The 56,703-nt window shown below is 60.1% G+C and carries 51 protein-coding genes, 2 tRNA genes and 1 riboswitch (2 of these 54 cut by a window edge); of the genes, 39 read left to right on the top strand and 14 right to left on the bottom strand.

Translation table 11 applies throughout. The features are described from left to right. The 6 genes from clpP to AC1D35_RS03480 all read left to right on the top strand — a co-directional run. A protein-coding gene (gene clpP / locus AC1D35_RS03505) for an ATP-dependent Clp endopeptidase proteolytic subunit ClpP (protein ID WP_113301223.1) crosses the window boundary here: on the top strand, nt 1-218 show its 3' portion. 412 nt of this gene lie to the left of the window's left edge; only the last 218 of its 630 coding nucleotides appear in the window; its start codon lies off the left edge, out of view; the stop codon is at nt 216-218. Between the two features lie 305 nt (nt 219-523). Further along, entirely contained in the window at nt 524-1,801 is a 1,278-nt protein-coding gene (gene clpX, locus AC1D35_RS03500) for an ATP-dependent Clp protease ATP-binding subunit ClpX (RefSeq protein ID WP_113301224.1), read from the top strand. Between the two features lie 404 nt (nt 1,802-2,205). Then, on the top strand, nt 2,206-4,623 hold the full coding sequence (lon, locus tag AC1D35_RS03495) for an endopeptidase La (protein ID WP_113311785.1): 2,418 nt from the start codon (nt 2,206-2,208) through the stop codon (nt 4,621-4,623). 208 nt (nt 4,624-4,831) lie between these two features. Beyond that, the gene (gene hupB / locus AC1D35_RS03490) at nt 4,832-5,107 is read left to right on the top strand and encodes a DNA-binding protein HupB (RefSeq protein WP_003558438.1); all 276 of its coding nucleotides are present in this window, start codon (nt 4,832-4,834) and stop codon (nt 5,105-5,107) included. A gap of 121 nt (nt 5,108-5,228) precedes the next feature. Further along, a riboswitch (FMN riboswitch) is annotated at nt 5,229-5,381 on the top strand. 184 nt (nt 5,382-5,565) lie between these two features. Beyond that, entirely contained in the window at nt 5,566-6,474 is a 909-nt protein-coding gene (locus tag AC1D35_RS03485; protein WP_477938221.1) for a DMT family transporter, read from the top strand. A gap of 95 nt (nt 6,475-6,569) precedes the next feature. Then, complete coding sequence (locus tag AC1D35_RS03480) at nt 6,570-8,771, top strand: esterase-like activity of phytase family protein (RefSeq protein ID WP_113301285.1); 2,202 nt, start codon at nt 6,570-6,572, stop codon at nt 8,769-8,771. 84 nt (nt 8,772-8,855) lie between these two features. On the opposite strand, the gene AC1D35_RS03475 is transcribed toward AC1D35_RS03480, so the two are convergent. Then, a complete protein-coding gene (locus AC1D35_RS03475) occupies nt 8,856-9,755 on the bottom strand; it encodes a LysR family transcriptional regulator (RefSeq protein WP_113311784.1) in 900 nt (299 codons plus the stop codon). A 104-nt stretch (nt 9,756-9,859) separates the two neighbouring features. Here AC1D35_RS03475 and AC1D35_RS03470 point away from each other — a divergent pair, with 104 nt between their 5' ends. Further along, nucleotides 9,860-10,849, top strand: coding sequence for a zinc-dependent alcohol dehydrogenase family protein (locus AC1D35_RS03470; protein ID WP_113311783.1), 990 nt, complete (start codon nt 9,860-9,862; stop codon nt 10,847-10,849). 71 nt (nt 10,850-10,920) lie between these two features. Here the strand turns inward: AC1D35_RS03470 and AC1D35_RS03465 are convergent, their stop codons facing one another. Continuing rightward, the gene (locus AC1D35_RS03465; RefSeq protein ID WP_477851787.1) at nt 10,921-11,907 is read right to left on the bottom strand and encodes an aldo/keto reductase; all 987 of its coding nucleotides are present in this window, start codon (nt 11,905-11,907) and stop codon (nt 10,921-10,923) included. Nucleotides 11,908-12,056: 149 nt separating this feature from the next. Between AC1D35_RS03465 and AC1D35_RS03460 the strand changes: the two genes are divergently transcribed. The 23 genes from AC1D35_RS03460 to AC1D35_RS03350 all read left to right on the top strand — a co-directional run bounded on the left by AC1D35_RS03460 (nt 12,057) and on the right by AC1D35_RS03350 (nt 32,752). Next, nucleotides 12,057-12,458 (top strand): (R)-mandelonitrile lyase, encoded by a 402-nt coding sequence (locus AC1D35_RS03460; RefSeq protein WP_113311782.1) that lies wholly within the window; start codon nt 12,057-12,059, stop codon nt 12,456-12,458. A gap of 375 nt (nt 12,459-12,833) precedes the next feature. Then, nucleotides 12,834-12,910 (top strand) — tRNA-Asp (locus AC1D35_RS03455). A 71-nt stretch (nt 12,911-12,981) separates the two neighbouring features. After that, nucleotides 12,982-13,058: transfer RNA gene (locus AC1D35_RS03450), tRNA-Asp, on the top strand. A gap of 248 nt (nt 13,059-13,306) precedes the next feature. Next, nucleotides 13,307-13,672, top strand: coding sequence for an NADH-quinone oxidoreductase subunit A (locus tag AC1D35_RS03445; RefSeq protein ID WP_008521906.1), 366 nt, complete (start codon nt 13,307-13,309; stop codon nt 13,670-13,672). Then, complete coding sequence (locus AC1D35_RS03440) at nt 13,663-14,247, top strand: NuoB/complex I 20 kDa subunit family protein (RefSeq protein ID WP_113310752.1); 585 nt, start codon at nt 13,663-13,665, stop codon at nt 14,245-14,247. Before AC1D35_RS03445 ends, AC1D35_RS03440 begins: the two co-directional genes overlap by 10 nt. Nucleotides 14,248-14,265: 18 nt before the next feature. Beyond that, nucleotides 14,266-14,868, top strand: a complete 603-nt coding sequence (locus AC1D35_RS03435; RefSeq protein ID WP_113301231.1) for an NADH-quinone oxidoreductase subunit C — start codon at nt 14,266-14,268, stop codon at nt 14,866-14,868. A 66-nt stretch (nt 14,869-14,934) separates the two neighbouring features. After that, a complete protein-coding gene (locus tag AC1D35_RS03430; RefSeq protein WP_113301232.1) occupies nt 14,935-16,125 on the top strand; it encodes an NADH-quinone oxidoreductase subunit D in 1,191 nt (396 codons plus the stop codon). Continuing rightward, a complete protein-coding gene (locus AC1D35_RS03425; RefSeq protein ID WP_113301233.1) occupies nt 16,125-16,397 on the top strand; it encodes a hypothetical protein in 273 nt (90 codons plus the stop codon). Before AC1D35_RS03430 ends, AC1D35_RS03425 begins: the two co-directional genes overlap by 1 nt. Before the next feature lie 16 nt (nt 16,398-16,413). Then, nucleotides 16,414-17,565 (top strand): NADH-quinone oxidoreductase subunit E, encoded by a 1,152-nt coding sequence (locus AC1D35_RS03420; RefSeq protein ID WP_113310753.1) that lies wholly within the window; start codon nt 16,414-16,416, stop codon nt 17,563-17,565. A 12-nt stretch (nt 17,566-17,577) separates the two neighbouring features. Then, nucleotides 17,578-18,882, top strand: coding sequence for an NADH-quinone oxidoreductase subunit NuoF (gene nuoF / locus AC1D35_RS03415; RefSeq protein WP_113301235.1), 1,305 nt, complete (start codon nt 17,578-17,580; stop codon nt 18,880-18,882). A gap of 3 nt (nt 18,883-18,885) precedes the next feature. Next, on the top strand, nt 18,886-19,545 hold the full coding sequence (locus AC1D35_RS03410) for a 5' DNA nuclease (protein WP_113310754.1): 660 nt from the start codon (nt 18,886-18,888) through the stop codon (nt 19,543-19,545). A 225-nt stretch (nt 19,546-19,770) separates the two neighbouring features. Continuing rightward, a complete protein-coding gene (gene nuoG, locus AC1D35_RS03405; RefSeq protein ID WP_113310755.1) occupies nt 19,771-21,852 on the top strand; it encodes an NADH-quinone oxidoreductase subunit NuoG in 2,082 nt (693 codons plus the stop codon). A gap of 12 nt (nt 21,853-21,864) precedes the next feature. Further along, nucleotides 21,865-22,908, top strand: coding sequence for an NADH-quinone oxidoreductase subunit NuoH (gene nuoH, locus AC1D35_RS03400; protein ID WP_113301238.1), 1,044 nt, complete (start codon nt 21,865-21,867; stop codon nt 22,906-22,908). Between the two features lie 37 nt (nt 22,909-22,945). Further along, entirely contained in the window at nt 22,946-23,437 is a 492-nt protein-coding gene (nuoI, locus tag AC1D35_RS03395) for an NADH-quinone oxidoreductase subunit NuoI (RefSeq protein ID WP_113301239.1), read from the top strand. A gap of 142 nt (nt 23,438-23,579) precedes the next feature. After that, nucleotides 23,580-24,197 (top strand): NADH-quinone oxidoreductase subunit J, encoded by a 618-nt coding sequence (locus AC1D35_RS03390; protein WP_113301240.1) that lies wholly within the window; start codon nt 23,580-23,582, stop codon nt 24,195-24,197. Nucleotides 24,198-24,222: 25 nt separating this feature from the next. Then, entirely contained in the window at nt 24,223-24,531 is a 309-nt protein-coding gene (gene nuoK, locus AC1D35_RS03385) for an NADH-quinone oxidoreductase subunit NuoK (protein WP_113301241.1), read from the top strand. Nucleotides 24,532-24,538: 7 nt separating this feature from the next. After that, nucleotides 24,539-26,536 (top strand): NADH-quinone oxidoreductase subunit L, encoded by a 1,998-nt coding sequence (nuoL, locus tag AC1D35_RS03380; protein WP_477938220.1) that lies wholly within the window; start codon nt 24,539-24,541, stop codon nt 26,534-26,536. Then, nucleotides 26,536-28,047 carry an NADH-quinone oxidoreductase subunit M gene (locus AC1D35_RS03375; protein ID WP_113301243.1) on the top strand — a complete coding sequence of 504 codons (1,512 nt, stop codon included), beginning with the start codon at nt 26,536-26,538 and terminating at the stop codon, nt 28,045-28,047. Before nuoL ends, AC1D35_RS03375 begins: the two co-directional genes overlap by 1 nt. A 14-nt stretch (nt 28,048-28,061) precedes the next feature. Continuing rightward, the gene (nuoN, locus tag AC1D35_RS03370) at nt 28,062-29,507 is read left to right on the top strand and encodes an NADH-quinone oxidoreductase subunit NuoN (protein ID WP_113310756.1); all 1,446 of its coding nucleotides are present in this window, start codon (nt 28,062-28,064) and stop codon (nt 29,505-29,507) included. Next, a complete protein-coding gene (locus AC1D35_RS03365; protein ID WP_113310757.1) occupies nt 29,507-30,271 on the top strand; it encodes a biotin--[acetyl-CoA-carboxylase] ligase in 765 nt (254 codons plus the stop codon). Before nuoN ends, AC1D35_RS03365 begins: the two co-directional genes overlap by 1 nt. 17 nt (nt 30,272-30,288) lie before the next feature. After that, nucleotides 30,289-31,959, top strand: coding sequence for a ribonuclease J (locus AC1D35_RS03360; protein ID WP_113310758.1), 1,671 nt, complete (start codon nt 30,289-30,291; stop codon nt 31,957-31,959). A gap of 2 nt (nt 31,960-31,961) precedes the next feature. Continuing rightward, nucleotides 31,962-32,366: a methylmalonyl-CoA epimerase gene (gene mce / locus AC1D35_RS03355; RefSeq protein ID WP_113301286.1), complete on the top strand. Its 405-nt coding sequence runs from the start codon at nt 31,962-31,964 to the stop codon at nt 32,364-32,366. A 110-nt stretch (nt 32,367-32,476) separates the two neighbouring features. Further along, entirely contained in the window at nt 32,477-32,752 is a 276-nt protein-coding gene (locus tag AC1D35_RS03350) for a DUF1467 family protein (protein ID WP_113310759.1), read from the top strand. A 314-nt stretch (nt 32,753-33,066) separates the two neighbouring features. Here AC1D35_RS03350 and AC1D35_RS03345 read toward each other — a convergent pair whose 3' ends face one another. Beyond that, nucleotides 33,067-33,345, bottom strand: coding sequence for a hypothetical protein (locus tag AC1D35_RS03345; protein ID WP_477832750.1), 279 nt, complete (start codon nt 33,343-33,345; stop codon nt 33,067-33,069). Between AC1D35_RS03345 and proS the strand changes: the two genes are divergently transcribed. From proS to AC1D35_RS03330, 3 genes are read left to right on the top strand one after another with little or no spacing between them, the layout of a single operon-like run. Further along, on the top strand, nt 33,344-34,666 hold the full coding sequence (gene proS / locus AC1D35_RS03340; RefSeq protein WP_113310760.1) for a proline--tRNA ligase: 1,323 nt from the start codon (nt 33,344-33,346) through the stop codon (nt 34,664-34,666). The two genes, AC1D35_RS03345 and proS, sit on opposite strands and share 2 nt — an antisense overlap. Nucleotides 34,667-34,683: 17 nt before the next feature. Next, nucleotides 34,684-35,988, top strand: a complete 1,305-nt coding sequence (locus AC1D35_RS03335; protein ID WP_113310761.1) for a lipoprotein-releasing ABC transporter permease subunit — start codon at nt 34,684-34,686, stop codon at nt 35,986-35,988. A 56-nt stretch (nt 35,989-36,044) separates the two neighbouring features. After that, nucleotides 36,045-36,728, top strand: coding sequence for an ABC transporter ATP-binding protein (locus tag AC1D35_RS03330; protein ID WP_113301287.1), 684 nt, complete (start codon nt 36,045-36,047; stop codon nt 36,726-36,728). A 3-nt stretch (nt 36,729-36,731) separates the two neighbouring features. On the opposite strand, the gene AC1D35_RS03325 is transcribed toward AC1D35_RS03330, so the two are convergent. Then, nucleotides 36,732-37,193 (bottom strand): DUF5680 domain-containing protein, encoded by a 462-nt coding sequence (locus AC1D35_RS03325; protein WP_113310762.1) that lies wholly within the window; start codon nt 37,191-37,193, stop codon nt 36,732-36,734. A gap of 312 nt (nt 37,194-37,505) precedes the next feature. Here AC1D35_RS03325 and dnaE point away from each other — a divergent pair, with 312 nt between their 5' ends. Then, nucleotides 37,506-41,003 carry a DNA polymerase III subunit alpha gene (gene dnaE / locus AC1D35_RS03320; protein WP_113310763.1) on the top strand — a complete coding sequence of 1,166 codons (3,498 nt, stop codon included), beginning with the start codon at nt 37,506-37,508 and terminating at the stop codon, nt 41,001-41,003. A 40-nt stretch (nt 41,004-41,043) separates the two neighbouring features. Here dnaE and AC1D35_RS03315 read toward each other — a convergent pair whose 3' ends face one another. Beyond that, on the bottom strand, nt 41,044-42,480 hold the full coding sequence (locus AC1D35_RS03315) for an MFS transporter (protein WP_113310764.1): 1,437 nt from the start codon (nt 42,478-42,480) through the stop codon (nt 41,044-41,046). Nucleotides 42,481-42,583: 103 nt separating this feature from the next. Here AC1D35_RS03315 and AC1D35_RS03310 point away from each other — a divergent pair, with 103 nt between their 5' ends. After that, nucleotides 42,584-43,015, top strand: a complete 432-nt coding sequence (locus AC1D35_RS03310) for a winged helix-turn-helix transcriptional regulator (RefSeq protein WP_113301252.1) — start codon at nt 42,584-42,586, stop codon at nt 43,013-43,015. A gap of 3 nt (nt 43,016-43,018) precedes the next feature. On the opposite strand, the gene AC1D35_RS03305 is transcribed toward AC1D35_RS03310, so the two are convergent. Continuing rightward, complete coding sequence (locus AC1D35_RS03305) at nt 43,019-44,269, bottom strand: L,D-transpeptidase family protein (protein ID WP_113310765.1); 1,251 nt, start codon at nt 44,267-44,269, stop codon at nt 43,019-43,021. A 153-nt stretch (nt 44,270-44,422) separates the two neighbouring features. Between AC1D35_RS03305 and AC1D35_RS03300 the strand changes: the two genes are divergently transcribed. Beyond that, nucleotides 44,423-46,150, top strand: coding sequence for a GNAT family N-acetyltransferase (locus tag AC1D35_RS03300; protein ID WP_113310766.1), 1,728 nt, complete (start codon nt 44,423-44,425; stop codon nt 46,148-46,150). A 1-nt stretch (nt 46,151) separates the two neighbouring features. Here the strand turns inward: AC1D35_RS03300 and AC1D35_RS03295 are convergent, their stop codons facing one another. After that, nucleotides 46,152-47,441, bottom strand: a complete 1,290-nt coding sequence (locus AC1D35_RS03295) for a DNA polymerase IV (RefSeq protein WP_113310767.1) — start codon at nt 47,439-47,441, stop codon at nt 46,152-46,154. Between the two features lie 75 nt (nt 47,442-47,516). On the opposite strand from AC1D35_RS03295, the gene AC1D35_RS03290 reads away from it, so the two are divergent. Then, nucleotides 47,517-48,104: a GNAT family N-acetyltransferase gene (locus AC1D35_RS03290; protein ID WP_113310787.1), complete on the top strand. Its 588-nt coding sequence runs from the start codon at nt 47,517-47,519 to the stop codon at nt 48,102-48,104. Here AC1D35_RS03290 and AC1D35_RS03285 read toward each other — a convergent pair. Both AC1D35_RS03285 and AC1D35_RS03280 read right to left on the bottom strand, forming a co-directional pair. Further along, a complete protein-coding gene (locus AC1D35_RS03285; protein ID WP_113310768.1) occupies nt 48,079-48,753 on the bottom strand; it encodes a hypothetical protein in 675 nt (224 codons plus the stop codon). The genes AC1D35_RS03290 and AC1D35_RS03285 overlap by 26 nt on opposite strands. After that, the gene (locus AC1D35_RS03280) at nt 48,753-49,067 is read right to left on the bottom strand and encodes a DUF3572 domain-containing protein (protein ID WP_113310769.1); all 315 of its coding nucleotides are present in this window, start codon (nt 49,065-49,067) and stop codon (nt 48,753-48,755) included. The genes AC1D35_RS03285 and AC1D35_RS03280 overlap by 1 nt, the downstream gene beginning before the upstream one ends. Nucleotides 49,068-49,199: 132 nt before the next feature. Between AC1D35_RS03280 and AC1D35_RS03275 the strand changes: the two genes are divergently transcribed. Continuing rightward, the gene (locus AC1D35_RS03275) at nt 49,200-49,571 is read left to right on the top strand and encodes a response regulator (protein ID WP_003547430.1); all 372 of its coding nucleotides are present in this window, start codon (nt 49,200-49,202) and stop codon (nt 49,569-49,571) included. Nucleotides 49,572-49,588: 17 nt separating this feature from the next. Beyond that, nucleotides 49,589-50,962: a PleD family two-component system response regulator gene (locus AC1D35_RS03270; protein ID WP_113301258.1), complete on the top strand. Its 1,374-nt coding sequence runs from the start codon at nt 49,589-49,591 to the stop codon at nt 50,960-50,962. Nucleotides 50,963-51,724: 762 nt separating this feature from the next. On the opposite strand, the gene rpmG is transcribed toward AC1D35_RS03270, so the two are convergent. From rpmG to topA, 5 genes are all read right to left on the bottom strand, one after another. After that, entirely contained in the window at nt 51,725-51,892 is a 168-nt protein-coding gene (gene rpmG / locus AC1D35_RS03265; protein ID WP_003547442.1) for a 50S ribosomal protein L33, read from the bottom strand. A gap of 93 nt (nt 51,893-51,985) precedes the next feature. Next, nucleotides 51,986-53,170: an MFS transporter gene (locus AC1D35_RS03260; protein WP_113310770.1), complete on the bottom strand. Its 1,185-nt coding sequence runs from the start codon at nt 53,168-53,170 to the stop codon at nt 51,986-51,988. Nucleotides 53,171-53,420: 250 nt separating this feature from the next. Continuing rightward, the gene (locus AC1D35_RS03255; protein ID WP_113310771.1) at nt 53,421-53,873 is read right to left on the bottom strand and encodes a DUF983 domain-containing protein; all 453 of its coding nucleotides are present in this window, start codon (nt 53,871-53,873) and stop codon (nt 53,421-53,423) included. A 19-nt stretch (nt 53,874-53,892) separates the two neighbouring features. Continuing rightward, nucleotides 53,893-56,262: a ribonuclease R gene (rnr, locus tag AC1D35_RS03250; RefSeq protein ID WP_113310772.1), complete on the bottom strand. Its 2,370-nt coding sequence runs from the start codon at nt 56,260-56,262 to the stop codon at nt 53,893-53,895. 2 nt (nt 56,263-56,264) lie between these two features. After that, nucleotides 56,265-56,703 carry the end of a type I DNA topoisomerase gene (topA, locus tag AC1D35_RS03245; RefSeq protein ID WP_113310773.1) on the bottom strand. Its footprint extends 2,213 nt past the window's final position, so 439 of the gene's 2,652 nt are visible here — the last part of the coding sequence; its start codon lies beyond the right edge, outside the window; it ends in the stop codon at nt 56,265-56,267.

Below are 56,703 nucleotides of genomic sequence, written 5' to 3'. Positions count from 1 at the left end.
AGGGCCAGGCTTCGGACATCGAACGCCATGCCCGCGACATCATCAAGATGAAGCGCCGCCTCAACGAGGTCTACGTGAAGCACACGGGCCGTACCCTCGAAGAAGTTGAAAAGACCCTCGACCGTGACCATTTCATGGATGCGGACGAGGCCCAGACCTGGGGCGTCATCGACAAGGTTCTGACATCGCGCGTCGAAATGGAAGGCGAGCAGGCCTAGTAATTAATAGGGATGGTGTTTTCGCCGCCACAGTTCTATCCCATTTGTGATTGAACAAGGGGTTTCATCTGGCGGCGGAGACGCTAATAGTAACTATTAATGCTATGTTGAATTTTTATGACATAGCATTCGGCATTCGAAGGGGAATTCGTTGCCGCCGGTACCCGGACATGATTGATTGGGCCCGGTTCGTACCCCCTGAAGCCCTTGTCGGCAGGAACTCCGGGTAGGGAGTGCTGCCAGGGAGCTGATTGAGTGGACCGCGATTTCGCGTTCGAAATGCGGCGTGCTGGAAGGAAAGTGATATGAGCAAGGTCAGCGGCAGCAACGGCGGCGACAGTAAGAACACCCTCTATTGTTCTTTCTGCGGAAAGAGCCAGCATGAAGTCCGGAAGCTTATTGCCGGACCGACCGTGTTCATCTGCGATGAATGCGTCGAATTGTGCATGGACATCATCCGTGAGGAGAACAAGTCCTCGATGGTCAAGTCCCGTGACGGCGTTCCCACGCCCCAGGACATCATCAAGGTTCTCGACGAATATGTCATCGGCCAGCGTCAGGCGAAGAAGATCCTGTCGGTCGCCGTTCACAATCACTACAAGCGTCTCGCGCACGCCTCCAAGAACGGCGATGTCGAACTGGCGAAGTCGAACATCATGCTGGTTGGCCCGACCGGCTGCGGCAAGACCTATCTCGCCCAGACGCTCGCCCGCATCATCGACGTTCCCTTCACGATGGCCGACGCGACCACGCTGACGGAAGCCGGCTATGTCGGCGAAGACGTCGAAAACATCATTCTGAAGCTTCTTCAGGCTGCGGATTACAATGTCGAGCGCGCCCAGCGCGGCATCGTCTACATCGACGAAGTCGACAAGATCTCCCGGAAGTCCGACAACCCGTCCATAACCCGCGACGTGTCGGGTGAGGGCGTGCAGCAGGCGCTTCTGAAGATCATGGAAGGCACGGTTGCTTCCGTACCGCCGCAGGGCGGCCGCAAGCATCCGCAGCAGGAATTCCTGCAGGTCGACACGACGAACATCCTGTTCATCTGCGGCGGCGCCTTCGCTGGTCTCGACAAGATCATTTCGGCCCGTGGCGAGAAGACCTCGATCGGCTTCGGCGCGAGTGTCAAGGCGCAGGACGACCGCCGCGTCGGCGAAGTGCTGCGCGAACTGGAGCCGGAAGATCTGGTCAAGTTCGGCCTCATCCCGGAATTCATCGGCCGTCTGCCGGTCCTGGCAACGCTGGAAGACCTCGATGAGGATGCGCTGATCCAGATCCTGTCCGAGCCGAAAAACGCGCTCATCAAGCAGTATCAACGCTTGTTCGAGATGGAAGACGTAGAGCTGAGCTTCCACGAGGATGCACTGCGCGAAATCGCCCGCAAGGCGATTGTCCGCAAGACCGGCGCCCGCGGCCTGCGTTCGATCATGGAAAAGATCCTGCTCGACACGATGTTCGAATTGCCGGCTCTGGAAGGTGTGCGCGAAGTCGTCATCTCCGAAGAGGTCGCACGCGGCTCGGCTCGTCCGCTCTATATCTACGCCGACCGCCAGGACGAGAAGGCAAACGTTTCGGCCTGAAGCTCGAATTGAGAACCGTTATTTTAAGGGGCTTGCCTTGTGCAGGCCCCTTTCTATTTGAAAACAGGTGCCGCGCCCTGATAATAGTTGCGGGCAAGGTTGAAAACAGCCGTTGCCGATGTTGCGCAAACGATGACCCTTGGCAATGATGCTGTGATTCCGTAGCGTGTTGCTGGCGTTGTTATTTTAGGCGGATCGGAAATGGTAAGCGTCGCTCCAGTCAGGCGCTTCATTGTGGTGGCGTTCCAGTGTAATAAAGCTGTCACAACCGTGGAACGCGGGCGTTAACGTGGCTTGAAAAGCGTAGTCAGAACCTCCACTTGTAACAACAAGTGAGAGTGCCGGCCGGTTCCCAAGCGGCCGCGCCAAAGAGCCCGGTAACGGGACGATGGAAAGGAATAAAAATGACGAAGAAAACGTCTGTAGCGAGCAGCACCGCCTATCCTGTTCTGCCTCTGCGCGACATCGTGGTTTTCCCCCATATGATCGTGCCGCTGTTCGTCGGGCGGGAAAAGTCTATCCGCGCGCTCGAAGAGGTCATGGGTTCCGACAAGCAGATCATGCTGGTCACCCAGATCAACGCCAGCGACGACGATCCGGACCCGTCGGCGATCCACCGCGTTGGTACGGTCGCGAATGTGCTGCAACTCTTGAAGCTGCCTGACGGCACCGTCAAGGTTTTGGTCGAAGGCCGCGCCCGCGCCGAGATCGACAGCTACACAGGCCGCGAAGATTTCTACGAGGCCCTTGGCCATGTGCTCGAAGAGCCGCATGACGATCCGGTCGAGCTGGAAGCGCTCTCCCGCTCCGTCGTGTCGGAATTCGAGAGCTACGTGAAGCTCAACAAGAAGATTTCGCCCGAGGTTGTCGGTGCGGCCAGCCAGATCGACGACTATTCCAAGCTCGCCGATACGGTCGCCTCGCATCTGTCGATCAAGATCACCGAGAAGCAGGAGATGCTGGAAACCACCAGCGTCAAGGGCCGCCTCGAAAAGGCCCTCGGCTTCATGGAAGGCGAGATCTCGGTCCTGCAGGTCGAAAAGCGCATCCGCTCTCGCGTCAAGCGTCAGATGGAGAAGACCCAGCGCGAATACTATCTGAATGAGCAGATGAAGGCGATCCAGAAGGAACTCGGCGATGGCGAGGAAGGCCGCGACGAGATGAGCGAACTGGAAGAGCGCATCGCCAAGACGAAGCTCTCCAAGGAAGCCCGTGAGAAGGCTGACGCTGAACTGAAGAAGCTGCGCCAGATGAGCCCGATGTCGGCTGAAGCCACCGTCGTGCGCAATTATCTGGACTGGCTGCTCGGTATACCCTGGGGCAAGAAGTCGAAAATCAAGTCCGATCTCAATAATGCCGAGAAGATCCTCGAAGCCGATCACTTCGGTCTCGACAAGGTCAAGGAGCGCATCGTCGAGTATCTGGCGGTTCAGGCTCGCGCTACCAAGATCAAGGGCCCGATCCTGTGCCTCGTCGGCCCTCCGGGTGTCGGCAAGACCTCGCTTGCCCAGTCGATCGCCAAGGCGACCGGCCGCGAGTACATTCGCATGGCTCTCGGCGGCGTTCGTGACGAAGCTGAAATCCGCGGTCACCGCCGTACCTATATCGGCTCGATGCCCGGCAAGGTCATCCAGTCGATGAAGAAGGCGAAGAAGTCGAACCCACTCTTCCTTCTGGATGAGATCGACAAGCTTGGCCAGGACTATCGCGGCGATCCGTCTTCCGCTCTGCTCGAGGTGCTGGACCCGGCTCAGAACTCGACCTTCATGGACCACTACCTGGAAGTCGAATACGACCTGTCTGACGTGATGTTCATCACCACGGCGAATACGCTGAACATTCCGGCTCCGCTGATGGACCGCATGGAAGTCATCCGTATCGCCGGCTACACCGAAGACGAAAAGCGCGAGATCGCCAAGCGACATCTGCTGCCGAAGGCCATCAAGGAACATGCGCTGCAGCCGAACGAATTCTCGGTCAGCGACGATGCCCTGATGGCGATCAGCCAGCAGTACACCCGCGAAGCCGGTGTCCGTAACTTCGAACGCGAACTGATGAAGCTCGCCCGCAAGGCGGTCACCGAGATCATCAAGGGCAAGACGAAGGCGGTTCATGTCACGGCGGCGAACATCGACGACTATCTCGGCGTTCCGCGCTTCCGCCACGGCGAAGCCGAACGCGAAGATCAGGTTGGTGTTGTCACGGGTCTTGCCTGGACGGAAGTCGGCGGCGAACTGCTGACGATCGAAGGCGTCATGATGCCCGGCAAGGGCCGCATGACCGTCACCGGCAACCTGAAGGAAGTGATGAAGGAATCGATCTCGGCAGCGGCATCTTATGTCCGCTCGCGCGCCGTCGATTTCGGCATCGAGCCGCCGCGCTTCGACAAGAGCGACATTCACGTGCACGTGCCGGAAGGCGCGACGCCGAAGGATGGTCCGTCGGCCGGTGTCGCCATGGCAACCGCGATCGTCTCGATCATGACTGGCATTCCGGTCAACAAGGATGTGGCAATGACGGGTGAAATCACCCTGCGCGGTCGCATTCTGCCGATCGGCGGCCTGAAGGAAAAGCTGCTCGCTGCGCTTCGCGGCGGCATCAAGAAGGTGCTGATTCCGGAAGAGAATGCCAAGGATCTGGCCGAGATTCCGGACAATGTGAAGAACAACATGGAGATCATTCCGGTCTCCCGCATGGGCGAAGTGATCAAGCATGCGCTGCTGCGTCGTCCCGAGCCGATCGAGTGGGATGGCACGGTGGAAACGCCCGTCATTGCGACGGTCGAAGGGCTTGATGATGCAGGTGCGACCATAGCTCATTGAGCCTTGGCCGCCACATTTATGCCCAATTGTTACAAATCTTGAAAAAGGCCGGCGGTAACGCCGGCCTTTTTTTGTGAAAACGTCATGTAGGCGCTTGCTTTTCCTTGATTTGCAGGGTTTTTGGGTTCCCGGCGGGCCTGATAAAAGCGATTTCTGCGCCTAGCTTACAGATTGAGTTGTTTCAAACCATAGAGAAAGGGGTGGAAACATGAACAAGAATGAACTCGTGTCCGCAGTAGCCGAAAAGGCTGGACTCACGAAGTCTGACGCAGCATCTGCCGTCGACGCAGTTTTTGATGTTGTGCAGGCTGAACTGAAGAACAAGGGCGACATCCGTCTTGCTGGCTTCGGCAGCTTCACGGTTTCTCATCGCGCTGCCACGAAGGGTCGCAACCCGTCGACCGGCGCCGAAGTCGACATCCCGGCACGCAACGTGCCGAAGTTCACGCCCGGCAAGGGCCTGAAGGACGCCGTCAACGGCTGATACGAGATTGTCCGCTGGCCGTAAACGAGAACGGCCGTGCAGGATTTTGAGGGGGTTCGGCATCGCCGGACCCCTTTTTGTTTTCGCCGCTTGCGGCACTCGGTACTTTGTCTTACGACGACAATGTTCTCAGGGCGGGGTGAAAGTCCCCACCGGCGGTAAGGGCTAAGGCCTGAGCCCGCGAGCGCCTTCTCAAGCCTCGGCTTGGAAAGGGTCAGCAGATCCGGTGTGATTCCGGAGCCGACGGTTAAAGTCCGGATGAAAGAGAATGAGCATGGCCGCGCGCGGGCAGGGATCTGCAGGCGTCTGCGTGCCGTCGCCTCATGCGTCCTGATTTATGTTTGGTCTCCTGCATAATTCCCCAAGTCGGAATCGATTTAGGGGCGAAATTATGCAGCAATTCAAAGTTCGACAGCGTCCTTTGCGCGTCTGAAAAGACGCGCGGCGCTGTAGTCCGGATGGAAGACATGAATCAGAATTCCCTTGCAGTCTCGCATTCCCGCGCCGTTGCCGGTGCAGCCTTCATGGTGCTTGGAGGCGTCGTCTTCTCGCTCCTCAATGTCGTCACCCAGTGGCTCACGATGACGCTTGCCTTCCCGGCGACTTCCGCAGCCTTCTGGCAATACGGCTTCGCCTTTCTTTTTTCGTTGCCCTTCCTGCGCAAGGTCGGTCTTTCCGCCATGCGCACGGACTATCCCTGGCGGCATGTCGTGCGCGTCGTCTTTGCCGCGCTCGGCGTCGAGGCCTGGGTTTCCGGCCTTGCCTCGGTGCCGATCTGGCAGGCGATCGCGCTCGTCATGACCTCGCCCTTCTTCATCATTCTCGGCGCGCGCCTGTTCCTCGGCGAACGGGTCGGACCTGCTCGCTGGATGGCGACGGGAACAGGCTTTGTCGGAGCGATGATCATCCTTCAGCCTTGGTCGGACAGCTTCACCTGGGCGGCACTTCTACCTGTTATCTCGGCCCTGCTTTGGGGCGCCTCCTCGCTCATCACCAAGAGCCTGACCGGCATCGAGAAGCCGGAGACGATCACCGTCTGGCTGCTAGTGCTGCTGACGCCGATCAATGGCGGCCTGGCGCTCGCAGCGGGCTTCGCAGTGCCGACGGGCGCAGCGCTTGCGCTTTTCCTTCTGGCAGGCCTCCTGACGGTCGTGGCGCAATATCTGCTGACCCTTGCCTATGCGAGTGCCGACGCCGCCTATGTGCAGCCCTTCGATGACCTGAAGCTGCCGTTGAACGTGCTCGCGGGTTGGCTTTTCTTCGGCTATGCGCCGGCTGGTTATCTGTGGCTCGGGGCAGCGCTCATTCTCGCCGCGTCGCTCTTCATCATGCGCATCGAGATGCTTCGCGAACGGCAGGCGGCCTGACGCGAACTGTACAAATGTCGCAGGCTGTCATGTGTCTGTCATGGCAGTCCCGCAAAAAACCTCTGTTCGATTTTTTCGGCATTGGGGGATTTTCAATGACATCGTCTTCGCGCAAGGCAGCGATTGCTGCCGTGCTTTTCGCGTCCGTTGCCTTCCCGGCAGCGGCTGAGCCGGTTTTCAACCGCATCGCCTCTTTCCCGGTCGCGACCAACCTGCCGGCCGACAAGGACAAGCTTTCGACCACCTCGGCCGAAATCATCACCGCCTCGCAGGATGGCAACACGCTGATCTACAGCGATAGCCCGCTCGGCGCGATCGGCTTCATCGACATCACAGATGCCAAGGCACCCAAGGCCGGCGGCGCGCTGATGATGGACGGCGAGCCGACCTCGGTCACATCAGCAGCCGGCAAGGCGCTCGTCGCAGTCAACACCAGCGAGAGCAAGCAGAAGCCGTCCGGTCGTCTGGCGATCGTCGATATCGCCAGCAAGAAGATCGACGCGACCTGCGATCTCGGCGGTCAGCCTGATTCGATCGCCCTCAACAAGGACAGGACGCTCGGCACCATTGCCATCGAAAATGAGCGCGACGAAGAGGTCAACGACGGCAAGATCCCGCAGATGCCGGCTGGCGACCTCGTCGTCTTCCAGGTCAAGACCGACGGCACCGTCGATTGCGGCACGATCAAGCATGTCGCCCTGACCGGTCTCACAGGCGTTGCCCCGGAAGATCCGGAGCCGGAATTCGTTGCCTTCAACAGCCAGAACGAAATTGCGCTCACGCTGCAGGAAAACAACGAGATCATCATTCTCGACGGCACGACCGGCACGGTGAAGACACACTTCACCGCCGGCAGCACCGATCTTTCGGGCATCGACACCAAGCGTGACGGCGCCTTGAAGTTCACCGGCGAGAAGAAGGGCGTCCTGCGCGAGCCGGACGCCGTGAAGTGGCTGGACGACAACCGTCTCGTCGTCGCCAACGAAGGCGACTATGAAGGCGGCTCGCGCGGCTTCACCATCTTCGACAAGACCGGCAAGGTTCTCTACGAATCGGGTAGCTCTTTCGAGCGCGCCGTAGCGGCCCTCGGCCATTATCCGGAAAGCCGCTCCTCGTCGAAGGGCGTCGAACCGGAGGGTCTCGAAGCCGCCAAGTTCGGCGATGACAATCTGTTCTTCGTGCTCGCCGAGCGCGCTTCCGTCGTCGGCGTCTACAAGGATACGGGTGCTGATCCGGAACTGCTGCAGATTTTGCCGTCAGGCATTTCCCCGGAAGGCGCGATTGCCATTCCGCAGCGTAACCTGTTTGCCACCGCCAACGAACTCGACCTCGGCAAAGATGGGGGCACGCGTTCGCACGTCATGATCTATGAGCGCGGCGAAGGCGAAAAGGCCTATCCGCACATCGTCTCCGCCGAGAAAGACGGCAACCCGATCGGCTTTGCAGCCCTTTCGGGACTCGCCGCCGTCCCGGGCAAGCCGGGCATGCTCTACGCCGTCAGCGACAGCGTCCTGGGCTCGCAGCCGACGATCTACACGATCGATGCCACCAAGAAGCCGGCCGTCATCACCGATGCACTTGTCGTCAAGCGTGACGGTGCTCCGGCTCAGAAGCTCGATATCGAAGGCATCGCTGTTGCTGCCGACGGTTCCTTCTGGCTGGCTTCGGAAGGCTATACCGAGCGTCTCGTGCCGCACGCCCTCTACAACGTGACCGCCAAGGGCGACATCAAGACCGAGATCGCCCTGCCGAAGGAACTGCTCGCCAACGAAATCCGCTATGGCTTCGAAGGTGTAACGATCATCGGCACTGGCGACGATGCAACGCTCTGGATGGCCGTTCAGCGCGAGTGGAACGACGATCAGAAGGGCTTCGTGAAGCTTCTCTCCTATAACCCGAAGAAGAAGGAATGGGGCGGCGTTCGCTACCCGCTCGACAAGAGCGAAGGCGGCTGGGTCGGCCTCTCCGAAATTACCGCCCAGGGCGACAGCGTCTACATCATCGAACGCGACAACCTCGTCGGCGATGCAGCCAAGCTGAAGAAGCTCTACAAGGTCGCAATCTCCGACCTGAAGCCGGGCAAGCTCGGCGGCGAACTGCCTGTCGTCAAGAAAACGGAAGCCCATGACTTCATCGGCGACCTGAAGTCGGCCACCAACGGCTATGTTCTCGACAAGCTGGAAGGCTTCGCCTTCGACGCATCGGGCAAGGCCTTTGCCGTGACCGACAACGACGGCGTCAGCGATTCTTCGGGCGAGACCCTCTTCTTCCCTGTCAACCTGACCGCCACGAACTGAGTTCGCATTTCCACGAGATGGAAAGGCCGGGTTTTCGCCCGGCCTTTTTTCTTTGGTCCAATCGTGTCGGGCGATCTGGCGTGCCTAGGTCATGAATCTGGGAAGGGCAGCCGCCAAGGCGTCGACGGCAAGGCGGACTTTGAGCGGCAAATGCGGTGTCTGTAGCCAAAGGGCATGGCAGTCGTAGAGAAACGCCGGCTGCTCCGACAGCAGCACGTCGAGCGTTCCTGCCTGTACGCGGTCGCGAATCAGCCAATAGGGTAGCCAGGCAAGCCCCATGCCGGCCACCGCCGCGTCGGCAATCGCATCGAGATCATCGAGCCGCAGCCGGCTGTTCGGCCGGATTTCCAGGGGAGGGTGGTCGATGCGCGGAAAGAGCCAGGGGCGAAAGCGAGCCGAGCGCGCGTAAATTATCGCGTCATGCCTGCCGAGATCCTCCAGTTGCTGCGGCCTGCCGTGTACCTCGAGATAGGCCCGCGAGGCGCAGACCACCATGCGCTGACGCGCCAGGCGACGAGCGATGACGTGCGACCGGTCCTCGAGTTCTCCGGTGCGGATCGCGAGATCATAGCCGTCTTCTGCAAGATCGACGATGGGATCGCCGAGCGACAGGTTGAGTTCTAGATTTGGATATCGCCGGGCGAGTTCGAGCAGAACCGGGAGCACGCAGTGCCGGCCGAAATGCGCTGGCATGGCGACACGCAGCTTTCCGCAGGGTTCGGAAAGGTGATCGATTGCGAGTGCGTCTGCCGCCTCCGTCTCGGCAAGGATCATCCGGCAGCGTTCGTAATAGGCACGCCCAAAATCCGTCAGGCTCTGGCGGCGCGTCGTGCGATTGAGCAAGCTGACACCCAGCCGCTCCTCTAGAAACCGAATGTGCTTGCCGACCATCGGCCCGGACAGGCCAAGCGCGGTCGCCGCTGCGGCAAAGGAGCCGAGATCGACGGCCTTCACAAAAACGGTCATGCTGGTGAGGTGATCCATATTACAAACTCATGGTTTCTTCTGTCTTGCTCTTCGGCCAATTTATCTTCAACTGCTCAGTCGTCATAGCTCATTCGTTTCAATCGTTTTGGAGTTGATGGCAAATGGCACGCATAATCCGCTTTCACGAACTCGGCGGTCCCGAGGTTCTTCGCATTGAACATGTTGATGTGACACCACCCGGGCCGGGGCAGGTTCAAATCCGGGTCAAGGCGCTGGGCATCAACAGGGCCGAGGCGCTGCTGCGGTCCGGCGCCTACATCGAGATGGCACCTCTGCCGTCTGGCCTGGGTCTGGAGGCGGCCGGCATCGTCGAAGCGGTAGGCGAGGGCGTGGAGAGTGTTGCGCCGGGTGACGGCGTCAGCATCATTCCGCCGACCTCCATGGTGCGCACGCCCGCTTATGGTGAACTCGTCACATTCAACGCCGAATCCGTCGTCAGGCATCCGCCGTCTCTCTCCTGGGTGACGGCGGCCGCGACCTGGATGCAGTATCTCACCGCCTATGGCGCGCTCATCGATATTGCTCGGCTGCAGAAGGGGGATTTCATTGCGGTTACTGCGGCATCGAGCAGCGTGGGGATTGCCGCGATCCAGATCGCCAACATGGTGGGCGCCACGCCGATCGCGATCACCAGGACCGGGAAAAAACGTCAGTCACTACAGGATGTCGGTGCTGCGCACGTGATTGCATCGCAGGAAGAGGACATTGAGGCAAGACTGAGTGAAATCGCCGGGCCGGAAGGCGTCCGCGTCGTCTTCGATGCCGTGGCAGGCCCGATCTTCGGACCGCTGACGGCAGCAATGTCCTTGGGCGGCATTCTGATCGAATATGGTGGACTGAGCACGGCGCCAACACCTTTTCCGCTGCCCGCCGTACTCGGCAAATTCCTGACGCTGCGGGGCTATCTCGTTCATGAGATCACGCGCGATCCGGCCCGACTGGAAGCGGCAAAGCGCTTCATACTGGAAGGGCTAGAATCCGGGGCTCTCGAACCCGTCATAGCGAGGACATTCCCGTTCGAGCAGATCGTTGAGGCGCATCGCTTCCTGGAATCGAACGAGCAGTTCGGCAAGATTGTCCTGACGGTTTGATCCGGTTCGCGCCGAACGAATATCTCAGGCCCGGCCGATTCAGCCGGTCGGGCCTGAAGAGCAGTCAGTGCCTACCAGCGCTGATGCACATGCGGTGCGATCAGACGCTCGTAGATCTCGCGCGTCGCGGCCATGACATCGGCAGAGAGCGGCGCAAGATCGGCAGCGCCTGCGTTCGCCTTGGCCTGCTCGGCATTGCGTGCACCAGGGATGACGACGGTGACGGCTTCCGCCATCAGGATCCAGCGCAGCGCAAAGGCGGCCATGCTGGCACCTGCCGGCACGAGCTTGCGCACTTCCTCGACTGCCCGCAGGCCGACCTCGAAAGGCACGCCCGAGAAGGTCTCACCGACATCGAAGGCCTCGCCGTTGCGGTTGAAGTTGCGATGGTCATCGCTTGCGAACTTCGTGTCGCGGGTGATCTTGCCGGAGAGCAGGCCGCTTGCAAGCGGCACGCGCGCGATGATCGCCACGTTCTTGCGACGGGCTTCACCGAAGAACAGGTGATCGGGACGCTGGCGGAAGATATTGTAGATGATCTGGATGCTGACGACGCCGGGATATTCGATCGCCTTCAGCGCTTCCTCGACCTTTTCGACACTGACGCCGTAGCCCCGGATCTTGCCGGCCTTCTGCAACTCGTCCAGACCTGCGAAGGCCTCGGGGCGATAGAGCACCTCCGTCGGCGGGCAGTGAAGCTGTACGAGGTCGAGGCTGTCCACCTGCAGGTTTTTCAGGCTGCGATCGATGAAGCCTTCCAGATTGGCTTTGGTGTAGCCCTCAGTGACGTGCGGATTGAGACGGCGGCCGGCTTTGGTCGCGACCATCGGGCGTTCGCCACCGCGCGCCGTCAGCACGTCGGCGATGATCTTTTCGGAGCGGCCGTCGCCGTAGACATCGGCGGTGTCGATAAACGTCATGCCGGCGTCGAGCGCGGCATTCAGAGCGGCGCGGCCGTCCGCTTCGCTGACATCGCCCCAGGAGCCACCGATCTGCCAGGCGCCGAAGCCGACATCAGTGACGGTGAAGGGCAGGCGGCCGAAAGCATGATGTTTCATGGAAATCCTCCGTTCGTGATGAAAGGCCTTCGCAGTAGCAGCCGCCGGGTGGGGCGGCAATTGCCGATGCCGCTTGGATCGCCTGCTGCGATCAAATATCCTTGTCCACGACGGCTTTAATCGCAGACGACGGAAGAACAGGAGAGATCATGGATATCAAGACCGCAGGCTCACGCCCCTCCACAAAAGGTCAGGCCGATTATTTCACCGGCTCCGTCCGCCTCGATCCGCTCGTCGAGGCGCCGGAGCCGGCGCGCGTGCGGGCATCTCACGTAACCTTCGAGCCTGGCGCGCGCACCGCCTGGCATACCCATCCCCTGGGTCAGACGCTGATCGTTACGTCAGGCAGAGGTCTCGCCCAGACATGGGGTGGGGAAATCAGGGAAATCCGCCCGGGTGATGTCGTGTGGTTCCCGCCGGGCGAGAAACATTGGCATGGCGCAAGCCCCGAGAGCGCGGTGAGCCATATCGCCATCCAGGAGGCATTGAATGGCAGCGTTGCGGACTGGCTAGAGCAGGTCAGCAACGAAGAATATGCCGGCAAGGCCTGATGTGCGTTTAGCCTCTAAGAGACACGTGCATGCTATCCGGACATCCGTTTCGGATATTTGTCGCAGGAGAGGAGGGTGTTTCAGGCGCCTGCGCTCTATCCGCGCTGACCGATTGTGGAAAACGCGGCGCAGCGGATCAGCGTGAGGGGTGACACGGAACGCATGGCCAAGCGCTTCGGCGGCAAGCTCGTGCGGGCAAAGCGGAATTGCCGACTTGCCGGGGATCGGCGCAACTTTCCGAAACAATTTCAGGACTGTCATGGTTTTGTCTCCAAACCTGCTTGACACTAAAAGGCGAACCCCTTAGTTAGCCGCTCATCCCAACGGCCAGCCCGTTCGGAGAGGGTGCTCAGGCACCGGATTGCTTGAAAGAATGCGGGTGTAGCTCAGTCGGTTAGAGTGCCGGCCTGTCACGCCGGAGGTCGCGGGTTCGAGCCCCGTCACTCGCGCCATTTCAAGCAGGCGGCAAATCGTCGCCTCTGTCCGGTTTCGTGGTATCTTCACGGTCCGAAAGGTCCAATGCGCGGGTGTAGCTCAGTCGGTTAGAGTGCCGGCCTGTCACGCCGGAGGTCGCGGGTTCGAGCCCCGTCACTCGCGCCATTTTCTTCCTGAAAGCCATGCAGTTTCCGAGGGTCAGCCATGCGGCCTTCCGCAACTTTTACGGATTTGTCGCGACATCGTTGCATCTGCTTGATAATGTCCTTCTCACGCTGTTCGAATAGCTTCTGTAAAAGTCTTGCGCCGGGGCTCCGGCTGCGCTAACCACGGCTTGTTGCAACGCACGTTCGCTTGCCGGGCATTTGCCCAGTTGCGCCGCCAGGCGCCGCCCGCAAGCAGGGATGAACATGATGACTGAACTGCTCAGTTCCTATATTCCGATCGCTATTTTCATCGGCATCGCGCTCGTAATTGGCCTGGCGCTTCTCATTGCGCCGTTTGCCGTTGCCTTCAAGGCGCCCGATTCGGAAAAGCTTTCGGCTTACGAATGCGGCTTCAACGCATTCGACGACGCTCGTATGAAGTTCGATATCCGCTTCTACCTCGTGTCGATTCTCTTCATCATCTTCGACCTTGAGGTCGCCTTCCTCTTTCCGTGGGCCGTTTCCTTCGGCGCCATCGGCTGGTTCGGCTTCTGGTCCATGATGGTCTTCCTCCTCGTGCTGACCATCGGCTTTATCTATGAATGGAAGAAGGGAGCCCTGGAATGGGAGTAGCCCCCGCTGGCAATCAGACGCTTGTCGCGCAGCAGCCGAAGGGGATCATTGATCCCTCGACCGGTAAGCCGATCGGCAGCAACGACGCATTCTTCGGTGAGATCAACAATGAGCTCGCCGACAAGGGTTTCCTCGTCACCTCGACCGATGAGCTGATCAACTGGGCTCGTACCGGCTCGCTGATGTGGATGACCTTCGGTCTCGCATGCTGCGCCGTCGAGATGATGCAGCTCTCCATGCCGCGTTACGACGTCGAGCGCTTCGGTTTTGCGCCGCGCGCCTCGCCGCGCCAGTCGGACGTCATGATCGTCGCCGGCACGTTGACCAACAAGATGGCCCCCGCGCTCCGCAAGGTCTACGACCAGATGCCCGAGCCGCGTTACGTTATCTCGATGGGCTCCTGCGCCAATGGCGGCGGCTACTATCACTATTCCTATTCGGTGGTTCGTGGTTGCGACCGCGTCGTGCCGATCGACATCTACGTGCCGGGCTGTCCCCCCACGGCGGAAGCACTGCTTTACGGCGTGCTACTGCTGCAGAAGAAGATCCGCCGCACCGGCACGATCGAACGCTAAGGGCAAGGACAGGAAATTATGAGCGAAGCCCTCACTGAGCTTTCGTCCTACGTTTCGGAAGCGCGCGGCAATCTGATTGCCGCCTCGCAGCTCAAATACGGCGAGCTGACGCTGACGACGACTGGCGACAATTTGATTCCGTTGCTGACCTTCCTGCGCGATGATGCCAAATGTGGCTTCATCAACATGATTGACATTTGTGGTGTCGACTGGCCGCAGCGCGAGCTGCGCTTCGATGTCGTTTATCATCTCTTGTCTCCGAAGCAGAACCTGCGCATCCGGGTGAAGGTGGCGACCGACGAGGATACGCCGGTTCCGTCCGCTTGCGCCGTCTATCCGGGCGCCGACTGGTTCGAGCGCGAGACCTGGGACATGTACGGCGTCCTCTTCACCGGCCATCCGGACCTGCGCCGCATCCTGACCGACTACGGTTTCGAGGGTCATCCGCTGCGCAAGGACTTCCCGACGACCGGTTTCGTCGAGGTTCGCTACGACGATGCGGCAAAGCGCGTCGTTTACGAACCTGTCGAACTGAAGCAGGAATTCCGCAATTTCGATTTCTTGTCCCCCTGGGAAGGCACGGAATACGTGCTGCCGGGCGACGAAAAGGCGAAGCAGTAAGTTTGAGGCGTGTGGCGGGCTTTCGCCCGCTGTTCACTGACTACCTGAAAAAGCGAGCCCATCGCCATGACCGAACATAACGTCCGTAACTTCAACATCAATTTCGGGCCGCAGCATCCGGCAGCACACGGCGTTCTGCGTCTTGTGCTGGAGCTTGACGGCGAAATCGTGGAGCGCGTCGATCCGCATATCGGCCTGCTGCACCGCGGTACCGAAAAGCTGATCGAGACCAAGACCTACCTGCAGGCCGTTCCCTATTTCGACCGCCTCGACTACGTGGCGCCGATGAACCAGGAACATGCCTATGCGATGGCGGTCGAAAAGCTGCTGGGCATCGAAATCCCGATTCGCGGCCAGCTCATCCGCGTTCTCTATTCGGAAATCGGCCGTATCCTGTCGCATCTTCTGAACGTCACGACGCAGGCCATGGACGTCGGCGCGTTGACGCCGCCGCTCTGGGGCTTCGAAGAGCGCGAAAAGCTGATGGTGTTCTACGAGCGTGCTTCCGGCTCCCGCATGCATGCCGCCTATTTCCGTCCGGGTGGCGTCCACCAGGACCTGCCGGAAGATCTGGTGCAGGATATCGGCAAGTGGTGCGACCAATTCCCGGGCAAGCTCGATGATATCGACGATCTTCTGACCGGCAACCGCATCTTCAAGCAGCGTAACGTCGATATCGGCGTGGTTTCGCTGGAGGATTGCTGGGCCTGGGGCTTCTCTGGCGTGATGGTACGCGGTTCGGGCGCCGCCTGGGACCTGCGTCGCGCGCAGCCCTATGAATGCTATTCGGATCTTGAGTTCGACATTCCGATCGGCAAGAACGGCGACAACTACGATCGTTACCTGATCCGCATGATCGAGATGCGCGAATCGGTGAAGATCATGAAGCAGTGCGTCAATCGCCTGCTCGGTGATGCCAAGGCAGGGCCCTTCTCCTCCATAGACGGGAAGGTCGTTCCGCCGAAGCGCGGCGAGATGAAGCGCTCGATGGAAGCGTTGATCCACCACTTCAAGCTCTACACCGAAGGCTATCACGTTCCGGCCGGCGAAGTTTACGCTGCCGTCGAGGCGCCGAAGGGCGAGTTCGGCGTCTACCTCGTCTCCGACGGTACCAACAAGCCTTACCGTTGCAAGATCCGCGCCCCGGGTTATGCGCACCTGCAGGCAATGGACTTCATGTGCCGTGGCCACCAGCTTGCCGACGTCGCGGCCGTTCTCGGCTCGCTCGACATCGTGTTCGGCGAGGTGGATCGCTGATGCAGGCTCTGCCGCTCGCAGCTGCACTTCTTCTTTCGGCTTCCTCCGCCTTTGCGCAGGAGGCCGGAAAGCTCGGCACGCCGCTGGGCCACGAGGAAGCACAGCCGCCGGCGGAGCAATCGTCCATGGGCGAGCTTTTGTCCAAGGGCTATCAAATCAAGGCCGCCGTGCCGAATGGCGGCAAGTTCGTGGTATTTATGCAAAAAGACCAGTCGGCCTATGCCTGTGAAATGCAGTCTTTGACTGCTTCGCGGTGTGGAACGCTAAACTGACAAGGCGTGAGGAAGAATGTCCGTTCGTCGATTAGCCGAAGATCAATTCCAGCCGGCCGCATTCGCTTTCAGCGATGAAAATGCGGTCTGGGCGGAAAAGACGATTCAGAAATATCCCGCAGGCCGTCAGCAGTCAGCGGTCATTCCGCTGTTGATGCGTGCGCAGGAGCAGGATGGTTGGGTCACCCGTCCGGCGATCGAAAAGATCGCCGACATGCTGGACATGGCCTATATCCGTGTTCTCGAGGTAGCGACCTTCTACACCCAGTTCCAGCTTCATCCTGTCGGCACCCGCGCTCACGTGCAGGTTTGCGGCACGACGCCCTGCATGCTGCGCGGCTCGGAAAAGCTGATGGGCGTCTGCCGCAGCAAGATCCACCAGCATCCCTTCGAACGTAACGCCGAAGGCACGCTCTCTTGGGAAGAGGTCGAATGTCTCGGGGCTTGCGTCAACGCGCCCATGGTGATGATCGGCAAGGACACCTATGAGGATCTGACGCCGGAGCGCCTGGAAGAGATCATCGATACATTCGGGGCTGGCAACGGCGCGAGCATCAAGGTCGGTCCGCAGATCGATCGTCATCTGTCCTCGCCTGAGGGCGGTCCGACGACGCTTCTGGACGCCGTCGCCGTCAGCCGCACCCGGATCGAAGATACCCCGGCAATCGCCCCCGCCGACGGTGCGCCGGTTCCGCCCTCCGAGGCCGCTCGCCCAAAGAGCACCGATGCCGAGACCAATGCGTCGCTGAAGACGCCTGCGACGGCGCCGAAGGCGTCGGCGAAGAATGCGAAGGCTGCCGAAGTTCAGCCTCTTTCCGGAACGGCTGCTTCCGAGCCGGCTCCGGTGGTCGCAGTTACAGCTGCAGCGGCTGCAAAGCCATTGCTGACGGACAAGAATCGCCCGGCCGGCATCGAAAAGCCCGCCGCTCCCGACGATCTCAAGATGATCTCCGGCGTCGGTCCGAAGATCGAAGCAACGTTGAACGAAATCGGCATCTTCACTTTCTCGCAGATCGCGGGCTGGAAGAAGGCCGAACGCGAATGGGTCGATGGTTTCCTGAATTTCCGCGGCCGCATCGAGCGCGACGACTGGGTCAAGCAGGCCAAGGCGCTCGCCAAGGGCGGCGAAGCGGAATATATCAAGGTCTTCGGCAAGAAGCCGCGGTAAGAGGTGTGAAGCATGTTACAAGATAAGGACCGCATCTTTACCAACATCTACGGCCTCAAGGACAAATCCCTGAAGGGCGCGATGAGCCGCGGCAACTGGGATGGCACCAAGCAGATCCTGGAAAAGGGCCGTGACTGGATCATCGACGAGATGAAGGCTTCCGGCCTTCGGGGTCGCGGCGGTGCAGGCTTCCCGACGGGTCTCAAATGGTCGTTCATGCCGAAGCAGAGCGACGGCCGTCCGCATTACCTCGTCGTCAACGCCGACGAATCGGAGCCCGGCACCTGCAAGGACCGCGACATCATGCGCAACGATCCGCATACGCTGATCGAGGGCTGCGTGATCGCGAGCTTCGCCATGGGTGCGAATGCTGCCTATATCTATGTACGCGGCGAATATATCCGCGAGCGCGAAGCCCTGCAGGCTGCGATCGACGAATGTTATGATGCCGGCCTGCTTGGCAAGAACAACAAGCTCGGCTGGGATATCGAAATCTTCGTTCATCACGGTGCCGGCGCCTACATTTGCGGCGAAGAAACCGCGCTGCTCGAAAGCCTTGAAGGCAAGAAGGGCCAGCCGCGCCTGAAGCCGCCGTTCCCGGCAAACATGGGTCTCTACGGCTGCCCGACGACGGTCAACAACGTCGAATCGATCGCCGTCGCCCCGACGATCCTGCGCCGCGGTGCCGGCTGGTTCTCGGCCATCGGTCGGCCGAACAATGTCGGCACCAAGCTGTTCATGCTCTCCGGCCACGTCAACAAACCGTGCACCGTCGAAGAAGAAATGGGCATCACCTTCCGCGAACTGGTCGATAGGCACGCCGGCGGCATCCGCGGCGGCTGGGATAACCTGCTCGCCGTCATTCCAGGCGGCGCGTCGTGCCCGATCGTTCCGGCCAAGGACATCATCGACTGCCCAATGGATTTCGACGGCCTGCGCGCGGTCGGCTCCTCCTTCGGTACGGCTGCCTCGATCGTCATGGATAAGTCCACCGACGTCATCAAGGCGATCGCCCGTATCTCGGCCTTCTTCAAGCATGAGAGCTGCGGCCAGTGCACGCCGTGCCGTGAAGGCACGGGCTGGATGTGGCGCGTGATGGAGCGTATGGCGCGCGGCAACGCGCAGAAGCGCGAAATCGACATGCTGTTCCAGGTCACCAAGCAGATCGAAGGCCACACCATCTGCGCGCTCGGCGATGCCGCCGCATGGCCGGTGCAGGGTCTGATCCGTAACTTCCGTCCGGAAATCGAAGCCCGCATCGACCAGTATACGGCCAATGCCCTTGATCACGGTGCGGTTCTGGAGGCGGCTGAGTAAGCGATGACATCAAAGACATCCGACAGCAAGGTGAGGGAAGGGGCAGCCGATTTTGCGGCCGACTTCGGGCGTCTTGCTGCCGATGTTCTGGAGAACGCGCGTGCCATGCCTGTTCACCCGATGATGCTACATCCGGCCGCGGCTTTCGCCGCTGCCACAGCGATCGGTTTCGGTCTTTCCACACATATGGCCGGCGTCATCTTCGGTGCTTGGCAAGGTGTCCTCGAAACGGCGAACAAGGCGGCAGCGGCGCTCGACGAGACGCCGCCGGATGAGAAGACGCCCGAGATGGACATTCGTCCGGAGAATATTCGCCCGCCTGTTCAAAAGACCGAGTCGGTTCGCAGGGTGGCCAGGCCGAAACTGACGGTGGTTTCCGCCGAGGCTCCGGCGGAAGAAGCCGTAAAGCTGGTCGCGCCCAAGGCGAAACCAGCCGCAAGGTCCAGGAAGGTTGACGACCTCAAGCTGGTGGCTGGCATCGGCCCGAAGCTCGAGCAGGTGCTGAAACAAAAAGGCATCCGAACATTTGCCGATGTCGCGGCATGGAGCGAGGACGATGTCGCTCGCTTCGACGCCGAACTCGGGGTCGATGGCCGTATCCTGCGTGACGACTGGGTCGGTCAGGCCAAGGTGCTGGCGACGCGGGGCCGCAGGAAGAAATAAATTTCCAGCCGAATGCGATGGCTGGAGGACGGGCGGATCGATCGACGGGGCAGGGGGCTCCGGGTCGGGATGCCGATGGCAGGTTCCGGGTCTCGGAGCTTGCGCAAGAGAATTTGGGCAATGCCGCCGCCAGAACGGACGAAATATCCGGCTTGGCAATATGGATGTTGCAAAAATAGGTTTGTTTGCCGGTGCCCGGCGAATGGGAAACAGGACTGAGTGACGATGGCAAAACTGAAGATTGACGGTAACGAGATCGAAGTTCCGGATCATTACACGCTGATTCAGGCGTGCGAAGAGGCCGGTGCTGAAGTTCCGCGCTTCTGCTTCCATGAGCGTCTGTCGGTTGCCGGCAATTGCCGTATGTGCCTCGTCGAGGTCAAGGGCGGTCCGCCGAAGCCGCAGGCTTCTTGCGCCATGGGCGTGCGCGATATCCGCGGCGGCCCGAACGGCGAACTGCCTGAAGTCTTCACCAACACGCCGATGGTCAAGAAGGCCCGCGAAGGCGTGATGGAATTCCTCCTGATCAACCATCCGCTCGATTGCCCGATCTGCGACCAGGGCGGCGAATGCGACCTGCAGGACCAGGCCATGGCCTTCGGTATCGACACCTCGCGCTATCAGGAAGACAAGCGCGCCGTCGAAGACAAGTACATTGGCCCGCTCGTCAAGACGGTCATGAACCGCTGCATTCACTGCACGCGCTGCGTCCGGTTCACGACAGAAGTCGCCGGCATTTCCGAGCTCGGCCTGATCGGCCGCGGCGAGGATGCCGAGATCACCACCTATCTCGAGCAGGCAATGACCTCCGAGCTGCAGGGCAACGTCGTTGACCTCTGCCCGGTCGGCGCTCTGACCTCCAAGCCCTTCGCCTTCACGGCTCGTCCGTGGGAATTGAACAAGACCGAATCGATCGACGTCATGGACGCCGTCGGCTCCGCGATCCGCGTCGATACCCGCGGCCGCGAAGTCATGCGCATCCTGCCTCGCGTCAATGAAGCCGTGAACGAGGAGTGGATCTCCGACAAGACCCGCCACGTCTGGGACGGCCTGAAGACGCAGCGCCTCGACCGCCCTTACGTCCGCAAGGACGGTCGCCTGCAGCCGGCGAGCTGGGGCGAAGCCTTCGGCGCCATCAAGGCTGCCGTATCGGCGACATCGGGCGACAAGATCGGTGCGATCGCCGGGGATCTCGCTTCTGTCGAAGAAATGTATGCGCTGTCCGAACTGGTGAAATCGCTTGGTTCCGAGAACCTGGACTGTCGCCAGGATGGGACGGCACTTGATCCGTCGCTCGGCCGCGCAAGTTACCTCTTCAACCCGACCATATCAGGTATTGAACAGGCCGACGCGCTGCTCATCGTCGGCGCGAACCCGCGCTTCGAAGCCGCGATCCTCAACGCCCGCATCCGCAAGCGCTTCCGCCGCGGCGGCTTCCCGATCGGCGTGATCGGTGAAGGCGGCGAACTGCGCTACAAGTATGACTATCTCGGCTCGGGTCCGGATACGCTGAAGGACATCCTCGACGGCGGCCACGCCTTCGCCGAAGTCCTTTCCAAGGCGTCCAAGCCGATGATCATTATCGGTCAGGGCGCTCTGACCCGTACGGATGGCGCTGGCGTTCTCGCAACGGCTGCCAAGCTCGCCGTCAATGTCGGCGCAATCGCTGAAGGCTGGAACGGCTTTGCCGTGCTGCACACAGCAGCATCACGCGTCGGCGGCCTCGACCTCGGCTTCGTGCCGGGCGCCAAGGGCGCCAATGCTGCAGAGATGCTGAAGGCCATGGACGTGCTCTTCCTGCTCGGAGCCGACGAGTTCGATGTCTCCGCCAAGACGGCGAAGTTCACGGTCTATATCGGTTCGCATGGCGATAACGGCGCACATGGTGCTGACGTCATTCTGCCGGCTGCCGCCTATACGGAAAAGTCGGGCACCTGGGTCAACACCGAAGGCCGCGTCCAGATCGGCAACCGCGCCGGCTTCGCGCCGGGCGACGCTCGCGAAGACTGGGCGATCATTCGCGCTCTTTCCGACGTGCTCGGCAAGAAGCTTCCCTTTGATTCGCTCGGTGAATTGCGCAGCAAGCTCTATGCGGCGTTCCCGCATTTCGCGGCCGTTGACGAGATCGCCGCAGGTGAAAGCGCCCAAATTGCCGCACTGGCGAAAAAAGCCGGTAAGATGAACAAATCCGGGTTTGCGTCGCCGGTCAAAGACTTCTATTTGACGAACCCGATAGCGCGCGCCTCGGCTGTCATGGCCGAGTGCTCGGCATTGGCCCGCAACAATTTTAAAGTCGCGGCAGAGTAAGGGCAGGAACTCATGGATTCTTTCTTCTCGACCTATGTCTGGCCGGCGATCATCATGATCGGTCAGTCGTTGCTGCTGCTCGTCTGCCTGCTGGTCTTCATCGCTTACGTTCTTCTTGCCGACCGCAAGATCTGGGCTGCCGTCCAGCTTCGCCGCGGCCCGAACGTCGTCGGCCCCTTTGGCCTGTTCCAGTCCTTCGCCGACCTTCTGAAGTTCGTCTTCAAGGAGCCGGTCATTCCGGCTGGCGCCAACAAGGCTGTCTTCCTGCTGGCTCCGCTCGTCACCGTGCTTCTGGCGCTGTCGACCTGGGCGGTCGTGCCGCTCGCCGATGGCTGGGTGATTGCTAACATCAATGTCGGCATCCTCTACATTCTGGCGATCTCCTCGCTCGAAGTTTACGGCATCATCATGGGCGGCTGGGCTTCGAACTCGAAGTATCCGTTCCTCGGCGCACTGCGCTCCGCCGCGCAGATGGTGTCCTACGAAGTCTCGATCGGCTTCGTCATCGTCACCGTTCTTCTCTGCGTCGGTTCGCTGAACCTGACGGATATCGTCAACGCCCAGCGCACCGGTCTCGGTACGATGATCGGCCTGCCGAACTCGTTCCTCGACTGGCACTGGCTGGCGCTGTTCCCGATGTTCGTCATCTTCTTCATCTCGGCGCTCGCCGAGACGAACCGCCCGCCCTTCGACCTTCCGGAAGCGGAATCGGAACTCGTCGCCGGCTTCATGGTCGAGTACGGCTCGGCTCCGTACATGATGTTCATGCTCGGCGAATATGCGGCCGTCGTGCTGATGTGCTCGCTGACGACGATCCTCTTCCTCGGTGGCTGGCTGCCGCCGGTCGATTTCTGGCTCATCAACTGGGTGCCGGGCATTATCTGGTTCCTGCTGAAGTCCTGCCTGGTGTTCTTCATGTTCGCCATGGTCAAGGCTTTCGTGCCGCGCTACCGCTACGACCAGCTCATGCGTCTCGGCTGGAAGGTTTTCCTTCCGCTGTCGCTCGCCATGGTCGTCATCGTTGCATTCGTGCTGAAACTGATGGGATGGGCCTGATGTCCAACCTCGTTTCCGGCAAAATTGGAGATTGAAGATGGCAAGCCTGTCCGCCTCCATCAACTCGCTGTTCCTCAAGGAATTCGTCGGCGCGTTCTTCCTGTCGATGCGTTACTTCTTCAAGCAGAAGGCAACGATCAACTACCCCTTCGAAAAGGGTCCGGTCAGCCCGCGCTTCCGCGGCGAACATGCGCTACGCCGTTATCCGAACGGTGAAGAGCGGTGCATCGCCTGCAAGCTGTGCGAGGCGATCTGTCCTGCCCAGGCGATCACCATCGAAGCCGGCCCGCGCCGCAACGACGGCACGCGCCGCACGGTGCGTTACGACATCGACATGGTGAAGTGCATCTATTGCGGCTTCTGCCAGGAAGCTTGCCCTGTTGATGCGATCGTCGAAGGTCCGAATTTCGAATTCGCCACCGAAACCCGTGAAGAGCTCTATTTCGACAAGCAGAGGCTCCTCGAAAACGGCGACCGGTGGGAGCGTGAAATCGCCCGCAACATGGCGATCGACGCGCCGTACCGCTGATTGAGATTTGAAATGCCGCGGGAAGGGTACTCTTGCCCGCCGCGGTCAACATGCACCGGGGCTTTGCCGGCGAAAGCTGCGCCAGGTCCTATCGGGCAGGGAAACTCCCGGCTGCCCGGGGGAAGATGAAAAAGGCACCAACATGGGTCTGCAGGCTCTATTTTTCTATCTTTTCGCCTTTATCGCGATAGCGTCGGCGTTCATGGTCATCTGGGCGAAGAACCCGGTTCACTCGGTTCTGTTCCTGATCCTGGTGTTCTTCAATGCAGCTGGTCTCTTCCTGCTGCTGGGTGCCGAATTCCTGGCGATGATCCTGCTCGTCGTCTATGTCGGCGCGGTCGCTGTTCTCTTCCTCTTCGTGGTGATGATGCTCGATATCGACTTCACCGAGCTTCGAGCCGGTGTTCTCGAATATGCGCCGATCGGCGCGCTGATCGGCCTGATCCTCGCCGCCGAACTGATCGTCGTGGTCGGCGGCAGCGTGATCTCGCCCGAGATCGCCAAGACCGTCGCCATGCCGATCCCGGCTCCGACCGTGCGCACCAACACGGCCGCCCTCGGCGACGTGCTCTATACGAACTACGTCTATTTCTTCGAGATCGCTGGTTTGATCCTGCTGGTCGCCATGATCGGCGCAATCGTGCTGACGCTGAAGCATCGCACCCACATCAAGCGGCAGAATATTTCCCGCCAGGTTGCCCGCACGCCCGCGACTGCCGTCGAGGTGATCAAGGTCAAGCCGGGGCAGGGCGTGAACTGAACCGAGAGGTCAAGGAACAAAGAACATGGTCATCGGACTTTCCCACTATCTCACGGTCAGCGCCATCCTCTTCACCATCGGCGTCTTCGGCATCTTCCTGAACCGGAAGAACATCATCGTCATCCTGATGTCCGTCGAATTGATCCTGCTGTCGGTCAATATCAATATGGTCGCCTTCTCGTCGTTCCTCAACGACATCGTCGGCCAGGTCTTCGCACTGTTCATTCTGACCGTTGCTGCTGCCGAAGCGGCGATCGGTCTCGCAATTCTCGTTGTCTTCTACCGCAACCGCGGTTCGATCGCGGTCGAAGACGTCAATATGATGAAGGGCTGAGCGGCTCATGTTCCTCTACAAGGCTATCGTCTTCCTTCCCCTGATCGGCGCGATCATTGCCGGCCTCTTCGGCCGCGCGATCGGCGCCAAGGCGTCGGAATATGTCACCAGCGGCCTGATGATCATCGCCGCCGTCCTGTCCTGGGTCGTCTTCTTCACGGTTGCGCTCGGCCATCCGGAAGGCGCGATCAAGGTCGAAGTTCTGCGCTGGATCCAGTCCGGCGGCATCGATGTATACTGGTCGCTGCGTGTCGATACGCTGACCTCGGTCATGCTGATCGTCGTCAACACGGTCTCGACCCTGGTGCATGTCTATTCGATCGGTTACATGCATACCGATCCGCACCGCCCGCGCTTCTTCGCCTATCTCTCGCTCTTTACCTTCGCCATGCTCATGCTGGTGACGTCCGACAACCTGGCCCAGATGTTCTTCGGCTGGGAAGGCGTCGGTCTGGCCTCGTATCTGCTGATCGGCTTCTGGTACAAGAAGCCGTCTGCGTCGGCAGCCGCGATGAAGGCCTTTATCGTCAACCGTGTCGGCGACTTCGGCTTCGTGCTCGGCATCGCCACGGTCTTCGTGCTGTTCGGCTCGATCAACCTCGACACGATCTTCGCCAATGCTTCGACCTTCGCTCCGGCTGAAGGCGGCGGCGAGGCTGGTGAAGTGATCCTGAACCTTTTCGGCATGCATCTCGACAAGGCGCATGCGCTGACCGGCGCCTGCCTGCTGCTCTTCATGGGCGCTATGGGCAAGTCGGCGCAGTTCCTGCTGCACACCTGGCTGCCGGACGCCATGGAAGGCCCGACGCCGGTTTCGGCCCTCATCCATGCTGCGACCATGGTGACCGCCGGCGTCTTTCTCGTCGCCCGTATGTCGCCGATCTTCGAACACTCGCCGGATGCGCTCGTCGTCGTCACCGTGATCGGCGCGATTACCGCCTTCTTCGCGGCCACTGTCGGCCTCGTGCAGAACGACATCAAGCGTGTCATCGCCTACTCGACCTGCTCGCAGCTCGGCTACATGTTCGTGGCGCTCGGCGTCGGTGCCTATGGCGCGGCAATCTTCCACCTCTTCACGCACGCCTTTTTCAAGGCTCTGCTCTTCCTCTGCGCCGGCTCGGTCATCCACGCCGTCGATGGCGAGCAGGACATGCGCTACATGGGTGGTCTGCGTCCGCACATCAAGTGGACGTTCCGTATGATGATCATTGGCACGCTGGCGATCACCGGTGTCGGCATTCCCTTTACCCCGTTCGGCTTAGCCGGCTTCTTCTCGAAGGACGTCATCATCGAGGCTGCCTATGCGTCGCATTCGCCGGTCGCGGGCTTCGCCTTCACACTGCTGGTCATTGCCGCTCTCTTCACGAGCTTCTATTCCTGGCGCCTGATCTTCATGACCTTCTACGGCAAGCCACGTGCTTCGCACGAAGTCATGCATCACGTCCATGAATCGCCGCAGGTCATGCTGGTGCCGCTCTATCTCCTCGCGCTCGGCGCGGTATTTGCCGGCTACTTCTTCGAGGGCCGCTTCTACGGCGAGGAATATGCCGAGTTCTGGAAGGGTGCGCTCTTTACCGGCGCCGAAAACGAACTGGTGGAAGAATTCCATCACGTTCCGGTCTGGGTTGGCCTCAGCCCATTCATCGCCATGCTGCTCGGCTTCGTGATTGCCTGGTATATGTACATCAGGTCGCCGTCGACGCCGCGCAAACTCGCTCAGCAGCACCGCGTTCTGTACCAGTTCCTGCTCAACAAGTGGTACTTCGACGAACTCTACGACTTCCTCTTCGTCCGGAGCGCCAAGGCTCTTGGCAACTTCCTGTGGAAGAAGGGTGATGTCGGCGTTATCGATACCTACGGTCCGAACGGCATTGCCGCCCGCGTGGTCAGCGTGACCGACCGCGTCGTGCGCCTGCAGACCGGCTACCTCTATCACTATGCCTTCGCGATGCTGATCGGCGTTGCGGCGCTCGTTACCTGGATGATGCTCGGGAGTTCCTTCTGATGACCGATTGGCCTATTCTTTCAACGGTCACCTTCCTGCCGCTCGTCGGCGTGGTGCTCCTGTTGCTGATGAACGGCGAAACCGAGAACGGCCGCAAGAACGTGCTGTGGATCTCCTTGATCACCACGGTCTTCACCTTCATCCTTTCGCTTTTCATCTGGATCGGCTTCGACAACGCCAATCCGGGCTTCCAGATGATCGAGCAGCATAGCTGGCTCGGCACGGGCATCGGCTACCATGTCGGCGTCGACGGCATCTCGATGCTGTTCATCATCCTCTCGACCTTCCTGATGCCCTTCTGTGTGCTCGCAAGCTGGCTTTCGGTCGAGAAGCGCCTGAAGGAATACATGATCGCCTTCCTCATCCTCGAAGTGATGATGGTCGGTGTCTTCGTCTCGCTCGATATCGTTCTCTTCTACGTCTTCTTCGAAGGCGGCCTCATCCCGATGTTCCTCATCATCGGTGTCTGGGGTGGCGCGAACCGCGTCTATGCGAGCTACAAGTTCTTCCTCTATACGCTGCTCGGCTCGGTGCTGATGTTGCTCGCCATCATGGCCATGTACTGGCAGGCCGGCACGACCGATATCGCCCAGCTTCTGAACTACCAGTTCCCGCCGGCGATGCAGACCTGGCTGTGGCTTGCCTTCTTTGCCTCCTTTGCGGTGAAGATGCCGATGTGGCCGGTCCACACCTGGCTCCCGGACGCACACGTCCAGGCGCCGACGGCCGGTTCCGTCATCTTGGCAGGCGTGCTCCTGAAGCTCGGCGGCTACGGCCTGATCCGCTTCTCGATCGGCATGTTCCCGGTCGCTTCGGACTATTTCGCGCCGCTCGTCTTCGCGATGTCCGTGATCGCCATCATCTACACCTCGCTGGTCGCGATGATGCAGGACGACATCAAGAAGCTGATTGCCTATTCCTCGGTTGCCCACATGGGCTACGTGACGATGGGCATCTTCGCGGCGAACGCGCAGGGCCTGCAGGGTTCGATCTTCCAGATGCTGTCACACGGCATCGTCTCCGGCGCGCTCTTCCTCTGCGTCGGCGTCATCTATGATCGCACCCACACCCGCGAGATCGCGGCCTATGGCGGCCTGGTCAATAACATGCCGAAATATGCGGTCGCCTTCATGGTCTTCACCATGGCCAATGTCGGCCTGCCGGGCACCTCCGGCTTCATCGGCGAGTTCCTGACGCTGATCGGCGTCTTCCGTGCCAACACCTGGGTTGCGCTCTTTGCCGCCACCGGTGTCATCCTCTCGGCCGCCTATGCGCTCTGGCTCTATCGCAGGGTCATCTTCGGCGCGCTGGAGAAGGAAAAGCTGAAGGCTCTGCTCGACCTTTCGCCGCGTGAAAAGGTCATCCTTTATCCGCTGGTCGCACTTACCATCTTCTTCGGCGTCTACCCGGCTCCGGTCTTCGATGCGACCGCTGCTTCAGTAGACCATCTGATCAACAGCTATTCGGCCGCAGTGCAGGCAGCGCAGAATGTTGCGCTGTCGATGAAATGACGGGACTTTAGGACATGACCGCTGAAACAATCTCCCTAAGCCTGTACCTGTCCGCGCCGGAAATTATCCTCGCGATCGGTGCCCTAGTGCTGCTCATGATCGGCGTCTTCTCGGGCGAGCGGTCGGGTCCGCTCGTCAGCGTGCTGGCGATGATCTTGATTGCCATCTCCGGCCTCTGGCTGATCTTCGTTCCTGGTGACGGCCTTGCCTATGGCGGCGTCTACCTCGCGGATGGCTTCGCACGCTTCATGAAGGTGCTGGCGCTGATCGGTTCTCTGGTTGCACTGTTCATGTCGATTGGTCATGCGCGGGAAAACCAGCTCGACAAGTTCGAGTTTCCGGTTCTCCTGGTACTGTGCACGCTCGGTATCATGCTGATGATTTCGGCAAACGACCTGATCGCGCTCTATCTCGGCCTCGAGCTGCAGTCGCTGGCGATTTACGTCATCGCTGCGATCAACCGCGACAGCCTGAAGTCGACGGAAGCCGGCCTGAAGTATTTTGTCCTCGGTGCACTTTCCTCGGGCATGCTGCTCTATGGCATGTCGCTGGTCTACGGCTTTACGGGTCACACGCACTTTGCCGAGGTTGCCCAGGCTCTGACAGTCGAGGGCGCTCGCTCGCTCGGCCTGATCTTCGGCCTCGTGTTCATCCTCGCCGGCATTGCCTTCAAGATCTCGGCCGTTCCGTTCCACATGTGGACGCCGGATGTTTATGAAGGCGCACCGACTCCGGTCACTGCCTTCCTTGCGAGCGCACCGAAGGTTGCCGCCATGGCGATGATGACCCGTATCGTCATCACCGCCTTCGAGCCGGTGCTATCAGACTGGCAGCAGGTCATCGTCTTCATCTCGATCGCCTCCATGCTGCTCGGCTCGTTTGCGGCTATCGGCCAGAAGAACATCAAGCGACTGATGGCCTATTCCTCGATCGGTCACATGGGTTATGCGCTGGTTGGTCTGGCAGCCGGTAGTCAGACTGGTGTCACCGGCGTCATACTCTACATGGCGATCTACATGGTCATGACGCTCGGCTCCTTCGCGATCATCATGTCGATGCGCCGCAAGGACGGCACGGTTGTCGAGAACGTCAACGATCTCGCTGGCCTGTCGACGACGAACCCCTTCATGGCTGTCGTGTTGACCGCGCTGATGTTCTCTCTCGCCGGCATTCCGCCGCTTGCCGGCTTCTTCGCGAAGTACTTCGTCTTCGTCGCCGCCATCGAGGCAAAGCTCTATGCGCTTGCCGTCATCGGTGTTTTGGCTTCGGTCGTCGGCGCTTATTACTACCTGCGTGTCATCAAGCTGATGTGGTTCGATGAGGCGACCGGCGAATTCGCCCGCGTCTCCGGCTCGCTGCGTCTCGTCTTCGGTCTCTCCGGCCTCTTCGTCGCCGCCTATGTTCTCATCGGCGGTCCGATCGGCGGCGCGGCTGAACTCGCTGCGGCGACGCTGTTCTGATGGCTTCCGACAAGCGGCGCCGGATATCGCTCGGCGATATCAGGCACGAGGCTTTGTCGGATACGTCGTCGACCAACACGGAATGCCTTGCCCGGGCTCGGGCAGGGGATAGCGGTCTGCTCTGGGTGACCGCGGAACGACAGACCGGCGGCCGCGGCCGTCGGGGCCGTCCGTGGGTTTCCGAGCGTGGCAACCTCTACGCCTCCCTTCTTCTGATCGATCCGGCGCCGATGGAGCGCCTTGCCTCGCTGCCACTGGCAATTGCCGTCGCCGTGCATCAGGCGATCCGAAGCGTGTTGCCGCCGGGCGCGGAGCCGCTGGAGGTGAAGTGGCCAAACGATATCTTGATCGGCCGCAAGAAGACCTGTGGCATCCTCGTGGAAGGCGAACGGCTGGCGGACGGACGCCACGCGGTGGTGATCGGCATCGGCATCAATGTGTCCGTCATGCCGGACAACCCCATCTATCCGGTCACCTGCCTGCGTGATCAGGGAAGTGCTGCTTCGCCCGAAGAACTCTTCGCCCATCTCTTTGCGTCGATGGCCGAGGTGCTGGATATCTGGAACGAAGGGCTGGGCATAAGCGAGGTCACGGCGCTATGGCGTGCGGTTGCCTGCGGCATTGGCGAAAAGATAACTGTGAATCTGCCCGACAGGTCGATTTCCGGATATTTCGCCGGGATTGATGATAATGGCCTGTTGATGCTCGATATCGGCACAGGCAGGATGATGCCGATTGCGGCCGGCGATGTATTCTTTAGATAGTGGAAAAAACAAACATTATGGCGAAACAGGACGAACTGGTATTTCTGCCTCTGGGCGGGGTCGGCGAGATCGGCATGAATCTCGCGCTGTACGGCTACGGCCCGGCGGACCATCGCCAGTGGATCATGGTGGATTGCGGCGTCACCTTTCCGGGACCGGATCTGCCGGGTGTCGATCTCGTCCTGCCGGATATCCGCTTCCTCGCCAACGAGCGCAAGAACCTCAAGGCTATCATCATCACCCACGCCCATGAGGACCATTACGGCGCGCTCGCCGACCTCTGGCCGGGTCTGAACGTGCCGGTTTATGCCTCGCCCTTCACGGCCGGCCTGCTGGAAGCCAAGCGTAGTTTCGAGAAGGATGCGATCGGCGAAGTACCGATAACGATCTTCAAGGCGGGCGATAGGATCAATGTCGGCCCCTTCAGCATCGAGGGTGTTGCCGTCAATCACTCCATCCCCGAGCCGATGTCGCTGATGATCCGCACGCCGCTCGGCAATGTCATCCACACCGGTGACTGGAAGATCGATCACGAGCCGTCGCTCGGGCCGCTGACCGACGAGACGCGCTTCCGCCAACTGGGCGATGAGGGTGTGCTGGCGCTGCTCTGCGACTCCACCAACGCATTGCGCGACGGCGTCTCGCCCTCGGAAAAGGATGTCTCCGAAAGCCTGCGCAAGATCATCGAGAATGCAGAGGGACGTGTGGCGATCACCACCTTCTCCTCGAATGTCGGCCGTATCCGTACCGTCGCAGAAGCCGCCGAAGCCGCGGGTCGTGAAGTGCTGCTGCTCGGAAGCTCGTTGAAGCGCGTCTGCGACGTCGCTCAGGATATCGGCCTGCTGGAAGGCGTAAAGCCGTTCATCTCCGAAGAGGATTACGGCTTCATTCCGCGCGACAAGGTCGTGGTCATCCTGACCGGCAGCCAGGGCGAGCCGCGCGCTGCCCTTGCCAAGCTCTCCCGTGACGAGATGCGCAACGTGGCGTTTGCCGCCGGCGATATCGTCGTCTTCTCCTCGCGTGCCATCCCCGGTAACGAGAAGGCGATCCAGGACATCAAGAATGGTCTCGTCGAGCAGGGTGTCCACATCATCACCGACACCGAGGCGCTGGTGCATGTCTCCGGCCATCCCCGCCGTAACGAGTTGCAGAAGATGTACGAGTGGACACGGCCGAAGGTCGTCGTGCCCGTGCATGGTGAGGCAACGCATCTGACGGCACACAAGGAGCTTGCCGAGCAGTCCGGCATTCCGACGGTGCCGCGTGTGCGCAATGGTGATGTGCTGCGGCTCGCTCCGGGTCCGGTCGAGGTCATCGACGAGGCGCCGCATGGCCGCATCTACAAGGATGGGTCACTGATCGGTGACTTCGACGAGATGGGCATCGGCGAGCGCAAGAAGCTTTCCTATGTCGGCCATGTCGCCGTCAGTATCGTGCTCGACAGCCGCTATGACATCATCGGCGAACCTGATCTCGTGGCGATCGGCCTGCCGGTCTATGACGACGAGGGCGAGGATATGGAGGATGGGCTGTTCGACGCCGCGATCGGCGCCTTCGAGAGCATTCCACGCGCCCGCCGCAAGGATATCGACATGGTACAGGAGGCCCTGCGCCGCGCCGTGCGCGCTGCCGCCAATCATACCTGGGGCAAGAAGCCTCTCGTCACGGTCTTCATCACCAGGGTCTGATGATGCTTGGCCGGGTGAACCATATCGCCATCGCCGTGCCTGATCTGGCTGCCGCAGTCGCGAGCTATCGCGATACTCTGGGGGCCGCGGTCTCGCAGCCGCAAGCCCTGCCGGCGCATGGCGTCACGGTCGTTTTCGTGGAACTGCCGAACACCAAGGTTGAGTTGCTGGAGCCGCTTGGCGAGGCGTCGCCGATTGCGGCCTTTCTTGAAAAGAATCCCGCTGGCGGCATGCACCACATCTGCTACGAGGTCGATGATATCCTTGCAGTTCGAGACCGGCTGACGGCATCTGGGGCAAGGGTGCTTGGCAATGGTGAGCCGAAGATTGGTGCCCATGGAAAGCCGGTGCTTTTCCTCCATCCGAAGGACTTCTTCGGTACGCTGATCGAGCTGGAGCAGGTCTGATCGCGGTGCGTCAGAGTGACCTAAACTGTCCACCGCCTTTGAACTGGCCGCCATTCCGGCTTATAAGCACCCAAAACCAGCCGCCAAGGCGCTAATCGACGGGAACCAAGATGTTTCAGGCCTTCCTCCAGGGATTTGCAGTCTATTTCATCATCTGGTGGATCACGCTTTTCGCCGTGTTGCCGATCGGCCTGCGCACTCAAGCCGAAGATAATGACATCGTGCTTGGCACGGTGCCGAGCGCGCCGAGCCGTTTCCGCCCGCTTTTCGTCTTCTCGCTGACGACGTGCATCTCCGGCGCCATCTACGGTATCTGGTACATCGGCTCGACCTATTTCGGCCTCGGCTTCGACGCGCTTCCACAAATAGGGCCTAGCTTCTATTAAGGATGGCTTTTGCTCAAACTTTGAGCAGATGTAAATGCAACCGCGAAAAACCTGTCATACGCGCGTCATGCAAGTGAGGCAAAGAGCTTTCGTAACGGAAAGCGGGCTCACCTAGCGAAAGGGAGGTTTGGTTTTTCGGTGTAATTGGGAGCCGAAAAGCAAAAAAAAACAAGGCTAAAAGCCTTGTTTTAAGTATCGCGTGATCCTTAACCGTTACCGGGGCAGCGACAAGCGCGCCTAAGATCTGATCCTCCCAAGACTTGACCGCGAATTCGGCAAGAATTTAACCTTCTTGCCTGTTTTGTGAGCTAAAGCTAGCTCAAAGATTGTGCTTTGTCATTAGCTTTTTTTGCATTTTTGCTACACTCGCGCAAAATTTTTCTGTTGACAAGATTTACCTTCAAACCCTTATAAACACGCGTTTTTTCACGCCTGCTGAATTTGTAGGCGCTAACATGCGTCTGCGGGAGGCTGCTCGCACCGGTCGCGGGTTTCTTTCCTGCTGCGAAGCGGCTATGAACGCTCCCATCTTTAACAAATACCGTCGATTCCGCTTGGGTAAGCGGCATCTCAACTGTACCGGAATCCGCCATGCGTCTGTCCCGCTTTTTCATACCCATCCTGAAGGAAAACCCCAAGGAGGCGGAAATCGTCTCTCATCGGCTGATGCTGCGCTCCGGCATGGTCCGTCAGCAGTCGCAGGGCATCTATTCCTGGCTGCCGCTCGGCAAGAAGGTGCTGGACAAGGTCAACAACATCATCCGCGAGGAGCAGAACCGCGCCGGCGCCATCGAGCTTCTGATGCCGACCCTGCAGTCGGCCGAGCTCTGGCAGGAAAGCGGCCGTTATGACGCCTATGGCAAGGAGATGCTGCGCATCAAGGACCGCCAGGATCGGCCCATGCTCTACGGTCCGACCAACGAAGAAATGGTGACGGATATCTTCCGCTCCTTCGTGAAGTCCTACAAGGACCTGCCGCTCAATCTCTATCACATCCAGCTGAAGTTCCGTGACGAGATCCGTCCGCGCTTCGGCACGATGCGCTCGCGCGAGTTCATGATGAAGGATGCCTATTCCTTCGATCTCACGCGCGAAGGGGCGGAGCATTCCTACAACAAGATGTTCACAGCCTATCTGCGCACCTTCGATCGTCTCGGCCTGCGCGCCATTCCGATGCGCGCCGATACCGGCCCCATTGGCGGGAATCTGAGCCATGAGTTCATCATTCTCGCTGATACCGGTGAGTCCGAAGTCTTCTGCCACAAGGATTTCGTCAATTTCGACATCCCCGCCGAAAGCACGGATTTCGACAGTGTCGACGGTCTGAAGGGGATCTTCGACAAGTGGACGTCGCTCTATGCCGCGACATCCGAAATGCACGACGAGGCAGCTTTCAACGCGGTTCCGGAAGGCGAGCGTCTTTCTGCGCGCGGCATCGAAGTCGGCCATATTTTCTACTTCGGTACGAAGTATTCCGAACCGATGGGTGCAAAGGTGCAGGGTCCTGACGGTAAGGAACACTTCGTTCACATGGGTTCCTACGGTATCGGCCCGACACGCCTTGTTCCCGCCATCATCGAAGCATCGCATGATGAGAACGGAATCATCTGGCCGGAGTCGGTCGCGCCCTTCGATGTCGTGGTCATCAACATGAAGGCCGGCGACGAAGCCTGCGACGGCACTTGCGAGCTGATCTACGCAGCGCTGACCAAGGCCGGCAAGGACGTGCTCTATGACGACACGGACGACCGCGCAGGCACCAAGTTTGCGACCGCCGACCTGATCGGCGTGCCGTACCAGATCATTGCCGGTCCGCGCGCGGTCGCGAATGGCGAAGTGGAAGTGAAGGACCGCAGGACCGGCGCCCGCGAGACGATGACAATCGAGGCGGCGATCAACAGGTTCGTGGCTTAAAGAAAGACGGAGGCGAAATGGCAGAGGCAGCATTGGACCGGAGTTCCAAATCCGGCTTGGGTCCGGCTGGCAAGCCATTTTCTACCTTCGAACGCCTGGTGGCGTGGCGCTATCTGCGCGCCCGCCGAAAGGAGGCGTTCATCTCCGTCATTGCCGGCTTCTCATTCGTCGGCATCATGCTGGGCGTCGCGACGCTGATTATCGTCATGGCCGTGATGAACGGGTTCCGCACGGAACTCGTCTCCCGCATCCTCGGCATCAACGGCCACATGATCATCCAGCCGATCGATGGTCCCTTTACCGACTATGCCGACCTCGTGAAGAAATTCGAGGCGGTGCCCGGTATCAAGATGGCGCTGCCGCTGGTCGAAGGCCAGGTGCTCGCTTCCTCGCGGACGGGCGGCAGTACAGGCGCGCTGGTGCGTGGCACGCGGGCCGAAGACCTGACCAAGCTCAAGGCCGTCTCCGACAACATCAAGTCCGGCGATATGGTGGGTTTTGCTGCAGGCGACAGCGTATTGATGGGCACGCGCATGGCCGACCAGCTTGGCCTGCGAGTTGGTGACCTGATTACGATGACGTCACCGGAGGGTGACGTGACGCCGATGGGCGTCAATCCGCGCATCAAATCCTACAAGATTTCCGGCCTCTTCGAGATCGGCATGTCGGAATACGATTCCTCGATCATCTATATGCCGCTGGAGGAATCTCAGCTTTATTTCAATGCCGACGGGCTGGTGCAGTCGATTGAGCTCTTCGTCGACAACCCCGACGATATAGACAATCTGAGGCCCAAGGTCGAAGAGGCGGCCGGACGGCAGATCGCCATCACCGACTGGCGCCAGCGCAACCAGACCTTCTTCTCCGCCCTGGAGGTGGAGCGCAACGTCATGTTCATGATCCTGACACTGATCGTGCTGGTCGCCGCGCTCAACATCATCTCCGGCCTCATCATGCTGGTGAAGGACAAGGGCAGCGATATCGCCATCCTGCGCACCATGGGTGCGAGCGCCGGCGCCATCATGCGCATCTTCTTCATGACCGGGGCGGCGATCGGTATTGTCGGCACGATCGCCGGCGTGCTGCTCGGCGTGCTCGTCTGCGTTAACATCGAGTCGATCCGCCAGTTCTTCTCCTGGGTATTGGGCACGGTGCTTTTCGATCCGGAGCTTTATTTCCTGAGCCAGCTGCCGGCGAAAATGGATGTGAGCGAAACGGTGTCCGTCGTCATCATGGCGCTGACGCTCTCCTTCATCGCGACGATCTTCCCCGCCTGGCGCGCCTCCCGCCTCGACCCCGTCCAGGCCCTTCGTTACGAATAAGGCTGAGATTCAAGGTCATGCATGATCCAAGGCCCAATCCAAGGAATGCCGCATTCATGAAACGCAATGTCGTTCTCAAGCTTTCGGGCGTCGAGCGCCACTATGGCCAGGGCGAAACGCTGCTGACCATCCTCAAGGGTGCGGATTTCACCCTGTCGAGCGGTGAGATGGTGGCGCTGGTGGCGCCGTCGGGCACCGGCAAGTCGACGCTGCTGCATGTGGCAGGGCTGCTGGAGCATCCTGACGGCGGCGAGGTAATGGTCAACGGTCGCCCATGTGATGGCCTCTCCGATGACAAGCGCACGGCTATCCGCCGCGGCGAGATCGGCTTCGTTTATCAGTTTCATCACCTGCTGCCGGAATTCTCTGCGCAGGAAAATATCATGATGCCACAGCTCATCGCCGGCCTCTCATGGAAAGAAGCGGGCGAGCGGGCAAAGATGCTTCTGGATTACATGCGCATCGGCCACCGCGGTACGCATCGCCCGGGCGAGCTTTCCGGCGGCGAGCAGCAGCGCGTGGCAATCGCTCGCGCCGTTGCCAATGCGCCGAGCCTGCTTCTGGCCGACGAGCCCACCGGCAATCTCGACCCGGAAACCGCCAGCTATGTCTTCGATGCTCTGGAGGCTCTGGTGCGCCAGTCGGGCCTTGCCGCGCTGATCGCCACACACAACCACGAGCTTGCCCGGCGCATGGACCGGCGCGTAACGATCTCCGACGGCAAGGTCGTGGATTTCTGATTATCAGGGGATAATCAGCCCGCCGCGATAATCGAGCTCATAGGCCCTTTGACCATCGACAAGGATGAATTCGTGGCCGCGGAAATGCGTGCAGTCGCCTTCGCTCGTATCGACATAGCGCCCCAGCGAATGATCGAAGACCATGCCGCCGAGGAAGCGGCCTTGTTTGTAAAGCTGTGACAGCGCGGCGCTAATGATCGTGCCGGCGACAGTTCCGTCGATGATCCCGGGCTCGATGATCCGCCCAAAATAGTTCATCGCCCACACCGGCTTTTCCTCCAGCCAGACCACTTCCTGACCGGCAAAATCCGTGCCGCCGAAATAGCTGTCGAGGTAGCGCCAGATCCCGCGCTTGTAGCCGATATCATGGGCGCCGATCCGATAAGAGGGCTGCGGCTTCGCGCCGGCGACATAAGTCTGCGATTTGGCTTCGACAATGAAGCCGTTGAGTTCCTGCGTGTCCATCGTCCCGCTGCTCCGACGTTAACCATGTCCCGCGAGAGCGGGAGGGAATCCTGTTGACAACAGAACATACATGGAACAAATTAAAAACATAAGAGCACAGGAGAGCCAAATGACTGACATGATCCGTGATATCGCAGCATTCACCTCCATCGCAATGTTCATTGCCAGCTTTTCGCTGATTGTCATGGCAATGTAAGAATTCAGGGGATCGCATGGCTGCCATGCGGTCCCGAAGCGGGACTTTTTCTGGACAGAATCGCCTTGATTGCCGACAATGCGCGCTCTTCAGTGAGGCGGTTCGAAAGGCAGATCATGGCGGATGCGGAAAAAGGTGCTGCTGGCGCAGTCGTCGGCGGAAAACCGGGCTTCGTCCATCTGAGGGTCCACTCCGCCTATTCGTTGCTCGAAGGCGCGTTGCCCCTCAAAAAGATCCTCTACAAGGCGTCGGGCGACAGCCAGCCGGCGATCGCCATTACCGATACCAACAATCTCTTCGTCGCTCTGGAGTTTTCCCAGAAGGCGATGGAAGACGGTCTGCAGCCGATCATCGGCTGCCAGGTATCGATCGACATGGAAGACGGCCTCGAAACCGAAAAGCGGGGCGGACACCAGACGCTGGTCAAGTTGCCCTCGATCGTACTTTTGTCCGCCACGGACGCAGGCTATGAACGGCTGGTCGATCTCGTCAGCCGCGCCTATCTCGGCGGCGAGAACAATCAGGCCATCAATATCCGCTCCTCCTGGCTGGAGGAAATCGGCACCGAAGGGCTGATCGCATTGACGGGTGCCTCGACCGGCCCCGTCGACATGCCGCTCAAGGACGGCCATACCACCCAGGCGGAGACTCGTCTGCTGGCGCTGAAGCGCATCTTCGGTGACAGGCTCTATGTCGAACTGCAGCGGCACGGCACCTACGACAAGCGGCACGAACAGAAGATTATCGGCCTTGCTTATAAGCACGACCTGCCGCTGGTGGCGACCAACGAAGCCTTCTTCCCGACGCGCGACGATTACGATGCGCATGACGCGCTGATGGCGGTGGCCCACAACGCCATCGTTTCCGACGACAGCCGCTTCCGCCTCTCCCCGGATCATTATTTGAAAAGCCGCGCGGAGATGGAAAAGCTCTTCGCCGATCTGCCCGAGGCGCTGGAGAATACCGTCGAGATCGCAAGGCGCTGCTCCTTCGTGCTGAAGACCCGCAAGCCGATCCTGCCGCGCTTCACGGGTGCGACTGACGATGCCGAAGAGGCCGAGCGCGCAGAATCGCTCGAACTTCGCCGCCAGGCGGAGGAGGGGCTGGATATGCGCCTTGCCGAGCTTGGAATGTCCGCCGGCTACGAGGAGAAGGATTACCGCGAGCGGCTGGAATTCGAGCTCAGTGTTATCGAGCGAATGAAGTTCCCCGGCTACTTCCTGATCGTTGCGGACTTCATCAAATGGGCCAAGCAGCATGATATCCCGGTTGGCCCAGGCCGCGGTTCGGGCGCAGGCTCGCTGGTCGCCTATGCGCTGACGATCACCGACGTCGATCCGCTGCGCTTCTCGCTTCTCTTCGAACGCTTCCTCAATCCCGAACGCGTCTCGATGCCCGACTTCGATATCGACTTCTGCCAGGACCGCCGTGAAGAGGTGATCCGCTATGTGCAGCAGAAATACGGTCGCGAGCAGGTGGCGCAGATTATCACCTTCGGTTCGCTGCAGGCGCGCGCCGCATTGCGCGACGTTGGCCGCGTGTTGGAAATGCCTTACGGCCAGGTCGACAAGATCTGCAAGCTGGTGCCGAACAATCCCGCAAACCCGACGCCGCTTTCGAAGGCGATCGAGGAAGAGCCGAAGCTGCAGGAGGAGGCCGCCAAGGAACCCGTCGTCGCGCGCCTCCTGGATATCGCCCAGAAGATCGAAGGCCTCTACCGCCACGCCTCAACCCACGCCGCCGGTATCGTGATCGGCGATCGCCCGCTGTCGAAACTGGTGCCGATGTATCGCGATCCGCGATCCGACATGCCGGTCACCCAGTTCAACATGAAGTGGGTAGAGCAGGCCGGCCTCGTCAAGTTCGACTTCCTCGGCCTGAAGACGCTGACCGTGCTCAAGGTGGCCGTCGATTTCTGCAGGAAGCGCGGCATCGAGGTCGATCTTCCGAAGATCCCGCTCGACGACAAGAAGACCTACGAGATGCTTTCGCGCGGCGAAACGGTCGGCGTGTTCCAGGTTGAAAGTGCCGGCATGCGCAAGGCGCTGATCGGCATGAAGCCTGACTGCATCGAGGATATCATCGCACTGGTGGCGCTCTATCGTCCCGGCCCGATGGAAAACATCCCGACCTACAATGCCCGCAAGCACGGCGAAGAAGAGCTTGAATCGATCCATCCGACGATCGACCATCTGCTCAAGGAAACGCAGGGCGTTATCGTTTACCAGGAACAGGTGATGCAGATCGCCCAGGTCCTGTCAGGCTATTCGCTCGGCGAAGCCGATCTTCTGCGCCGTGCCATGGGTAAGAAGATCAAGGCTGAGATGGATCAGCAGCGCGAGCGCTTCGTCGATGGCGCGGTCAAGAACGGCGTGTCGAAGCCGCAGGCCGATAACATTTTCGAACTCCTGGCGAAGTTCGCAAACTACGGCTTCAACAAGTCGCATGCGGCCGCCTACGCCATCGTCTCCTATCAGACGGCCTTTATGAAGGCGCACTATCCGGTCGAATTCCTGGCTGCTTCGATGACGCTCGATATGTCGAACACCGAAAAGGTCAATGACTTCCGCCAGGATGCGAAGCGTCTCGGCATCGAAGTCATCGCGCCCTCCGTCCAGACCTCCTTCCGACAGTTCGAGACCGGCGACAACCGCATCTATTATGCGCTCGCGGCCCTCAAAGGGGTCGGCGAATCCGCCGTCGATCACATCGTCGACATGCGCGGCGACAAGCCCTTCGCCAGCATCGAGGATTTCTGCCTGCGCATCGATCCACGCCAGGTAAACCGCCGTGTGCTGGAAAGCCTGATCTATGCGGGCGCTTTCGATTGCTTCAATCTGGACCGTGCCCAGCTTTCAGCCGGCCTCGACCGTGTGCTCGGCTATGCGCAGCGCGCGCAGGAAAACAAGCTGAGCGGCCAGTCGGATATTTTCGGTGGTGCGCTGTCGTCAGGCCCGGAAAAGATCGCCCTGCCACCATTCTCGCCCTGGCTTGCCTCTGAGCGGCTGCTCAAGGAATTCCAGGTGCTGGGCTTCTATCTCACCGCCCATCCGCTCGACAGCTACAACAACCTCCTCCAGAAGATGCGCGTGCAAACCTTCCAGGATTTCTCGACGGCGGTGAAGCAGGGCGCTGCAAACGGGCGGCTGGCCGGCACGGTCATTTCCAAGCAGGAGCGCAAGACGCGCACCGGTAACAAGATGGGCATCATCGTCTTCTCGGATTCCTCCGGCCAGTACGAAGCCGTGCTCTTCTCCGAAATGCTGAACCAGTATCGCGACGTGCTGGAGCCCGGAAAATCCTTCGTCATCACCGCGATCGGCGAAGAGCGGCCGGAAGGTGTGAGCCTGCGGCTGCAGACCATTCAGTCGCTGGAGGAAAAGTCGCTGCAGATGCAGAAGGCTCTGCGTGTCTATGTCCGCGACTCCGGCCCGTTGCGCGCCGTCGCAGCACACCTGAATGCCAGGGGCGATGGCCTCGTCTCCTTTATCGTCATCAAGGAAGAGGGCAAGCGCGAAGTCGAGGTCGTTTTATCGGACAAATACCGGATCACGCCCGAGATCGCAGCCGCCTTGCGGGCTGCTCCCGGCGTCGTCGACGTCGAACTCGTCTGAAGAAAAGAGCGGCCGGCGTTGCGCCGGCCGCATTTGTTTTTCAGCCCGCCTGCAGCCGGCAGGATGCATCCGTGCAGCGGCCCCTGCCGAAGCCCATAATGAACGTGCCGATCAGCGTGGCCATGACAGGCACCAGCAAGGCGGCACGCAACGCCTCCAGCCGTTCGGACGGGCTTTCTCCGTCGCCGAGAGCAAGTGTGCCGACGGCACTGACGGCGGAGAGGCCTAGTGCTGCGCCGAACTGGAACGACGTATTCACCAGCCCGCTCGCCAGCCCCTGTTCGTTGTCGGCAATACCATCAGTCGCAATAATCGTCAGCGGGCCGTAGCCGAGGGAAAAGGCAAGGCCGAGCAGGATCGTCGACGGCAGCATCGCCGCATAGGTCCAGTCGAGCCCCATGCCCAGGAAGAGCACATAGCCAGCGGCAGCGAGTGCAAAACCGCCAAGCACCACGCGTCCATTGCCGAAGCGCTCGACGAGCAGGGGCGTCAGCAGCGGTGCCAGAATGGCGTCCATGCCGATGACGATCAGGGCAAGGCTGGTTTCGAACGAGGACCAGCCCAGCAGTTCCTGCAGATAGAGCGAGACGATGAACTGGAAGCCGAAGAACGCGCCGGTGAAAAGCATCGCTCCGAGGTTCGATTGTACCAGTCCGGCAGACCGGAATATCCCGAGACGCACGAGCGGTGCACGTGACTTGCGTTCTATGAGTATGAAGGCAAGCCAGAGAACCGCGCTCGCCCCAGCCGCCGCGATTGTCCAGGTCAGGTCGTTGGTCATATGCTCCAGCCGTGTCAGCGCATAGACGGCAAGCAGCATGGCACCCGTCAGGGTCAGTGCGCCGGCAATGTCGAATTTCTGGCGTGGGGCGGCGTCTTCCTTGTTTTCCACGATCAGCTTCATACCGGCAAGCAGTAGGATGGCCGAAAAGATGACCGGCGCGAAGAACACCCAGCGCCAATCGATGGCGGACAGAAGCCCGCCGATGACGAGGCCGAGCGAAAAGCCCGCCGATGCCGTGCCGGCATAGATCAGGACAGCCCTGTTGCGCTGCGGCCCCTCGGGAAAGCTGCCATTGATAAGAGCAAGACCGGCTGGCGTCATGAAGGCGGCCGCTGCTCCGGTGACGAAGCGGGCCGTCAGCAGCATCCAGCCTTCGGTTGCAAAGCCGCCGAGACCGGAGAAAAGCAGGAATACGGTCAGCGCCGTCAGGAAGACTTTGCGCTTGCCATACATGTCGGCGACGCGGCCGCCGAGCAACATCAGCCCGGCATAGGCAAGCACATAGGCCGAGACGACGGCGCTGAGCGTCGTGGTCGAAAGGCCGAGTTCAGCGCGGATAGAGGGGAGAGCGATGTTGAGCATGGCTGCATCGACGCCTTCGAGAAAGATCGCGCCGCAGAGAACGGCGAGCATGCCGGCAGCACTGCGGCTCATTCTTCCGCTACCCAGTGCCAGAGGAGGACTTGTAGACATTCTGATTTCCTTGTCAGTGAAGCAGGGAAGAGCGAGAATGGTTATATTTTGATCCTCGGTTCCCTATTGTAACCAAGGCTGACATAAGGCATGGTTCCAACCCATGGAAGAAGGCACTTCAAACTCACCGAGTGACTGCTGCAGCACCGACCGCGATTACGATATCCACCAGTGGGATGCGCGGGAGGACTGCGAGGTGCGCCAGATCCTCGATCGCATCGCCGACAAGTGGTCGCTGCTGGTCATTGCCCTGCTCGAAAAACGCACGTTACGCTTTACTGAGTTGCGCAAGAGCATCGATGGCATCAGCCAGCGCATGCTGACGACGACGTTGCGCCAGCTCGAGCGTGACGGGCTGATCGAGCGGACAGTCTATCCAGTGGTGCCGCCAAGGGTCGATTATGCTCTGACGGAGCTCGGCTGCACGTTGCATGAGACCATCAAGGCGCTCGTCGTCTGGACCGAGACGAACCAGGCAAAGATCATCTCCGCCCGCCGAAGTTACGACGAGCGTGCCAGCGAGAAGCTTTGGTAGGCCTCAGCTCTCGCGAGTGATGGTAATGAATTCCGTGCCTTCGCCGGTTTCGGAACCGAGACCGGTATCTGTGATCGTCAGCGTCGAGCCGGGCGAGATCAGCGCATCAATCCGGTGACGGGTTTCTTCTGACATCGAGATACGGCTGAGCGCTCTGGCGATTGGACGGCCGCTGATGATGGAGCTTTCCTGATTGGCGATGCCGAGCCGCTTCACCGTCTCGCGGGAGAGATTGTTCTCCAGCGTGACGCCCAGCCAATCCGCCGTGCCGGCCGCCTCATCAACTGCGTGCAGCGAGAAGAAGTGTGTGCCGAGCGCAAGTCCTGGATCGGCAATCGTGATCGGCGCCTCGAAGAGCGGCCTGAAATCCTTGCGTACCATGATGACGCCATTCGGAGGCTCGCCTCTGCCTGCTGCAGCGTAAACTTCCCTTAGGAGAGTATCCGTGATCAGACCCTTGTCACGGGCAAATTCCGTTGGCCGCAGCGCCTTGAAGGCATTGATGGCCTGAACGGTCGCAGGACCGGCCAGCCCGTCAGGTTCGCCGGCGGCAAAGCCGAGCTGGTTTAGCAGGGTCTGAATATCGATGACGTTTTCACGCAGCGTCCGGCGCGTAATCAGCATGCTGATCGGCGCGGTATCCGCAGCGGGCGCTTGCAGCTGGAACTGCGGCATCGGCAGGGCAGCCGTCGTCTCGTTCATGGCGACCTGCACCTGCGTCTTCGCATCGCCGATGGATGGTCGCAGCTCGACGTCCGAGAGCAGTGGCGACGGCTCGGGCCGCTCCGGGTGGAACAGGGTCGGATGGTCGATCGGCTGCGGTGTCAGCTCGCTGTCGGTAATAATGACGGGCACGCCCATCTCGGTCATTTTGTAGAGTGATTTCGCAAAGGCGTCGGGCATGCGCACGCAGCCGTGCGACGCCGGATAGCGCGGTACGGAATTGGACTCGTGCAACGCGATGCCGGACCAGGTCAGCCGCTGCATGAAGGGCATCGGCGCATTCGAATAGATGTTGGATTCGTGGTACTTCTGCTTCTCGATGACGGAGAAGATGCCGCTCGGCGTCGTATGACCGTCCTTGCCGCTCGAGATCTTGGAGGTCGCCACGACCTCCGTACCGTCATAGACGGCCAGCGACTGCTGGTCCTTGGACACGAATATCTGCAGCGTACGCGCATCGGCTGCAAAAGCCGGATCGACAAGAGCGGTCGCCGACAGCAACCCGATAAGGACACCTACACGCACAGACATGACGCAATACACCACATGCACAAAAACGACGCGAGTTAAGCACGCGAAGTTTAACGAAGGCTTGAATACGCCGGTGCGCTTTGATCACGAGATTGTGGGATATTCAATTTTATGCAAATCTAAAAAAGGAGAAGTCTTGGGGGAGACTTGGAAATGCATGTCGATATTGTTTCTGCGTTCGATGATCTGCATGCCCTGAAAGATAACTGGAACGAGGTCTATGCCGCCGATCCGGAAGGGCACTATTTCCTTTCCTGGCACTGGATCGCCCGATGGCTGGAGCGGCGGACATTATGGTTCGTTCTGGCCGCCAGACGGCAGGGGGACGAGCGCTATGTGGCTTTCCTTCCCATTCAGCTTCATGTGGATTTCGAGGAATGGCAGGGCCTTGGCAATGTCGTACGCCTAGGTGGCACGCCCTATGCCGGCTGCAACGGTGTTCTGACGCGTCCCGAGGATGCAGAGGCGGCGCTGAGCGCTTTCGCCGATTGCCTGCAAAGCTTCAACTGGAAGCATCTCGATCTCGACGATATCTATATGCCCGAGGCGAGGCTGAAGACGTTTCTGGCCGCCTTTCAGCCTTCCGAGTTCTCAAGGAGGAAGGTTCCGCGCCGGCCGCATATCACCGCTGACGGCGAAAATATTGACCACGACGTCTATGTTTACATCCCCCTCGGCGAGGATTTCGAAACTTTCCTGCATGAGCGCATCGGCGCCAAGACGCGGCGCAACGCCCGCAAGGCGCTGCGCGATCTCGTCGACCCGGAAAACGAGTTGCGCATCACGCATGTGACGCCGGAGACGATGGAGCGCGATCTCGAGATCTTCTACGAGATGTGGAACGTGCAGTGGGGTAAGCGTCAGCCGCGCTACGGCAAGTTCATCCTCGACAACAGCCGGCACATGCTGCCGGCCTGCATAAAGGATGGCACGGTCTTCATGCCGATCCTCTGGGACAAGGACAAGCCGGTCGGCACCTTCATCGTCTTCCTGGATCCCTATCGCAAGTCGATGGTGTGCTTCCTTGGAAGCCGCGACTTGACCTTCCGCCGCTCGATCAGCCCAGGCTTCATGCTGCATTGCTACAACATGCGCTGGGGCATCGAGAACGGCTATCGGACCTACGACCTCGGCACTGGCAACTATGGCTACAAGGACCTCTTTGGCTCAAAACACCATATCGTGGAGAAGCTGCAGATATCCACGCTCTCCGGCCGCAATATCGGCGATCGCCTCGATCCGCGCTCGCTGGATATCGCCATGCATCAGGCGGTGCATTTCTTCAGGAGCGGAAACCCGGACGCTGCAGAACTCTGCTGCCGGCAGATCCTTGTCGTCGATGATGCGCGTGCACCCGCAATCTCGCTGCTGGCGGAAATCGAAGCAGCGCAGCGGCCGAGGCTGGTAAGCGATCCCGCAGCCCATTTCAGTGCCGCCACCGAACGGCACCGCGCCGGCGATCTTGCCGCAGCGGAATCGGGCTACCGCGAGGTGATCTCGGTCGTGCCGGAGCATTTCGATGCCCTGCAGCATCTGGCGTTGCTACTGTTGCAGAAGGGCGATTTCAGCGCAGCCAGAGACTGTGTCGACAAGGCGATCGGGGTGAAACCGGCCTCCGCCTCGGCCTATTGCAATCGCGGCAATATTCTCGCGCGGCTTTCAAATTTCGAAGAGGCGCTTGGAAGTTACGACCGAGCCATCGCGCTGGACGCCGGCCATGCCATCGCCTTCAACAATCGTGGCAACGTACTGCGAAGGCTGGGCCGCCATGACGAGGCGGTAGAGAGCTACGACCGCGCCATCGCGCTCGATCCGGGTTATGCCCAGGCGCTGAAGAACCGCGATGCCGCTTTGCAGGAAGTGGCCACGGTGCAAGCCTAGCCTACCGGTCGCCCTTGCCGCCGAACGTATAGCCGGTTTCGACTGTGCCCTTGCCGAACTTGTCGCGCAGCTTGTCCATCGCTGCCTCCGCCGCCGCACGCCGGCCGGACTGCTGATCGATGAGATCGGGCGGATCGGCCCGGCCGGCATCGCCGAGATCGGTGACGCCGATGCCGATCAGGCGGAATTTCGTGCCGTCCGTTTCCTTCTCCAGAAGGTCGAGGCCGGTACGGAAGATCTTGTCGGCAAGCTGTGTCGAATCCTCGAGCCGCCGGTTGCGGGTTCGTGATTTGAAATCGGCTGTCTTCATCTTCAGCACGACCGTCTGGCCGGCAATGCCGTTCTTCTTCAGTCGCCAGGAAACTTTCTCCGAGAGATTGCGCAGGATCGGTACCAGATCGTCATGGCGCGAAATATCGTCGAAGAAAGTGGTCTCAGCCGAAACGCTCTTGGCGGCATCGTTGAGATGCACCTCCCGGTCGTCGATGCCGCGCGACAGGCGAGAAAGCCGTTGGCCGATGCTGCCATAGCGGCGCATCAGGTCGTTCTCCTGCATTTCCTGGAGTTGGCCGATCGTGCGGATGCCATCGGCTTCGAGCGTCGCAGCGAAGGCCTTGCCGACGCCCCAGATGGTCGTTACCGGGCGAGGCGCCAGGAACTCGACAGCTTCCTCCCGCCCGATAACCGAAAAGCCGCGCGGCTTCTGTAAATCGGAGGCGACCTTGGCGAGGAACTTGCAGTAGGAGAGCCCGACCGAGACGGTGATGCCGATCTCCTTTTCGATGCGACGGGCGAACTTTGCCAGCGTGCGGGCTGGCGGATCGTGATGCAGCCGTTCGGTGCCTTCGAGTTCCAGGAAGGCCTCGTCGATAGACAGGGGCTGCACGAGTGGCGTCAGCTCCTGCATCAGCGCGCGGACCTGCCGCCCGACTTGAACATATTTCTCCATATCAGGGCGGATGACGATCGCCTGCGGGCAGGCCTCGAGCGCCTTGAACATCGGCATGGCCGAGCGTACGCCGTGGATGCGTGCGATATAGCAGGCGGTGGAGACCACGCCTCGCTTGCCACCGCCGATAATCACAGGCTTGTCGGCGAGTTCCGGATTGTCGCGCTTCTCGACTGCGGCATAGAAAGCGTCGCAATCGATATGCGCGAGCGTCAGGTCATAGAGTTCTTTGTGACGTACGAGACGCGGGCTGCCGCAGGCATGGCAGCGGCGCACGTCTCCCTTCTGCTCGGCAAGGCAGTCGCGACAGAAGCCGGGTGTCTTGTCAGATGCAGGCGCCATGGTGGGAACAAAGGTTGAACATCGCAACATTACGCCCTAAGCTTTCGAGTCTCAAGAGAGGAGGAGAGCTTGGCCGTGGATATCGATCTTCGTTTCGACCCTGTCACGGCCGAACGCTGGGGCGACTTTGAAAAGCTGTTCGGCCCACAGGGTGCCTTTTATAATTGCTGGTGTGTGGCGCTACGCCTGCCGCATGCCGTCCGCACGAAGATGGAGTCTTTGGAGCGCAAGGCCCATATGCAGGGTCGAATCGCGGCCGGACCGCCGCCGGGCATCCTCTGTTATGTCGAAGGCGAGCCGGTGGCCTGGGTGCAGGTCGGACCGCGCCATGATGTGCCGCAGTTCAATTCGCCGCGCACGGTCTCGCGGCCGTTGGAGGAGGACGATGCGCATGATCCCTCTATCTGGGCAGTCAGCTGTTTCTTCCTGCTGCCGAAGCTGCGCGGCAAAGGGCTGAGCCACAGATTGCTTGCCGGAGCCATCGATTATGCCCGCAGCCAGGGCGCGCGATTGCTGGAGGCCTGTCCGATCGACCATGTGAAGCAGTCGAAATCCGTCACGCTTTGCATCGGTTCGACGGCGATTTTCGATACGGCCGGTTTCGAGACGATCGCGCGGCGCAAGGACGGCCGGCCGCTCATGCGGCTGGATTTGTGCGTTTGACGAGGCCTGCCGCGAGATGCTGGTCGATGAGTTCTGAGGCATGCGGCCAGTCTCGCGCCCGCATAATATCCTCGGCGGCCACCGGCGCGAAGCGGTGGACGGGCGAGTCCGGCATGAGATGGATGAGCAGACAATCGGCCACATGCTCCTTCACGGAATGCAGGTTCCGCGCCATATCGTCGATAAAGATGACAGGAAGGTCGCGGCCGCCATGCAGTGCCTGCACAATCGGTCCCTTCGGCTGCTCGCTGGCCAACAGCGGGAAGTTCAGACCGGTGCTGTCGAGAAGGCGGCGGCGATGCGCGGAAAATTGCGGCGGCATCGCGGTGAGGAACAGGACGTCGGCGTCATCAGACAGGCGTTCGAGTGTCGAAACGACCGGATCGAACGGCGTCTGCCAGCTTTCCTGGGCCTCGAAGAATTCGAGGATCAGCCGGCTGACATGCTGATCCTCGAGCGCAAGCCCGTCGGCGAGCGAGACGATGTTGCCGTGGAGGCGGAAGGAACGCGGCAGGAATTCGTGGCCGAGGCTTTTGAGGTACTGTTGAAAAGGATCGATGAATTGCAGCACCACATCATCGACATCGCAGACGATGAGCGGCCTGTCGCCAAGGCGGATATGCGAGATGTCGAGTTCGGCGCTCACCATCAGTATTCTCCGGAATCGAGACCGGGCGGCGAGAAGTGGCGCCATGCCGCCGTCAGCGCCTCCGGTGTCGTGCCTGTCGCCTCGCAGAAGGCGATCGCCGTCGGCTCGTGGTTCATGAGGAAATCGAGCATGCCGGCCAAAAAGCCGGGATCGTTGATGGCACTACGCACCTGCTGCGGCTCGACGCCGGTCAGTGCCAGGAAGCGGCCGAAGAGATCTGGGTCGTTCGCCAGCCAGCCGAGCACGGCAATGGCCGTTTCTTGCGGAGCGGCTGCCGCCGCAAGTTGTTTCGAAGTCTTGAAGTTGCTTTGCATTGCGGCGGTCAAGTTACCTTTTTTTCAACCAAATACCGGTAGTTTGCGCTATCGGTTTCATGGAGCCATTTGTCAGCTAATGTCTTTTCAAGAGACATCTGGCTTCAAGAACGGACGTAAGGACAGCTTGTCATGCCCAAACAGGTGATGATTGTAGAAGATAACGAGCTCAACATGAAGCTCTTTCGCGACCTCATCGAGGCCTCGGGCTATACCACGATACAGACCCGTAATGGCATGGAAGCGCTTGATCTTGCTCGCAAACATCGCCCTGATCTTATTCTTATGGATATTCAGCTTCCGGAAGTGTCCGGTCTTGAAGTGACAAAATGGCTGAAGGAAGACGACGAACTCCACGTGATCCCGGTCATTGCCGTCACCGCATTCGCCATGAAGGGCGACGAGGAACGGATTCGTCAGGGCGGCTGTGAGGCCTATGTCTCAAAGCCGATCTCCGTTCCAAAATTCATTGAAACGATCAAAACTTATTTGGGCGACGCCTGAGGCATCGGAAAAGATTCATGACTGCGCGAATACTGGTGGTTGACGATATTCCGGCGAATGTGAAGCTGCTCGAAGCGCGGCTGCTGGCCGAATATTTCGACGTACTGACCGCAGCCGACGGCCACGAGGCGCTGGCGATCTGCGACCGCAACCAGGTCGATCTCATCCTGCTCGACATCATGATGCCCGGCATCGACGGCTTCGAAGTCTGCGAGCGGCTGAAGGCCAATCCGAAGACTGCCCATATTCCCGTCGTCATGGTCACCGCGCTGGACCAGCCGGCCGACCGTGTGCGTGGCCTGAAGGTCGGCGCCGACGACTTCCTGACCAAGCCGGTCAACGACCTGCAGCTGATCTCCCGGGTGAAGAGCCTGCTGCGCCTGAAGACGTTGAGCGACGAACTTCGTATGCGCGCCGAGACGGCCCATACGATGGGCTTGGATGAACTGATGCGAGCCGGCGACGGTCGCTACGACGAGGCGGGACAGATATTATTGGTCGACAGCCGCGCCAACTCGCAGGAACGCATTATCAGGGCGCTGAAGCCCGTCGCCGATGTTGTCGCCATTTCCGATCCGCAGGCTGCCCTTTTCGAAGCGGCCGAGAGCGCCTTCGAACTTGTCATCGTCAACGCCAATTTCGATGACTACGACCCGCTGCGACTCTGCTCGCAATTTCGCTCGCTGGAGCGGACCCGTTTCCTGCCGATCCTGATCATCACGGAGCAGGGCTCCGATGAAATGGTGATCCGCGCGCTCGATCTCGGCGTTAACGACTATATCGTCCGCCCCGTCGATCCGAACGAGCTGGTCGCCCGCAGCCTGACGCAGATCCGCCGCAAGCGCTACAACGACCGCCTGCGCGCCAGCGTCAAGCAGACGATCGAGCTCGCCGTCACCGATCCGCTGACCGGCCTCAACAACCGCCGTTATCTCGACAACCATCTCAACGTGCTCTTCAACCGTTCGATGGCCCGCGGCCGGCCGCTCTCGGTGCTGATCACCGATATCGACAGGTTCAAGCACGTCAACGATACCTATGGCCATGACGGTGGCGACCAGGTGCTGAAGGAATTTGCAAACCGCGTGCGCTCGACCGTTCGTGGCGCTGATCTCGCCTGCCGTTATGGCGGGGAGGAATTTGTCGTTGTCATGCCGGACACCTCGCCGGAAGTCGCCGCGGCCGTTGCCGAGCGGCTGCGCGCGGCGATCGAAAGCACGCCGTTCCTGCTGAGGTCGTCGGGCGAAACGCTGAGTATTACGGCCTCTTTCGGCATATCCTCGCGTATCGCCTCGGTCATAACGCCCGACCAGCTCATGAAGCAGGCAGACCTTGCGCTCTATGAGGCGAAGAACACCGGGCGCAACCGCGTCGTGGCCTCAGCCGCCTGACGATACGGCGCTCCGTAACGCGTCGCTTTCGATTATCCACTGGGGGTAGCTGGACCTTACGAATATTTAATGTTGATGGCTGCAACGAGGAGGCTTGCTTTTCAAGCCGATAGCGAAAAAATGAACTTTAAAGCCTGTTTCTTCCGATGACGTACCTCGCCTGCGCCCGAAAGATAGAGGCAATGAATGAAGAAAGAAGAGCGAACTATAACCACCTCATGGACAGCTTGTCCGCGTAAGTCGTATTTCGGAACACGTAACGCCGGCGCCTTACGTAAGGGTAGGGGCGACCGTGTTATTGTGATATATTTATCGAATTCTTGGCAGGGGCAAATATTGTCCTTTTGGTAAAAGAGAACTGGATGTTTCTTTACATGTACCAAAACTGGACTTTTAACCATAGAATCATGCCTTGAAATTTTACCATTAAGAATTTGTTGATTTTCTTTCATTTTTGCGCAAATTATCGACTTAGAACAGAAAACGCTCCCATGGAGGAGCCGTCGATACCCCATGATGCTCAGGTCCGCCGCATCTCCTGGGTCGTGGGGTCGGTCGGCTGGTACGCAATTTAAACGGTTCCTCGTGCCGTTTTGCATGCTGGCCGACCCCCTTTTCGTAAAAACGCCGTCACTTCCCGAAGATGGAAGGGCGGCGTTTTTCTTGTTTGCGCTAACATTGCCTCATGCGAGCCCAGTACAAACAAAAAGCGCGCAACCCGAGGGCGCGCGCTTTTTTGAAAAAACCGTGAGATCAGGTAAATTACTTGATCTTGGTTTCCTTGAACTCGACATGCTTCTTAGCAACCGGGTCGTACTTGGTCTTCGTCATCTTGTCCGTCATCGTACGGCTGTTCTTCGTCGTGACGTAGAAGAAACCAGTGTCGGCCGTCGACAGAAGCTTGATCTTGATAGTGGTAGCCTTGGCCATGGTCGTCCTGCCTTTAAGAAAATGAAAGCCGTGGAAAGCCGGATAGGCTCCACGGCAAATTCTGGCGCGAAACTACGAATCTAGCCCGAAAAGTCAAGCCCGCTTTCCGAGGAAAAGCAGTCTTATGCCGGCGAGCAGGGCATAAAGCCCGAAGAAGCAGGCAATTGCCCAGGCAAAACCGTTGTTTCCGGCAACATCGATGGCCGCGCCGATCGCCTGCGGACCGGCAACGGTGCCGACCGCATAACAGAAAACGAAGGCCGCATTGGCTGCCGCAAGGTCCGAGCCTGTCAGTCGCGAGCCGAGATGGCTGAGTCCGACTGTGTAGAGACCGGAGACGCAACCGCCCCAGAAAACCAGAAGCCCGGCCATGAGAAGCCAGTTATCGACGAGGATCGGCAGCATCATCGTGCCGATGAAACCGGTGAACGCCATCAGAACGAGCAGGGGACGCTTGTCCTTGATGCGGTCCGAAAGCAACCCGAGCGGGATCTGGAAGATGACGTTGCCGACACCCATCATGGTGAGCAGCAGGGCCGCCTGCGATTCCGTGAAATGTGCACGCACCGCGAAGATCGGAAAGAGCGAGAGGCCGCCGGCTTCGACCGCACCGAAAATGAAGACGGCTGCGGTCGCGGTCGGCACCAGGAAGACGTAGCGCATGAAATGCAGCTCCGGCTTCTCGTCCAGGACAGGGCTTTCATGTCGGGCGATGAAAATCGGGATCGCAGCCAAGAGGATCGCAAAGGCACCGACCAGGAAGGGCAGGATGCCGTCGCTGCCGAGCAGCGAGAAGATCAGCGGGCCGGCTGCAAAACCGAGTGAAAGGACGGTCGCGTAGATGCCGAGCACGAAGCCGCGTTTGGAAGGTGGCGAGGCCGCGTTGATCCAGAATTCAGAGAGGATGAAGAGTGTGGTCGTGGCGCCGTGGAAGGCGAAGCGCAGCGGAAACCACATCCAGAAGTCCTGCGCGTAGTAGAAGCCGAGCGCGCTGAATGCCGAGATCAGCACCGCCCACAGCATGGTGGGCGCCACCCCGTATTTATGCGCCAGCTTGGTGGTGATCGGCGCTGCTACCATCGCTGCTACGCCGGCCATGGCCGTATTGAGACCGATAAGGGTGGAGGAGATGCCGCGCTTTTCGAGAATGATGCTCAGAAGAGGAAGTCCCAGGCCGATCGCGATGCCAACGGCGGAAATGGACGAGACGGCTGCCACCAGAGAAGGCCAATGGATTTCCTCGACATCGCCCGGTGTGCCGTTTCTCGGCTGAGACATTTATCCATCCTTAGAGAAGTACGCGGACGAATCGTCCGTCTGGTGTCACATAGAAAGACATAGACATGCCAAATCCGAGTGACGGGCAGGGTTCATAATATTTCGGGCGTTCGTCGGCAATTCCTGGAGTGTAAGCCTTCCCCGCACAAGAAATGATTACCGCTTCGATCTGCTGCAGATAGTCGGCTACAGGCCGTGGCGCTTAGGTCGCTGCCACTACACGCGAAATATGTCTGTAAGGTGAAGGTGTTCAAGCTTGCCGGCCGGGTATGTCGTATTCATCATGTTCGTCGTCGCCGCCGCCGAAACCATGCATCCTCAGCGCCCACTGCAGGCCTATGACGCCGCCCTTGATCGGCTGGATCGAGACGAGTGCGGTGATGATGGTGATCGGCGCCCAGATGGCGAGATGTGCCCAGACCGGTAGCACGAAGGCCATGTCCGTCAGCATGAAGCCACCGATCACGACGTGGCCGATCACGAAGATGACAAGATAAGGCGGCAGGTCGTCGGCGCGCTGGTGGTACATAGCCTCGCCGCAGGCGGCGCAATGATCGACGGGTTTGAGGAAGGCTCTGAACAGCTTGCCGACGCCGCAGGCCGGACAGCGGTTGAGCATGCCGCGCATGATGGAGCGTCCGAGCGGGCGCTCTGCATCGGGCGTATCCCCGTAGCGGACGACCTCGTCTGTCGGTGTGCTCATAGGTCTTTCCTTTCCGGAACTAGCGCCGCCCGCGCGGCGGCCTTGTTCCGACCTTCTTGCGTGCGCGATTTGCATCGCGTCGTCCGGCCTTGTGGAAGGAGCGCACCGCCGTCGGCATGTTGCGTCCCTCGCTCAGCATTTCAAAACGCAGGGCGCCTGCAAGCGGTATCGCCTCTGCCAGCCGCACCGTCACATTATCGCCGAGACGATAGCCAAGGCCGGTTTTTTCACCGCTTAGGGCCTGATGAGCCTCGTCATAGATGAAGTAGTCGGTGCCGAGCGTAGATATAGGGATGAAACCATCAGCGCCATAGTCCGGCAGCATGATAAACAGGCCGGATTTGGTGACACCCGAAACGCGCCCTTCGAATTCCTGGCCGATACGGCCGGCAAGATGATGGGCAATGAGACGGTCGACTGTCTCGCGCTCGGCGGCCATGGCGCGTCGCTCGAAGGTCGAGATTTCGGCGGCGATATCGTCGAGTGTTGCCTCTTCATCCGGCGTGATGCCGCCTTCGCCGAAGCCGAGCGAGCCGACCAGCGCGCGATGCACGATGAGGTCGGCATAACGGCGGATCGGCGAGGTGAAGTGTGCGTACTTCATCAGGTTCAGGCCGAAATGGCCGATGTTTTCAGGACTGTAGATTGCCTGGCTCTGCGACCGCAACACCATCTCGTTGACCATGGTCTGATGCGCCGTGCCGTCCGCCTTGGCGAGAATGCCGTTGAAATTGTTGGCCCGCATATTGCCGCCTTTGGCAAGCGAGATGCCGAGCGTGGCGAGGAATTCGCGCAGGATTTCCTGCTTGGCGAGCGTCGGTCCATCGTGAATGCGATAGATCAGCGGCTGGCGTTTCTTTTCGAGTGTCTCGGCGGCGCAGACATTCGCCTGGATCATCATTTCTTCGATCAGCTTGTGCGCATCGAGGCGCGGCGGAACGAAGACCCGGTCGACGGTGCCGTCAGGCTTCAGCAGGATCTTGCGCTCGGGCATATCGAGCTCGAGGGGCTGACGCCGGTCTCGGCCGCGCTTCATCGTCTCGTAGGCGTGCCAGAGCGGCTTCAGGATCGGCTCCAGCATTGGCCCGGCCTTGTCGTCGGGCTTGCCGTCAATCGCCGCCTGCGCCTGTTGATAGGAGAGCTTGGCAGCACTCTTCATCATGATGCGGTGGAAGGTATGGCCAGTCTTGCGGCCTTCCTTCGAAAAGACCATGCGTACGGCAAGAGCAGGACGGTCGACGCCTTCCTTCAGCGAGCAGAGATCGTTGGAGATGCGCTCCGGCAGCATAGGCACGACACGGTCGGGGAAATAGACCGAATTGCCGCGCTTCAGCGCTTCGCGGTCGAGCGGTGAATTCGGCCGCACATACCAGGATACATCGGCGATGGCGACCGTGATGATGACGCCGCCGGCATTGTCTTCCGATGGATCATCCTCGGCATAGACGGCGTCGTCATGGTCCTTGGCATCGGCAGGGTCGATGGTAATCAGCGGCATGTCGCGCCAGTCTTCGCGATGCGACATGGTGGCAGGCTTGGCGTCATCCGCCTCTGCGACGGCGGCGGGCGGGAAAACATGCGGAATACCGTGCGCATGCACGGCAATCATCGAGATCGCCTTTTCCGATCCGACCGAACCGACGACCGAGAGAACCTTGGCGCGCGGCAGTCCGAAGCGGCCGAGACGCGCAATCTCCACCTCGACCAGATCGCCGTCCTTGGCATCGCCCTTGTATTCAGGGTCGATCACCATTTCCTCGCCGCGCCGATCGATGGGCAGCAGGCGTCCGGCACCTCCGGGCGCGTCCTTGAAGACACCCATGCTTGCGCCGCGGCGCTTGTCGATCACCTTGATGATGCGGGCGGTGTAGGCCGGGCCGCCGCGGTCGACGGCGGGGAAGATCTTGGCGAGGATACGGTCGCCGAGGCCGGCAACGGGCGACTTGCCCTTGCCTTGTCGGCCGGCTGGCGATTGCTGGCGGATGGCGACGGCCGGGGCCACGCCCTGATCCTCCGGCCATTCGGCCGGGCGACCGATCAGATCGCCGTCCTTGTCGCGCGTGGTGATGTCGAGCACGGTCACAGGCGGCAGTGCGCCCGGCCGGATCAGCGACTTGCGGGTCTTCTGCAGCATGCCTTCCTGTTCAAGCTCCTGCAGCAGACGCTTGAGCTCGACGCGGCTTTCGCCCTTCAATCCGAAGGCCTTCGCGAGTTCGCGCTTGGAGGCCTTTTGCGGGTGTTCGGCGATGAAACGAAGGATCACCTCGCGTGGCGGCAGCACGCCATGCACGACGTTCAGCGGCTCGGGCGCAGCTTCCCTGCTCGCGCGGCCGATCTTTCCCGGGCGTTTGCCCATGGGTCTCGTAGTCTCGCGCGGTTCTCTCGTCACTCTCAGCTCTTTTTCGTTTTCGCCGATGCTTTTGCCTTGGTCGCCTTCGGCTTGGCGGCAGTCTTCGTCGGCTTGGCTTCCGCTGCGGCAGCCTTCGGCTTTGCCTTGGCTTTGGTCTTGCCCGCGGGAGCCTTGCCGGCCTTTTCCACGATCAGCGCCAGCGCTTCCTCGACGGTGATGGCCTGCGGATCCTTGCCCTTTGGCAGCGTCGCATTGACCTTGCCCCAGTTGACATACGGGCCGTAGCGGCCGTCGCGAACGGTGATTGCGCCACCGTCTGGATGATCGCCGAGTTCCTTCAGGGCTGCCGGCGTTCCGCGGTTGCCGCCTGGCGCCTTCGCCTGCTTTTCGGCAATCAGCGTCACGGCGCGGTTGAGGCCGACCGAGAAGACGTCCTCGATGCTCTCCAGATTGGCGTAGGTGCCGTCATGCAGCAGGAAT

It is taken from the genome of Rhizobium sp. P1_E6, assembly GCF_056405875.1.
This window is presented reverse-complemented; position numbering and strand designations above follow the sequence as displayed.

What these genes read in the sequence shown, in the direction of transcription:
- clpX (WP_113301224.1), top strand. Translation starts at nt 524, where the DNA reads ATGAGCAAGGTCAGCGGCAGCAACGGCGGCGACAGTAAGAACACCCTC.
- lon (WP_113311785.1), top strand. Translation starts at nt 2,206, where the DNA reads ATGACGAAGAAAACGTCTGTAGCGAGCAGCACCGCCTATCCTGTTCTG.
- hupB (WP_003558438.1), top strand. Translation starts at nt 4,832, where the DNA reads ATGAACAAGAATGAACTCGTGTCCGCAGTAGCCGAAAAGGCTGGACTC.
- AC1D35_RS03485 (WP_477938221.1), top strand. Translation starts at nt 5,566, where the DNA reads ATGGAAGACATGAATCAGAATTCCCTTGCAGTCTCGCATTCCCGCGCC.
- AC1D35_RS03480 (WP_113301285.1), top strand. Translation starts at nt 6,570, where the DNA reads ATGACATCGTCTTCGCGCAAGGCAGCGATTGCTGCCGTGCTTTTCGCG.
- AC1D35_RS03475 (WP_113311784.1), bottom strand. Translation starts at nt 9,755, where the DNA reads ATGGATCACCTCACCAGCATGACCGTTTTTGTGAAGGCCGTCGATCTC.
- AC1D35_RS03470 (WP_113311783.1), top strand. Translation starts at nt 9,860, where the DNA reads ATGGCACGCATAATCCGCTTTCACGAACTCGGCGGTCCCGAGGTTCTT.
- AC1D35_RS03465 (WP_477851787.1), bottom strand. Translation starts at nt 11,907, where the DNA reads ATGAAACATCATGCTTTCGGCCGCCTGCCCTTCACCGTCACTGATGTC.
- AC1D35_RS03460 (WP_113311782.1), top strand. Translation starts at nt 12,057, where the DNA reads ATGGATATCAAGACCGCAGGCTCACGCCCCTCCACAAAAGGTCAGGCC.
- AC1D35_RS03445 (WP_008521906.1), top strand. Translation starts at nt 13,307, where the DNA reads ATGACTGAACTGCTCAGTTCCTATATTCCGATCGCTATTTTCATCGGC.
- AC1D35_RS03440 (WP_113310752.1), top strand. Translation starts at nt 13,663, where the DNA reads ATGGGAGTAGCCCCCGCTGGCAATCAGACGCTTGTCGCGCAGCAGCCG.
- AC1D35_RS03435 (WP_113301231.1), top strand. Translation starts at nt 14,266, where the DNA reads ATGAGCGAAGCCCTCACTGAGCTTTCGTCCTACGTTTCGGAAGCGCGC.
- AC1D35_RS03430 (WP_113301232.1), top strand. Translation starts at nt 14,935, where the DNA reads ATGACCGAACATAACGTCCGTAACTTCAACATCAATTTCGGGCCGCAG.
- AC1D35_RS03425 (WP_113301233.1), top strand. Translation starts at nt 16,125, where the DNA reads ATGCAGGCTCTGCCGCTCGCAGCTGCACTTCTTCTTTCGGCTTCCTCC.
- AC1D35_RS03420 (WP_113310753.1), top strand. Translation starts at nt 16,414, where the DNA reads ATGTCCGTTCGTCGATTAGCCGAAGATCAATTCCAGCCGGCCGCATTC.
- nuoF (WP_113301235.1), top strand. Translation starts at nt 17,578, where the DNA reads ATGTTACAAGATAAGGACCGCATCTTTACCAACATCTACGGCCTCAAG.
- AC1D35_RS03410 (WP_113310754.1), top strand. Translation starts at nt 18,886, where the DNA reads ATGACATCAAAGACATCCGACAGCAAGGTGAGGGAAGGGGCAGCCGAT.
- nuoG (WP_113310755.1), top strand. Translation starts at nt 19,771, where the DNA reads ATGGCAAAACTGAAGATTGACGGTAACGAGATCGAAGTTCCGGATCAT.
- nuoH (WP_113301238.1), top strand. Translation starts at nt 21,865, where the DNA reads ATGGATTCTTTCTTCTCGACCTATGTCTGGCCGGCGATCATCATGATC.
- nuoI (WP_113301239.1), top strand. Translation starts at nt 22,946, where the DNA reads ATGGCAAGCCTGTCCGCCTCCATCAACTCGCTGTTCCTCAAGGAATTC.
- AC1D35_RS03390 (WP_113301240.1), top strand. Translation starts at nt 23,580, where the DNA reads ATGGGTCTGCAGGCTCTATTTTTCTATCTTTTCGCCTTTATCGCGATA.
- nuoK (WP_113301241.1), top strand. Translation starts at nt 24,223, where the DNA reads ATGGTCATCGGACTTTCCCACTATCTCACGGTCAGCGCCATCCTCTTC.
- nuoL (WP_477938220.1), top strand. Translation starts at nt 24,539, where the DNA reads ATGTTCCTCTACAAGGCTATCGTCTTCCTTCCCCTGATCGGCGCGATC.
- AC1D35_RS03375 (WP_113301243.1), top strand. Translation starts at nt 26,536, where the DNA reads ATGACCGATTGGCCTATTCTTTCAACGGTCACCTTCCTGCCGCTCGTC.
- nuoN (WP_113310756.1), top strand. Translation starts at nt 28,062, where the DNA reads ATGACCGCTGAAACAATCTCCCTAAGCCTGTACCTGTCCGCGCCGGAA.
- AC1D35_RS03365 (WP_113310757.1), top strand. Translation starts at nt 29,507, where the DNA reads ATGGCTTCCGACAAGCGGCGCCGGATATCGCTCGGCGATATCAGGCAC.
- AC1D35_RS03360 (WP_113310758.1), top strand. Translation starts at nt 30,289, where the DNA reads ATGGCGAAACAGGACGAACTGGTATTTCTGCCTCTGGGCGGGGTCGGC.
- mce (WP_113301286.1), top strand. Translation starts at nt 31,962, where the DNA reads ATGCTTGGCCGGGTGAACCATATCGCCATCGCCGTGCCTGATCTGGCT.
- AC1D35_RS03350 (WP_113310759.1), top strand. Translation starts at nt 32,477, where the DNA reads ATGTTTCAGGCCTTCCTCCAGGGATTTGCAGTCTATTTCATCATCTGG.
- proS (WP_113310760.1), top strand. Translation starts at nt 33,344, where the DNA reads ATGCGTCTGTCCCGCTTTTTCATACCCATCCTGAAGGAAAACCCCAAG.
- AC1D35_RS03345 (WP_477832750.1), bottom strand. Translation starts at nt 33,345, where the DNA reads ATGGCGGATTCCGGTACAGTTGAGATGCCGCTTACCCAAGCGGAATCG.
- AC1D35_RS03335 (WP_113310761.1), top strand. Translation starts at nt 34,684, where the DNA reads ATGGCAGAGGCAGCATTGGACCGGAGTTCCAAATCCGGCTTGGGTCCG.
- AC1D35_RS03330 (WP_113301287.1), top strand. Translation starts at nt 36,045, where the DNA reads ATGAAACGCAATGTCGTTCTCAAGCTTTCGGGCGTCGAGCGCCACTAT.
- AC1D35_RS03325 (WP_113310762.1), bottom strand. Translation starts at nt 37,193, where the DNA reads ATGGACACGCAGGAACTCAACGGCTTCATTGTCGAAGCCAAATCGCAG.
- dnaE (WP_113310763.1), top strand. Translation starts at nt 37,506, where the DNA reads ATGGCGGATGCGGAAAAAGGTGCTGCTGGCGCAGTCGTCGGCGGAAAA.
- AC1D35_RS03315 (WP_113310764.1), bottom strand. Translation starts at nt 42,480, where the DNA reads ATGTCTACAAGTCCTCCTCTGGCACTGGGTAGCGGAAGAATGAGCCGC.
- AC1D35_RS03310 (WP_113301252.1), top strand. Translation starts at nt 42,584, where the DNA reads ATGGAAGAAGGCACTTCAAACTCACCGAGTGACTGCTGCAGCACCGAC.
- AC1D35_RS03305 (WP_113310765.1), bottom strand. Translation starts at nt 44,269, where the DNA reads ATGTCTGTGCGTGTAGGTGTCCTTATCGGGTTGCTGTCGGCGACCGCT.
- AC1D35_RS03300 (WP_113310766.1), top strand. Translation starts at nt 44,423, where the DNA reads ATGCATGTCGATATTGTTTCTGCGTTCGATGATCTGCATGCCCTGAAA.
- AC1D35_RS03295 (WP_113310767.1), bottom strand. Translation starts at nt 47,441, where the DNA reads ATGGCGCCTGCATCTGACAAGACACCCGGCTTCTGTCGCGACTGCCTT.
- AC1D35_RS03285 (WP_113310768.1), bottom strand. Translation starts at nt 48,753, where the DNA reads ATGGTGAGCGCCGAACTCGACATCTCGCATATCCGCCTTGGCGACAGG.
- AC1D35_RS03280 (WP_113310769.1), bottom strand. Translation starts at nt 49,067, where the DNA reads ATGCAAAGCAACTTCAAGACTTCGAAACAACTTGCGGCGGCAGCCGCT.
- AC1D35_RS03275 (WP_003547430.1), top strand. Translation starts at nt 49,200, where the DNA reads ATGCCCAAACAGGTGATGATTGTAGAAGATAACGAGCTCAACATGAAG.
- AC1D35_RS03270 (WP_113301258.1), top strand. Translation starts at nt 49,589, where the DNA reads ATGACTGCGCGAATACTGGTGGTTGACGATATTCCGGCGAATGTGAAG.
- rpmG (WP_003547442.1), bottom strand. Translation starts at nt 51,892, where the DNA reads ATGGCCAAGGCTACCACTATCAAGATCAAGCTTCTGTCGACGGCCGAC.
- AC1D35_RS03260 (WP_113310770.1), bottom strand. Translation starts at nt 53,170, where the DNA reads ATGTCTCAGCCGAGAAACGGCACACCGGGCGATGTCGAGGAAATCCAT.
- AC1D35_RS03255 (WP_113310771.1), bottom strand. Translation starts at nt 53,873, where the DNA reads ATGAGCACACCGACAGACGAGGTCGTCCGCTACGGGGATACGCCCGAT.